Origin of the sequence: Vibrio sp. 1731 (assembly GCF_033339955.1) — a bacterium.
Taxonomy (GTDB): Bacteria; Pseudomonadota; Gammaproteobacteria; order Enterobacterales; family Vibrionaceae; genus Vibrio; species Vibrio alginolyticus.
The window spans coordinates 1-56,453 of sequence record NZ_JAWOVO010000021.1 but is presented as its reverse complement, the minus strand read 5'-3'; the positions used below and the strand labels follow the sequence as shown (position 1 = coordinate 56,453).

Annotated in this window: 61 protein-coding genes (1 of these 61 running past the window's edge); 11 read left to right on the top strand and 50 right to left on the bottom strand. The window is 51.7% G+C overall.

Annotated elements, in window-relative coordinates:
* The 12 genes from R7035_RS20030 to R7035_RS19975 all read right to left on the bottom strand — a co-directional run.
* Positions 1 to 249, bottom strand: the beginning of a protein-coding gene (locus R7035_RS20030; protein ID WP_000793769.1) for a hypothetical protein. Its footprint begins 252 nt before the window's first position; the window shows 249 of its 501 coding nt (coding positions 1-249); it begins with the start codon at positions 247 to 249; its stop codon lies off the left edge, out of view.
* 90 nt (positions 250 to 339) lie between these two features.
* Positions 340 to 879 (bottom strand): hypothetical protein, encoded by a 540-nt coding sequence (locus R7035_RS20025; protein WP_000018872.1) that lies wholly within the window; start codon positions 877 to 879, stop codon positions 340 to 342.
* A 264-nt stretch (positions 880 to 1,143) separates the two neighbouring features.
* Entirely contained in the window at positions 1,144 to 1,479 is a 336-nt protein-coding gene (locus R7035_RS20020) for a hypothetical protein (protein ID WP_001071288.1), read from the bottom strand.
* A gap of 61 nt (positions 1,480 to 1,540) precedes the next feature.
* On the bottom strand, positions 1,541 to 3,337 hold the full coding sequence (locus R7035_RS20015; RefSeq protein ID WP_000039318.1) for a VWA domain-containing protein: 1,797 nt from the start codon (positions 3,335 to 3,337) through the stop codon (positions 1,541 to 1,543).
* Positions 3,338 to 3,421: 84 nt separating this feature from the next.
* Positions 3,422 to 4,699 carry a DUF3150 domain-containing protein gene (locus tag R7035_RS20010; protein ID WP_000170086.1) on the bottom strand — a complete coding sequence of 426 codons (1,278 nt, stop codon included), beginning with the start codon at positions 4,697 to 4,699 and terminating at the stop codon, positions 3,422 to 3,424.
* A gap of 199 nt (positions 4,700 to 4,898) precedes the next feature.
* Entirely contained in the window at positions 4,899 to 5,909 is a 1,011-nt protein-coding gene (locus R7035_RS20005) for a YqaJ viral recombinase family protein (protein ID WP_000706865.1), read from the bottom strand.
* 62 nt (positions 5,910 to 5,971) lie between these two features.
* Complete coding sequence (gene bet, locus R7035_RS20000) at positions 5,972 to 6,961, bottom strand: phage recombination protein Bet (protein WP_001282585.1); 990 nt, start codon at positions 6,959 to 6,961, stop codon at positions 5,972 to 5,974.
* Between the two features lie 94 nt (positions 6,962 to 7,055).
* On the bottom strand, positions 7,056 to 7,586 hold the full coding sequence (gene ssb / locus R7035_RS19995) for a single-stranded DNA-binding protein (RefSeq protein ID WP_000987165.1): 531 nt from the start codon (positions 7,584 to 7,586) through the stop codon (positions 7,056 to 7,058).
* Positions 7,587 to 7,646: 60 nt separating this feature from the next.
* Entirely contained in the window at positions 7,647 to 8,555 is a 909-nt protein-coding gene (locus R7035_RS19990; RefSeq protein WP_000739139.1) for a hypothetical protein, read from the bottom strand.
* A 10-nt stretch (positions 8,556 to 8,565) separates the two neighbouring features.
* Entirely contained in the window at positions 8,566 to 9,534 is a 969-nt protein-coding gene (locus R7035_RS19985) for an AAA family ATPase (protein ID WP_000085162.1), read from the bottom strand.
* Between the two features lie 219 nt (positions 9,535 to 9,753).
* Positions 9,754 to 9,939 (bottom strand): hypothetical protein, encoded by a 186-nt coding sequence (locus tag R7035_RS19980; protein ID WP_001186917.1) that lies wholly within the window; start codon positions 9,937 to 9,939, stop codon positions 9,754 to 9,756.
* 303 nt (positions 9,940 to 10,242) lie between these two features.
* Positions 10,243 to 10,563 (bottom strand): hypothetical protein, encoded by a 321-nt coding sequence (locus R7035_RS19975; protein ID WP_000547566.1) that lies wholly within the window; start codon positions 10,561 to 10,563, stop codon positions 10,243 to 10,245.
* Between the two features lie 293 nt (positions 10,564 to 10,856).
* Between R7035_RS19975 and R7035_RS19970 the strand changes: the two genes are divergently transcribed.
* The gene (locus tag R7035_RS19970) at positions 10,857 to 11,498 is read left to right on the top strand and encodes a hypothetical protein (protein WP_000796664.1); all 642 of its coding nucleotides are present in this window, start codon (positions 10,857 to 10,859) and stop codon (positions 11,496 to 11,498) included.
* Positions 11,499 to 11,620: 122 nt separating this feature from the next.
* Entirely contained in the window at positions 11,621 to 12,481 is an 861-nt protein-coding gene (locus tag R7035_RS19965; RefSeq protein ID WP_000709517.1) for a hypothetical protein, read from the top strand.
* Between the two features lie 38 nt (positions 12,482 to 12,519).
* On the opposite strand, the gene traN is transcribed toward R7035_RS19965, so the two are convergent.
* From traN to mobH, 24 genes are all read right to left on the bottom strand, one after another.
* On the bottom strand, positions 12,520 to 15,318 hold the full coding sequence (traN, locus tag R7035_RS19960; protein WP_001256487.1) for a conjugal transfer mating pair stabilization protein TraN: 2,799 nt from the start codon (positions 15,316 to 15,318) through the stop codon (positions 12,520 to 12,522).
* Positions 15,319 to 15,433: 115 nt separating this feature from the next.
* Positions 15,434 to 16,441, bottom strand: a complete 1,008-nt coding sequence (locus R7035_RS19955; RefSeq protein WP_000983283.1) for a TraU family protein — start codon at positions 16,439 to 16,441, stop codon at positions 15,434 to 15,436.
* Complete coding sequence (locus R7035_RS19950) at positions 16,438 to 17,109, bottom strand: EAL domain-containing protein (protein WP_001337754.1); 672 nt, start codon at positions 17,107 to 17,109, stop codon at positions 16,438 to 16,440. The genes R7035_RS19955 and R7035_RS19950 overlap by 4 nt, the downstream gene beginning before the upstream one ends.
* Entirely contained in the window at positions 17,106 to 18,371 is a 1,266-nt protein-coding gene (locus tag R7035_RS19945; protein ID WP_000621288.1) for a TrbC family F-type conjugative pilus assembly protein, read from the bottom strand. The genes R7035_RS19950 and R7035_RS19945 overlap by 4 nt, the downstream gene beginning before the upstream one ends.
* The gene (locus R7035_RS19940; protein WP_001010738.1) at positions 18,334 to 18,864 is read right to left on the bottom strand and encodes a S26 family signal peptidase; all 531 of its coding nucleotides are present in this window, start codon (positions 18,862 to 18,864) and stop codon (positions 18,334 to 18,336) included. The genes R7035_RS19945 and R7035_RS19940 overlap by 38 nt, the downstream gene beginning before the upstream one ends.
* Positions 18,861 to 19,178 carry a hypothetical protein gene (locus R7035_RS19935; protein ID WP_000351984.1) on the bottom strand — a complete coding sequence of 106 codons (318 nt, stop codon included), beginning with the start codon at positions 19,176 to 19,178 and terminating at the stop codon, positions 18,861 to 18,863. Before R7035_RS19935 ends, R7035_RS19940 begins: the two co-directional genes overlap by 4 nt.
* 14 nt (positions 19,179 to 19,192) lie before the next feature.
* Complete coding sequence (traC, locus tag R7035_RS19930; protein WP_000637386.1) at positions 19,193 to 21,640, bottom strand: type IV secretion system protein TraC; 2,448 nt, start codon at positions 21,638 to 21,640, stop codon at positions 19,193 to 19,195.
* A complete protein-coding gene (locus R7035_RS19925; protein WP_172692928.1) occupies positions 21,637 to 22,344 on the bottom strand; it encodes a DsbC family protein in 708 nt (235 codons plus the stop codon). Before R7035_RS19925 ends, traC begins: the two co-directional genes overlap by 4 nt.
* 148 nt (positions 22,345 to 22,492) lie before the next feature.
* A complete protein-coding gene (locus tag R7035_RS19920) occupies positions 22,493 to 28,024 on the bottom strand; it encodes an Ig-like domain-containing protein (RefSeq protein ID WP_000606833.1) in 5,532 nt (1,843 codons plus the stop codon).
* Between the two features lie 200 nt (positions 28,025 to 28,224).
* A complete protein-coding gene (gene traA, locus R7035_RS19915; RefSeq protein ID WP_064754699.1) occupies positions 28,225 to 28,542 on the bottom strand; it encodes a TraA family conjugative transfer protein in 318 nt (105 codons plus the stop codon).
* A 78-nt stretch (positions 28,543 to 28,620) separates the two neighbouring features.
* The gene (gene traV / locus R7035_RS19910) at positions 28,621 to 29,199 is read right to left on the bottom strand and encodes a type IV conjugative transfer system lipoprotein TraV (protein ID WP_000793435.1); all 579 of its coding nucleotides are present in this window, start codon (positions 29,197 to 29,199) and stop codon (positions 28,621 to 28,623) included.
* Entirely contained in the window at positions 29,196 to 30,509 is a 1,314-nt protein-coding gene (locus R7035_RS19905) for a TraB/VirB10 family protein (RefSeq protein ID WP_024131605.1), read from the bottom strand. The genes traV and R7035_RS19905 overlap by 4 nt, the downstream gene beginning before the upstream one ends.
* Positions 30,509 to 31,426 (bottom strand): type-F conjugative transfer system secretin TraK, encoded by a 918-nt coding sequence (locus R7035_RS19900; RefSeq protein WP_000794249.1) that lies wholly within the window; start codon positions 31,424 to 31,426, stop codon positions 30,509 to 30,511. The genes R7035_RS19905 and R7035_RS19900 overlap by 1 nt, the downstream gene beginning before the upstream one ends.
* Positions 31,410 to 32,036, bottom strand: coding sequence for a TraE/TraK family type IV conjugative transfer system protein (locus R7035_RS19895; protein WP_001049716.1), 627 nt, complete (start codon positions 32,034 to 32,036; stop codon positions 31,410 to 31,412). The genes R7035_RS19900 and R7035_RS19895 overlap by 17 nt, the downstream gene beginning before the upstream one ends.
* Complete coding sequence (traL, locus tag R7035_RS19890) at positions 32,033 to 32,314, bottom strand: type IV conjugative transfer system protein TraL (protein ID WP_000805625.1); 282 nt, start codon at positions 32,312 to 32,314, stop codon at positions 32,033 to 32,035. Before traL ends, R7035_RS19895 begins: the two co-directional genes overlap by 4 nt.
* Before the next feature lie 144 nt (positions 32,315 to 32,458).
* A complete protein-coding gene (locus tag R7035_RS19885) occupies positions 32,459 to 32,824 on the bottom strand; it encodes a hypothetical protein (protein ID WP_001052531.1) in 366 nt (121 codons plus the stop codon).
* An 11-nt stretch (positions 32,825 to 32,835) separates the two neighbouring features.
* Positions 32,836 to 32,979: a hypothetical protein gene (locus tag R7035_RS19880; protein ID WP_001275801.1), complete on the bottom strand. Its 144-nt coding sequence runs from the start codon at positions 32,977 to 32,979 to the stop codon at positions 32,836 to 32,838.
* Between the two features lie 180 nt (positions 32,980 to 33,159).
* Positions 33,160 to 33,822 carry a hypothetical protein gene (locus R7035_RS19875; RefSeq protein WP_001231463.1) on the bottom strand — a complete coding sequence of 221 codons (663 nt, stop codon included), beginning with the start codon at positions 33,820 to 33,822 and terminating at the stop codon, positions 33,160 to 33,162.
* On the bottom strand, positions 33,822 to 34,199 hold the full coding sequence (locus tag R7035_RS19870) for a hypothetical protein (protein ID WP_000869261.1): 378 nt from the start codon (positions 34,197 to 34,199) through the stop codon (positions 33,822 to 33,824). The genes R7035_RS19875 and R7035_RS19870 overlap by 1 nt, the downstream gene beginning before the upstream one ends.
* Before the next feature lie 241 nt (positions 34,200 to 34,440).
* Positions 34,441 to 34,617, bottom strand: coding sequence for a hypothetical protein (locus R7035_RS19865; protein WP_169342285.1), 177 nt, complete (start codon positions 34,615 to 34,617; stop codon positions 34,441 to 34,443).
* Positions 34,618 to 34,664: 47 nt separating this feature from the next.
* Positions 34,665 to 35,294, bottom strand: a complete 630-nt coding sequence (locus R7035_RS19860; protein WP_000743449.1) for a DUF4400 domain-containing protein — start codon at positions 35,292 to 35,294, stop codon at positions 34,665 to 34,667.
* Entirely contained in the window at positions 35,251 to 35,796 is a 546-nt protein-coding gene (locus tag R7035_RS19855) for a hypothetical protein (RefSeq protein WP_000228720.1), read from the bottom strand. The genes R7035_RS19860 and R7035_RS19855 overlap by 44 nt, the downstream gene beginning before the upstream one ends.
* A gap of 49 nt (positions 35,797 to 35,845) precedes the next feature.
* Complete coding sequence (gene traD, locus R7035_RS19850; protein ID WP_000178857.1) at positions 35,846 to 37,711, bottom strand: conjugative transfer system coupling protein TraD; 1,866 nt, start codon at positions 37,709 to 37,711, stop codon at positions 35,846 to 35,848.
* Positions 37,708 to 40,680: a MobH family relaxase gene (mobH, locus tag R7035_RS19845; protein ID WP_001326173.1), complete on the bottom strand. Its 2,973-nt coding sequence runs from the start codon at positions 40,678 to 40,680 to the stop codon at positions 37,708 to 37,710. The genes traD and mobH overlap by 4 nt, the downstream gene beginning before the upstream one ends.
* 167 nt (positions 40,681 to 40,847) lie before the next feature.
* Here mobH and R7035_RS19840 point away from each other — a divergent pair, with 167 nt between their 5' ends.
* Genes R7035_RS19840 through R7035_RS19825 form a run of 4 tightly spaced genes read left to right on the top strand, consistent with a single transcriptional unit; the run spans position 40,848 to position 44,375 of the window.
* Complete coding sequence (locus R7035_RS19840) at positions 40,848 to 41,465, top strand: hypothetical protein (protein WP_001249395.1); 618 nt, start codon at positions 40,848 to 40,850, stop codon at positions 41,463 to 41,465.
* Positions 41,447 to 41,680: a hypothetical protein gene (locus tag R7035_RS19835; RefSeq protein ID WP_001191890.1), complete on the top strand. Its 234-nt coding sequence runs from the start codon at positions 41,447 to 41,449 to the stop codon at positions 41,678 to 41,680. Before R7035_RS19840 ends, R7035_RS19835 begins: the two co-directional genes overlap by 19 nt.
* On the top strand, positions 41,680 to 43,872 hold the full coding sequence (locus R7035_RS19830) for a DNA topoisomerase 3 (RefSeq protein WP_000366823.1): 2,193 nt from the start codon (positions 41,680 to 41,682) through the stop codon (positions 43,870 to 43,872). Before R7035_RS19835 ends, R7035_RS19830 begins: the two co-directional genes overlap by 1 nt.
* A gap of 14 nt (positions 43,873 to 43,886) precedes the next feature.
* On the top strand, positions 43,887 to 44,375 hold the full coding sequence (locus R7035_RS19825; RefSeq protein ID WP_000467110.1) for a hypothetical protein: 489 nt from the start codon (positions 43,887 to 43,889) through the stop codon (positions 44,373 to 44,375).
* Between the two features lie 90 nt (positions 44,376 to 44,465).
* Here the strand turns inward: R7035_RS19825 and R7035_RS19820 are convergent, their stop codons facing one another.
* The 10 genes from R7035_RS19820 to R7035_RS19775 form a co-directional block, all read right to left on the bottom strand.
* Positions 44,466 to 44,744, bottom strand: coding sequence for a hypothetical protein (locus R7035_RS19820; RefSeq protein WP_000746034.1), 279 nt, complete (start codon positions 44,742 to 44,744; stop codon positions 44,466 to 44,468).
* 232 nt (positions 44,745 to 44,976) lie between these two features.
* On the bottom strand, positions 44,977 to 45,525 hold the full coding sequence (locus R7035_RS19815) for a phage head-tail adapter protein (protein WP_225452416.1): 549 nt from the start codon (positions 45,523 to 45,525) through the stop codon (positions 44,977 to 44,979).
* Positions 45,526 to 45,649: 124 nt separating this feature from the next.
* Positions 45,650 to 46,306, bottom strand: coding sequence for a hypothetical protein (locus R7035_RS19810; protein WP_000268552.1), 657 nt, complete (start codon positions 46,304 to 46,306; stop codon positions 45,650 to 45,652).
* Positions 46,306 to 47,733, bottom strand: a complete 1,428-nt coding sequence (locus R7035_RS19805; RefSeq protein ID WP_000936897.1) for a DNA cytosine methyltransferase — start codon at positions 47,731 to 47,733, stop codon at positions 46,306 to 46,308. The genes R7035_RS19810 and R7035_RS19805 overlap by 1 nt, the downstream gene beginning before the upstream one ends.
* Positions 47,734 to 47,736: 3 nt before the next feature.
* Positions 47,737 to 48,237: a hypothetical protein gene (locus R7035_RS19800; protein ID WP_000647188.1), complete on the bottom strand. Its 501-nt coding sequence runs from the start codon at positions 48,235 to 48,237 to the stop codon at positions 47,737 to 47,739.
* A gap of 8 nt (positions 48,238 to 48,245) precedes the next feature.
* Positions 48,246 to 48,557, bottom strand: coding sequence for a hypothetical protein (locus tag R7035_RS19795; protein ID WP_001447539.1), 312 nt, complete (start codon positions 48,555 to 48,557; stop codon positions 48,246 to 48,248).
* A gap of 5 nt (positions 48,558 to 48,562) precedes the next feature.
* Positions 48,563 to 49,069 carry a hypothetical protein gene (locus R7035_RS19790; RefSeq protein ID WP_000566443.1) on the bottom strand — a complete coding sequence of 169 codons (507 nt, stop codon included), beginning with the start codon at positions 49,067 to 49,069 and terminating at the stop codon, positions 48,563 to 48,565.
* Positions 49,062 to 49,736, bottom strand: coding sequence for a hypothetical protein (locus R7035_RS19785; protein ID WP_000344149.1), 675 nt, complete (start codon positions 49,734 to 49,736; stop codon positions 49,062 to 49,064). The genes R7035_RS19790 and R7035_RS19785 overlap by 8 nt, the downstream gene beginning before the upstream one ends.
* On the bottom strand, positions 49,711 to 49,992 hold the full coding sequence (locus tag R7035_RS19780) for a hypothetical protein (RefSeq protein WP_000044823.1): 282 nt from the start codon (positions 49,990 to 49,992) through the stop codon (positions 49,711 to 49,713). Before R7035_RS19780 ends, R7035_RS19785 begins: the two co-directional genes overlap by 26 nt.
* Positions 49,985 to 50,362, bottom strand: a complete 378-nt coding sequence (locus R7035_RS19775) for a hypothetical protein (protein ID WP_001125904.1) — start codon at positions 50,360 to 50,362, stop codon at positions 49,985 to 49,987. Before R7035_RS19775 ends, R7035_RS19780 begins: the two co-directional genes overlap by 8 nt.
* A 326-nt stretch (positions 50,363 to 50,688) precedes the next feature.
* Here R7035_RS19775 and R7035_RS19770 point away from each other — a divergent pair, with 326 nt between their 5' ends.
* Positions 50,689 to 50,832: a hypothetical protein gene (locus tag R7035_RS19770; protein ID WP_000939033.1), complete on the top strand. Its 144-nt coding sequence runs from the start codon at positions 50,689 to 50,691 to the stop codon at positions 50,830 to 50,832.
* A gap of 91 nt (positions 50,833 to 50,923) precedes the next feature.
* The gene (locus R7035_RS19765) at positions 50,924 to 51,559 is read left to right on the top strand and encodes an N-6 DNA methylase (protein WP_000074431.1); all 636 of its coding nucleotides are present in this window, start codon (positions 50,924 to 50,926) and stop codon (positions 51,557 to 51,559) included.
* 52 nt (positions 51,560 to 51,611) lie between these two features.
* Here the strand turns inward: R7035_RS19765 and R7035_RS19760 are convergent, their stop codons facing one another.
* From R7035_RS19760 to R7035_RS19745, 4 genes are all read right to left on the bottom strand, one after another.
* Positions 51,612 to 51,884 carry a helix-turn-helix domain-containing protein gene (locus R7035_RS19760; RefSeq protein WP_000703827.1) on the bottom strand — a complete coding sequence of 91 codons (273 nt, stop codon included), beginning with the start codon at positions 51,882 to 51,884 and terminating at the stop codon, positions 51,612 to 51,614.
* A gap of 48 nt (positions 51,885 to 51,932) precedes the next feature.
* Positions 51,933 to 53,114, bottom strand: a complete 1,182-nt coding sequence (locus R7035_RS19755) for a ParB/RepB/Spo0J family partition protein (protein ID WP_001207227.1) — start codon at positions 53,112 to 53,114, stop codon at positions 51,933 to 51,935.
* A 3-nt stretch (positions 53,115 to 53,117) separates the two neighbouring features.
* Positions 53,118 to 53,903: a ParA family protein gene (locus R7035_RS19750; RefSeq protein WP_001151304.1), complete on the bottom strand. Its 786-nt coding sequence runs from the start codon at positions 53,901 to 53,903 to the stop codon at positions 53,118 to 53,120.
* A gap of 173 nt (positions 53,904 to 54,076) precedes the next feature.
* Positions 54,077 to 54,388, bottom strand: coding sequence for a hypothetical protein (locus tag R7035_RS19745; protein ID WP_000338945.1), 312 nt, complete (start codon positions 54,386 to 54,388; stop codon positions 54,077 to 54,079).
* A 306-nt stretch (positions 54,389 to 54,694) separates the two neighbouring features.
* Here R7035_RS19745 and sul2 point away from each other — a divergent pair, with 306 nt between their 5' ends.
* The 3 genes from sul2 to R7035_RS19730 all read left to right on the top strand — a co-directional run.
* Positions 54,695 to 55,510 carry a sulfonamide-resistant dihydropteroate synthase Sul2 gene (gene sul2 / locus R7035_RS19740; protein ID WP_001043260.1) on the top strand — a complete coding sequence of 272 codons (816 nt, stop codon included), beginning with the start codon at positions 54,695 to 54,697 and terminating at the stop codon, positions 55,508 to 55,510.
* Positions 55,511 to 55,570: 60 nt separating this feature from the next.
* Complete coding sequence (gene aph(3'')-Ib, locus R7035_RS19735; RefSeq protein WP_001082319.1) at positions 55,571 to 56,374, top strand: aminoglycoside O-phosphotransferase APH(3'')-Ib; 804 nt, start codon at positions 55,571 to 55,573, stop codon at positions 56,372 to 56,374.
* A partial coding sequence (locus R7035_RS19730; protein ID WP_219564665.1) for an aminoglycoside phosphotransferase family protein occupies positions 56,374 to 56,453 on the top strand: 80 nt, incomplete at its 3' end. The genes aph(3'')-Ib and R7035_RS19730, both read left to right, overlap by 1 nt.

Sequence of the window (56,453 nt, the reverse complement as noted above, 5' to 3'; positions counted from 1 at the left end):
TTCTGTCAGTTCAGGTTTAACCTTGCCGGTTTTCAAGCGCTTCTTGATGATGCGCTGAACCCAACGAAGTCGTGCAAACAGCCGATTGGTGTCTTTCTCGTACCACTGGGGATTACGCTTGCTCCAGTAGAGCTTGGCGAAGATTTCCCCGGACAAATCCTTCATCTGGTTTTCGTTGAGCTCATCAAGAAAACGTCGAGAAGGTTTGTCGTAGTCAAGAACTGCTTCCAAAGCTGATAGGTTTTTCATAGGGACTCCTTATTGCGATTGCGGAGCCCCGTCCCCTCAGGGCTATCGGAGCCCCATAGGGTTAATTAGGGTTAATGGTTGAACGGCGATTTATCGAGGGTTGGTGAATCGAATGGCTTTACCAACGAAATCGGCCATCAGTCGATTCCCAGTAGAGCTGAAATAGCTCTGCCACTCTTTCCAACCACCAACGGATTCCACCGAGCTTGGAGACTCGAAGATACCCCAGATACGCATTTCACAACCTCGTTGCAACACTCGGTTTACCTGGTCAACCAAGTATTCCTTGTTCTGCAATGAAGAGAGGTTGCAAGGCATCTGCATGATCAGCTTTTCAGCTTGCTCGAAGTCGATTTTTTCAATCAACCCCGTGCGGGTATCCACAGAGAATGGAACCACCTGTTGACCGTGGTTAGACCACAACCAATGGGTGATATAGATCGGATTAACGCCAACTTCCGCTGGCACCAATACGCTGCCGCAAGACCGCAACAGCCAGACCAGACGTAAACCATCGAATCGATCCAGAGACTCCACATCGGTAGTGATGTCATCCTGGTAGATTTCAGGCAGCTTATGTTCGGCGGCGAGAGAGATCATTACGGATTTGAGATTGTTCAGATGAGACATGTGTGCTCCTTAAAGTAACTTGGGCACACAGAGCCTGTCAGGCGCAGTGCGCCCTTAGGCTGAGGTTGAATGCTGTTTGTTTTTGGCGACCAGCTATCGCACGTTTCGCCCTCAGAGAGGACAAAATTCACTTTCTCAGCAACCCTCAATGAAGGCCTCTGAGAAAGTGGGAGGGTATTCCCTCCTCACTTTGATTGTTCCACGAGAGCTGTGTGAACAGGAACGCTCAAACTGCCCTTTTCGGGTGCAAAGCTCAAAGACGCATCAACTGCCCCGTCTTTTCAGTTCTTCGACCAGATGTTCAGGCACCTTACTCGCAGTACAGGCCAGCAATACATCGAGGCCTACCGGCTTGTGAAAGCGCTTATTTGACCAGGAATCGCCAACTGATGACTTTGCCCAGTCGATTGCTTGCCCAAGACTGTGGAACTGCCGCCTGCCTGTGTATCCCATACGACTATCCAAAGTAACACCCTGGAACAGTCTCCAGTACATCGGAGGAATGCGCTTAGCAAGCAGTAAAAAAGGCGTCTCCGGCACTGTAGCCCTTCTACCTTTGTTCCGATGATACAAATCCAAAGATGAATGGAATTGGTTCATAGACTCTCCAAATAAAAACGGCCACCCCCGAAGGGATAGCCGTTTGTCGTTTCACTTCCTGTTAAGCTGCAAAAGCAGTCAATGACCGCTCCATCAACTTAAACAGTGTGCGTTGCAGAGCTGCCGCATCATCAATGACAATGTTCTTTTGGAACAGTCCTGACACTGCGGTAGTCTCTACCCCTATGCCGATCACCTCAACATCGCTTCGTTCACAGAGGTCAATCACTGAGCGACATGCCGGGGCGCTTTGAGGCTGCCCGTCAGTCACTACGATCAACATTTTTCGCTCTTCACGGGTCTTGGTGAGTTCAAAAGCTGCATACCACATAGCTTCCGCCATAGGCGTACCGCCAGTTGCTTTGAACCCAAACCGACCGGCCCGATTCTGAACCGTATCTCCATGCTTCACGACACTGAACACTGGCTGGTTCCGGTTGCCACCAAAAAAGGTGACTGCCGGGTTTACGCCGGGTATTGCTTCCAGAGCCATCGAAATAGCCAAGGACGCTTCCCGCGCAATGTCTTGACGCTCCTTTCCATTGGCGGCCTTGTAGGCCATCGAGGAGCTCATATCAACCAGGATGTGAACCGCCGTATTAGGGCGTTTCTTGGCTTCCGGCTTGAGGAATACGCGGGTATCACCCGTCACTACACGATGTAGTTTCCGAGCATCCACACGCTTCCCTGATCGTTGGTTACGGTGAGCAACTCGCTGGCTGGCCTGGACCAATCCGTAGAGCTGCGTTCTTATCTTTGAAGTGGTGCTCTTCACATCCCCTACCAGGCTTTTGCCAACAGCAGGGTTGTCCTGGGTGTTCACAGCAGAGCGAACAGTCATATAGCTACTGTCCCCCTTATCTTGAGCCACCCGGTTGAGCTCGGCTTTAAGTGCATCATGCGCGTCACCACGCAAATCACCGGCACCGGCATTCAGAACCTGCTGGAGCATTTTGGCCGCGTCTTGTTTCGCCGCGTCAGAATTGCCACCAGCCTGGCTTTGTCCTGCCTTGCTGCCACCATCAGTATCCGACTTGCCTTGGTCGCCCTGTCCTTTCGGATCAGATTTCCCGTTAGCATCGTCTTGCTTCTGGTCTTTACCTTGCTGATCACCACCATTGGCATCAGGCCCTTGGTTTTGATCGTTACCACTTCCGCCCTGACTGTTCTGAGGTTGGTTGCCACCAGCATTCTGCTGGTTGTTACCATCCTGACCATTCAGGGGCTTTTGCTCTTCTTTCTCCTTTTCCTCCTCGATCATCTTGATGATTTGGTCGGCCAAGGATGTCACCTCTGCGGTTGACTTAGTGTTCACAGCCTTACGCAGTAAAGCGTTCAGCCGAACAACAACACCCTGAGGGAACACGCGCTCGAATACGGGGGTAGCCGAATCGAGATAGGGTTGAAGGACGGATTGCCCTACAGCCTTGGTTTGCAACCAGTACAAACAAAACCCTGTCAGAATGGAGGCAGGGGCCTCTTTGTCTGTGACGTGCTCGTAATGACCAGCTTGAGCCATATAGCGAGCAACCTCATTCAGGGTCTGCGACGTACCGGGGAAGAGTTCCATCATGGCCCGTTCTATGCGGCAGTCCTCCAAAACGTTGGACAACTCAGCATGAAGACCTCTGCGGCGCTCAACACCAAAGTCCGTAAACCGGACATGGGCTGCTTCATGGGCCAAATACCCCCAGACAGCATCCATGTGAGGATAGTCGTCGGGGATATTCGGAACCACGATGGTCTTACCATCGGTGTATGCGTCATCGTTACCGATGGCGACTTTGACACCGAGTTTTTCACCATAGGCTGCGGCCACGATTGGTAGAGCGCTGTAAATGGTGCGTTTTTTGGACATATCTTTTCTCCTGGTAGGGAAGGAGATAGTCCACCCCTGGAGGGAATGGCTATCCCCTCCGGGTCGGTTTAGTTGAAGTGACTATTAGAAGAAATAGTCGCCATCGTCGTCAGTTTTAGGCAGCTCCTGGTTGAGAGGCTCCTCTGTCGGCTCCTCTTGGACAGGCTCTTGCTCTACCGGAGTTTCCTCAGGCAAAACCGGCTCATCCTCAACATCAACGCGCTCTTCTCGAACCACATCACCGGCATTGGATTCATCTTCCGATTCACCCTCGCCTCGTTCTGCAAAACTCTTGAAGAAGTTGTCGATGTCTTCATCCAGGTCAACAGCGTTACCACCGCTGTTAGTCTGTTCTGATTGAACAGATTCAGTACCACCTACCTGTTGCTGCTTGGTTTCGCCACCCTCTGTTGCAGGGATAAGCTCACCGGCTTTATCGCTTTTCTGTTCGGCCTTTTCATCTTTAGAACGGTCCCCCATCTGGGCTCCCGAACCGCCAATGTCATTAGCCATGCCCTCTACAGTAATCGAGCCATTGGCATACTGCTCGATGCGGTCCCTCTCGCTCATGATCAGCACTGCGGCCACGACCTGATAAAAGAAAGGCGCAACGATGTTTCGGCCATCGGCATGTTGCTCGTATCCCCGGAGGGTTTGGTCGAGCAGCTTGACCAGAGGGTTAAAAGCGCTGTTCAGGAAGCTAAGCCCATCCACCTTGTCGCGGATGTTACGGAGTGTCTGCCGAGTAGTGACCGCACATTGGTCTCGACCGGCCAAACGTTCCATATAGAACTTATTCGCTTCCTGAACCACTTCGGAGATGAGATCGTCACCCAAGCGCTCAACCTTGCGGTTAAGGCGTTTGGCGTTGGCCTCATCTTCGTTCACAGGCTGGATCATGAACACCTGGTACTCAAAGCCAATCCGCTCCTCGACCGTTTCCTTTGGAAGGGCTCCGGCACGGATAGCTCGTTCATACTCAGGGTTCTCCTGACACCATTCATCCACGGCTTTGTTGTAACCTTTGATGAAATCCTGTTTCAGTTGGTTAAACTGAAAGTTTATGTCATTCAGCTTGTTACAGATTTCATCGGTCTTGCTGACGGGTACGGCAAATCCGTTCATGAACGGCATACCGAATTTCAGCAGGAGGCGACGAGTTTCTGTTTTCAGGCGATGAAAGCCTTTCAGCTTAGCCGGATCACAGATCTTCTTACTTCCCAGTTGAGCTACTTTCTCAGGTGGAATTTCACCACCCTCGCCCAGCTTGAGATCAGATGCAGACAAACGGGTTTGTCCACTCCAGATGTCAAAGTCTACGTGGATAACACAGAGGCTTTGTAGATGGTTCACTTTAGTCATGATGCACTCCAAAAAGTTGGGGGCGCACCACGTCCCGAACCGGGCGGATGCGCCCGGTTGGGCTAGTAAATTAACGTTAATTTGCTGTTTGTTTTTGGCGACCAGCTATCGCACTTTTCGCTCTCCGAAGAGAACAAAATCTTGCTTTCCGTTGGAGACTCCCAGAATCCCCAAGGGAAAGCGGGGGAAAATCCCCCACTCACCAGTAGAACGTCTCTACTTCTTCCGGCAAATCATCAAGAGGAGCAAGCACGTCCTCATCAACAATGTACCGTGGCTTCACAGAGCCAGTAACCGTTACACGGCACCGCTCTGATGACTTCTCTCTGTACTGGTCAACATCCTCAGGCTTCACGCCTGACGCCTTATCAGCCAACAGCTTTTTGTAGTCTACCCGGCCAGCCGCTTTGTATCTCGTTACCATCACACCGCAGTAGTCGGCATGGAAGTATTCCCCCATGAGGGACTTCATGGTGTCGAGATGAGGCTTTTGCCTTTCTTGAAGCTCAGACAGTCGCTGTTTCAGCTCCTGAATCTCAGCATCATAGAGGCGGTATTCCTCAGCAGCAGCAATCCAACGGTTGACCTCTTCACCTTGCGGTATGTACAGGTCTCTCTCTGGATCTTTGTCGGGCTCCTTCTTGTCTACTACCTGTTGCCAGAACTTTTTAGCCTCGGCCAAGATTTCTTGAATCATGGCTTCGTCTCGGAGTATTGGAAACTCCTGAATCTGACCTTCAAAGTAGAAGACTAACCAGCCTTGCTTGGCCCCCGTTACCAGGAGCTGGTGTTGCACCTGCGGGTAATAAAGCTGGTATGCCTTGCTGTTTGCTTTCTCAGCACAAACATCTTCCCAGACAGTCGCACTCGGGCTTTTCAGCTCGACGGGCTCCCCGTTATCTCTCAGGCCATCCAGGGAGGCCCTCATGAGCGGGTATTGAACCGATTCGACACAGGCGGGGAGCAGCATGTCATCATACTTCTCCTCGAAAGCGCGTCTTGCAGCATCTTCGTTTTCTATCCCCCGGCGAACCAGCGGATTAAGACTCAGATCGACTTCACGCGCATACCCAGTCTTCTCGGCCCACAGTCTCCATCGTGTTTTGTACGGAGACCGATTGAGCAGGATAGCGGCGTCAGTGGCTGTTACACCTTGACGCCGCCAATCAAGCCAATCTTCCTCTCGTTGCGATAGGTTGACTATTTTCATGGACCTCTCTCCAATGGTTAGGAGGGAGATCTCCCCCAGCGGGGGAGTCCCCCCCGTTGGGGTTAGTAGTAACTGCCTTCCGCGCCCTCCTCTTCTGTAACAGGGATCATGTCCTCGTCACTCAAAGGCGGCATTTCTTCGGCACCAGGTTCAGCATTTGCAGAACCACCAGCGGCGGACTCTTGCTCGTGCGCTTCCTGGTAGTCAGGTTTCGGAGGCTCCATTTGATCCATCTCCTTGTCACGAAGGAATTGAGTCGCATATTGCAGTTCCGAACCTTCATACCGTCCCTTCACATACTCATGCGCCGCAGACCATGCGTTTTCAGCAATGGCGCGATTTGCGAGTTTGGTTAGGATCGGGTCAAGCTCTTTGTGCTCAATAGCCAAAGGCTCTTGGCTTTGAACTTGAGATGGTGAAGGGAGATTGGCAATAGCCGGGTTAATGGCCGATGCCTGCTCCATTTCACGGATGCGTTCAGCTTCATCCTGGTCATAAATACCAGAGAAACCAAATGCGACACGAGAACACTGGATCAGCGACTTGTGCCGGAGTTGACGCTTGGTGTGCGTTTGCCAGGGGCCATCAACAGTGTAAGCACCATTGCGACCTTGACCCTGAAACGGTTCACGGTACACCTCATCAATGAACTCCTTGATGCGGATAGGGCGAGATCTGTCCTTACGGTAAATCACGCATTCAATCCACTCAGGGCAGTCAACTTTCGCCCCCTGCATTCTGACCATCTTGTCCGAATACACGAACTCGACGCCATCATACTGGGGATGCTCGTTGATGATGCGGCTCCAACCATCAACACCTACTACCGGAATGATCCCATTTTGCTTGTCAGGAAACGCATAGATTTCCCGAGTGAAAGGGTTCAAACCGTACTGTTCAGCCACGATCAGGAGCGTCATCATCTGCTCATCGGTCGGGGCACTTCCATCTCGCTGCTTGAATGCGGTCGCCTTCAAAGTTTCATAGAACTTTCGGGTGTCCACGCCAAACCGGCTTGCGATACGGGTTACAAGAGATTTGTTATCAGACATGGTGTTTCTCCAATTCACGAATGAACGGTTTGAGGACACCATGACCCCCTCGGGGCATGAGTGCCCCCGTGGGGTTTAGTAAGAGTTGGCGGTGTTACCCGCCAGCCAAGTGGTGCAGCCGCATGAACGGGATGTCATCATCCCAGCCATCAGGAGCGGGACCATAGCCTCCGCCCATACCACCTTGCGGTGCTGATTGCTGCACAGGAGCAGATTGCGTACCGGCTCCTGTACGTTGCCCTTTTTGGGGCGCTGCACGTTGAGAGTTGTCCTGAGGTGCATTTCCACGACCACCAAGCATCTGCATTTCAACGCAGTGTACTTCGGTGGTGTAGCGCTCGATTTGTTGGCTGTCAGTCCACTTCCGGGTGCGGTTGCTCCCTTCGAGATAGACTTGGGAGCCCTTTTTCAGGTACTCACCAGCGACTTCTGCCAAACGACCTTTAAGCACAATACGGTGCCACTCAGTATGCTCTCTTTGCTCGCCAGACTGCTTATCGCGCCACGTATCCGTTGTTGCAACGTTGAAGTTGGCAACGGCAGTTCCGCTTGGCATGTAGCGAATTTCCGGGTCAGAACCGAGATTACCGACCAGAATTACTTTGTTGACGCCTTTAGACATCATGACCTCCAAGTTATTTGGAGAGGGCCAACGCCCCTTTCGGGGAGCAAGCCCCCGTAAGGGTTAAAAAAAGTGATCCTCTTGTTCGGCGTCGATCTCTGCCAGGCGAATCAGCTCAGATACAAGGCCAAGCCTTTCTGCATCTGCTCTTACTTCGTCGTAGCTGAAACCAAACCGTTCAATGAGGGGTTTTAGTGAATCAAAACGCTCGTAGTCGAAGGTATCACCCTGTTCATCACAGAATGCCACCAGCGGCTTCTCTACGTTTGAAAAGTCATCCGCGAAACGCTGTTGCAGGTAAACCAACATCAGCAGGGGTTTGTGACCATGTTCCGGGCGGAGTTCACCAGCGCCTTCCAGCGTAGCTGGATGGATAGTGTTTTCGCCTAGTCCAGTGCTAACCCCAAGCTCATAACCGCTGTCAGTACGCATCAGCACACTGGGTAGCAAGTCATTTGAGCCTTCGCTCCGAGCAACCTCAAAGCCGATTAAACCGGCTCCTTTGGCAAAAACCCCAGCAACAAAACCTTTGAAGAGGTTTATGTCACCTGGAGGTAACTCAGAGGGCGGAGATAACAGCCAGTTGAGAGATCCCAAGCTGGCTGTTTGTCCGGCTGAAACATTCCCCCCTTCCAGCACCGTCTGTGTCTCTGCGTTTACCAGCACCTCATCCAGAAAGGTGTACCCCTGGCTGAGAAACTGTGACACATACTGGCTTTCTTTGTCCTTGTAGGACATTGGGATCGTGTCTGGGCCGTTAGCTTCAAAAGGTCCTTCGAGCTTTGTCTCAGACCAATTTTCAGCTTTCCCATCAGTGACGGTTCGGCGTAGCTCGACCATCGTGAATTGGCCTGGCTCCGAGGAGCTGGGCTCCCGGAGCAACTTGTAGCCAATGAAGACTTCTATTGTGGTTTCGTCATTGCCCCACTCTTTAGCAGTGTAACGACGGCACAAACAGTCATTTTTCTTCATGCGTCACCCCTTAGCGCCATTGGTCCCCGAACACATCCTTCGCAACACGCAGGATGGCTTCACGCTCCTCTTTGGCCGCACGGATAAGCAGAGCTTGATCCAGGGCGTATTCAAGAGCATTTGGGGCACCACGGAACGCTAGAGACAGTTTCGCCCAACGCACCAACGTCCGAGTGGACATGGTGACGCTGATCTGACCATCTTCACCGTTTTCGCCAAGAAACAGTTTGCGGACCTGATTAGCAATCCGAACCATTCCCTTCCGCACATTTTCCGGAAGTTTCGGAGTAACACGGCCAAGAATGCTGAGTTCAGCTTCCTCATCCGCATACCCTACTTTGGTGAAACGATAGCGATCCATAGCTGCGAGGTTCTGCATCATCACCCCCTGGTACAAACCAGAAGCATCACCGGACCCCGTAGAGTTACCAGTAACGACCACACGAAACATCGGGTGCGGCTTGATGATTTCCCCGCCATTCTGAGCGATCACAAGGGGACGCCCTTCAAGGACATCGTTGAGACCAGCCAGCTCGGCAGGGTCGGCCAAATCCACCTCGTTGATGAGGAGCAGATGACCTTCACGCATAGCGACTGCCAGAGGTCCATACATGAACTTCATGACAGGTGGTTGACCAGGCTTTTCCGCGACCAGAGCGTGATGTCCAATCAGATCTGTCAGCTCCATCCGCCCGTGGGCAGTGATTTGCTGAACAGGCCAGTTGAGACGACCAGCGATCTCGGTGATACCTGAGGTTTTGCCAGACCCGGTAGGGCCGGTTACGAACAATGCGTCACCGCCAGGCTCTTTGAGATAGGCCAAGACCTCTCGCAGAAACTCTTTGCGGAAAACGTAGTTGGTATCAGTGGCAGGGATGAAAGGGTTTGAACCGTCAGCGTAGCCGATGGCCGTTACCTTCTCCGGAATGCTGGGCATACCGAAAACCTTGCTTACTGAGAATTGAGAGTATTGAGACATAGGTGCGCTCCTATTGTGACAGGCGCACCACGTCCCGAACCGGGCGGATGCGCCCGGTTGGGCTAGTAAATTAACGTTAATTTGCTGTTTGTTTTTGGCGACCAGCTATCGCACTTTTCGCTCTCCGAAGAGAACAAAATCTGCTTACTGATGGTATTCACCATGAGTAAGAAGACTTTTAAGGAGCGAGGAGAGTAGCCTCTCCTGGAGGCCACTCCCTCAATGGACGAACATCACCACATCGTCGTTTTGACCAATGACCCCGGTTTCTTTGGCCCACTTCACTGCTTCACTGTGCGCCTGGTAGGAGCTGGAATACAGTTTCGGATCAAATTTCACCTCGCGTCCATCAGCCAGATAGATGATGCCTGCGTGATCGTCGTAAACATGAAGATTCTGTTGCATTCGACATTCCCCCTGTAGCTTGTCGTCAAAGCCAACTGACACCAGAAGACTTTGAGGACAAGCCACAGAGGCTTGACCAGAAAGAGAGGGGTTGCCCCCTCCCTTTGCGTTGACTATCAGCAGTAACCGAACGATTCAGCGATTCTCACGAAAGGACGAGAGATTGCCCAACCAGTAGGGATACACAAAGCGATGATAGCGATTTCCATGATGTTGCTCCTAAGCAAAAAGGGGCAACATCCCCGTCGGGGTATGGTTGCCCCGATGGGTTTGAAAGTGTCGAAGATTACTCAGCGACAGTTATTACCAAACAAGTTCCTTGCCCTTACGAAGGTAAGTCGGGATTTCGAGATAATCCCAGTCAGGTTCTTGTTTAGCGACTTCTTGAACTTGAGTTACCTCAGGTTCAACGACTGCTTTGGCTTGTTCAGCCTTGGCAGCACGTTCTTTGATGACGGCCTGTACAGACCGCATTGCAGGAACTGCGAATTTGTTCCAAAGGAACAAACCGATACGCTGGAACACTTTAGCGAGAACGATGAAGGAAAAAGCAAATGCCTTCGCGCCTACGTACAGTGCGCCCAGAGATGCAAGCAGAACTACAATGAAAGTGATGATGTGCATGGTGTTGCTCCTATGTAAAAAAACAGGGGCAACACCCGAAAACCGGGAGAAGCCCCCGGCTTGGGGTTAAGTAATGCCATACGGCATAAGACTAGATGCTGTTTGTTTTCGGAGACCAGCTATCTCACCTATAGCCGCAGAGCGACTAAGATGATTCAAATATAGCTCACCTTTGCTAAACAGAAAACGCTGTAACTGTCCATTTTGGGCACTTCGAGAGGTCAGGTTACAGATTGACCGCATTTATCCTTTCCAGTGCGTTTATCTGTACCTCAAATTTAGGAGTATCTCTAATGGCAGAAGCACAAGTAGCACTGGACACAAACAACGACCGCAGCAACCACTACTCTCGCCCTGTTTTCAAGCAAGTTCTGAAAGTAAATAGCCTCCAAGCTCAGCGCGTCATGGAACGCAGCTTTGAGCGAGTTTCCAACTCCCTGTTCTCCATCGACGTGATCCTTCGCATCATCGGTGAGCAGGACGAAATCGACCAGGTTGAAACCGTCATCCTGGAACACATTTCCAAGGTCTCCGAAGACCTGGACAAAGCTACCGCCCAGCTCAACAAGCTGATGGAAGACAACGGCATCGACATGATGCCCGGCTACACCAACCCGAATGAATACACCATCGAGATCAACTCTCCTCAGGTTGCTCAGTTTGCACACCTGATCCGCAAACTGGATACCCTGATGGGGATCGTTGACACTCTCTGGCTGAACACCGTACTGACCAGCAAGCAGCGCACCGACGCCACTTACCAATGGCAGCAACGCCTCATCAAGCTGGCCGGTCGAATCATCGGCATCGAGAAACGGGCTCGCATTTCCGCCCACAGCAAAGGCAAAGAAGGTGAAGTGGCCGAAGCCGCTCCGGAATCTGCAACCGGCGACAAGGAAATCGCAGACGAAGCCGAGAAAACAAAAGCAGCATAACCCAGCCCAAACCTTTGCCCCTCGCCCGAGGGGCTTTTTTTTGTCTTTTATGGTTGCATTTTTTGATGCTGTGATATTATCGAAGTAAATCAGATTCAACTCAGGTAAGAACGGAGAACAACATGAAAAAGGCTTTAATCACCACCGTGGCTCTGGCTGTAGCAGCTCTATCTGGCTGTGCATCCACCAGCAGTTACGAACCCACAGCGTACAAAACCAATCACAGTCGCGCTTACAACATCGCGGAGGCCGGTGGCCTGGTAACAGGCATCCAAGACGCTTCTGTTCCGCGTGACAAGCTGGAGCGTCTGACCGACACCAAAACGTTTGGGGCAGCCTACGTGCTGTCTGGCTACATGTCCCCTCAGCTCGGAATGACCGACTGGCAAGGTGGCTTGGTCAACCTTGCGAACTGGGCTATCGGCCCCAAACAGCATGGCGCTCGCAATAGCTTGATCGCTTGGATGCCTGCTAACGAAGCAGTTTCACCGGCAGACGCTCAGGCCAAATTTCTTTCACATGTGAAAGTTTCCATTGAGTCAGCGCTGACTGATTTGGGTGCCAATTTCACGCTTCTGTATGACAAAGATGGTCGCCTAACCTATCAGTTCTACAAGAATGAATGGGGTTGCCCGACGTGGGTGAACGGACAAAGTAAGGTAGCTGACATGTGTTCCGTTAAGGTGAAAATCGTGGAGCCTCGCCTAGGGTCAGCTCCTAATTTTGTCTCTGGCGTTCAAGGTACAGCGTATGCCTTCACATCAGGCCATGAGACCGCATACAACTTTGTGAATGTCGGTAATGGGGCAGCAAGCCATGCTCCTCAGCAAGCGATCTACGCAGCTATTAGCAAACAGCTACCAGCTTGGGCCTACCTCTACCTTGCTCCAAAATCGGTTGAGCTGGATAATGGCGAAAAAGTTGCTTTCCCTTACCTTCTTGATCAGGGAAAAGCAGAGTTATTTGTTTACCCAGAAGCGTAATCAATCTACATGAGAAAGGGGCCGAAAGGCCCCTTTTTTTATCCACCACCACCAGTTGGCGCGCCTGTTTGAGGGTCTATGCTGTTTGTCGCCTCTTTTCGCTTCGCGTCAATATCAATCCCTTCCAACCGCTCCAACGCCCTTTCCTGAGCATTCTTCCGCGTCCCGTCAATATTGAAGTCATTCCCTGCTCCAGTCAGCGAGTCGAGATTTATTGAGGCCGGATCAGGGAATTTACCGTTCTGCTGTAATATCCCAAGCCACTCATCCAAATTAATTTTGCTCCAATCAATTTCGGCAATTTTATCTAGTGGAATCCCTTCACACTGAGGATTTTTGGGGTCTCCAAAGTTCTGCCCCAATTGAGGGCGAACCTGTTCTTGTATAATACGAGAGAGCGGAGAATTGAAGCAGCAATACGCTTCTCTTTTTTCAATACAAGCGCCCAACACCTTAGATTTACAATAAGAGCCTACATAGGTGCAATTCTTGAGCGCTCTTTTGGCGTTCATAGTGAACTCTTCTTCCTCGCACTTATAAATCATCTGGATCATCACCATCGCAACGACATAGACGGTATATATCGTCATGGCAGTGCTAAGCCATGTTGTCGCAGTCTCCATCATTGCTTCGGCAGCTTGTTCAGATGCTGCGGCAGCCGCCTGCTCTGTTGCTGCATCTTGGCCTGCTGATTTCATGACATCCATCATCACTTCTTTGACTTGCTCTTTGAGCTGGTCAATGAGTTGATCAACAAACTGCTCTACAGGCTGGAAGAACGAATCAACAGCACCTGAAACGTTCTCTATATAACTTGTGAACGGTTTTGTGACTTCTGTCCACCCTTGAAGGGCAGGTTCCCTAAGTACCTGATAAGCACCTTTAAGCGCATTACCATCAGTCAGCCCCATCACTGCGCCATCGAGCTTTGGAACGGCCATTATTAGGTTCAGATAATCGGCAAGAGATATATTGGTTGGCTTTTCACAGCAATCAGAAACTCCCCCAACAGCTATCTTGCATTCGCCAGCTTCCCCTGCAAAAGCAGAGCAAATAACGTTTTCATCCCCGGTAGGATTGTCATCCCCATCTTGGCCTGTGCAGCTCATATCCTGCGTCATGAATTGGGCTGCATTGAGCAACGCAGTAGCGCGAGCAAAATCAGTGCTTTGTGTTTTGGTCAAATCAAGGCAGTCATCTCCCATGCAGCGTATAGGCCCACCGCACTGGTACTCAGTTTCCTTTTCCAAGGTCGGAACAGAAACATCTGTACCACAGTCATAAGTATCCTCGTGGACGTAGCACGTACCAGAACTTCCCTGAGCACCATCAACACATTTGGAACTGATGAAGCCGCACTGAGGGTTTTCTTCATATTTCTGACAGCTATCGAGATTCCCGCCCGTGTTTACCGGACAGTGCGTTTCACCTTGAGGGTCTGTCCAGCAGTCCATTTGCCCCTTATAAAAGTCATAGTCAGCTTTAACTCGAACCTTTTTGCATAGTTTTGGAATACCAGGCAAAGGTGACGGCTTGAGTTGAGATTCGCAAACTTTGATCCCATTGATGACTGTGCAGCCCGTAGCATCAGTCGGGTCATCTATACATGTGATCTCGCCTTCCGCAAAACCATCTACAACCCCTTTGGCTGAATCCATGCAGCTCTGTGGAGCCCACTCATCCTTGGTAATGGCTTTTGATGGGTCATAGCGTAGCTTTATGCGGCCAAAACCCTCACCTGCGCCAGTTACTGAAACGCGGATCTTAAACGTAACAACATCACCATCTTTCACATTCTTGAAATAGGGAGTGACATCAATATTAGGGTTTCGCTCCCAACTTGTTGACAATTCACATCGGCCAGCCGTTTCTGGAGGGAAATTGCCGTCAGGGCCGGACCATACTTTAGTTTCCTGACCTGATTTACCAACCCAAACTTGCATGTAGTCATCCCACTTGGCGTACTCAAGAGTTGCAGACACTATGGCGTCTGGATTACTGACTTGGACCCGCGTGTATTCCTCATAAATCGAACAGTTGCCACTCCAGTAGTCGTTACCAACTCGGCCAATCCACAACTCAGTACAGCCTTCTCCACAAGATTTGAGGTTATATGGACCATCATAGTGCTTCACCACAGAGGCATCGTAGTCATGGACAACCTCACAGTCCGCGCTTTGATCTACAACACGCTGACACCGTTCATACTCTGGAATGTGGGCGTTGATAGTATTCTGATTGATGGTTGTTTCGGCAGAACAATCCCCAAAGCCACCTGCGATGAGGTCCATATCCTCATAGGTCTTTTTGCTTAGATTTAGTACAGGGTCATTACTGAAATCAGGGCGTGATCGATTAGAGGCATCGAGAAGAACCTTGTATGCCGCACCAGAGATTGATGGATTAGCACTATTGGCATCACTCCACAGCGACCCTTTTGCATTATTCCCCACGCTGTCCATGTCATCGCCAGAGTCGTAAATGCCTTGCAGACCGCCCACATCAGGTTTATTGGCATCAGGGAAGTAATAACTATCAGGTTTATTGTTGGTCCCGCTCGTTCCGGGGAATAGATCATTGACATTAATCTGACTCCCCCCGTTCATTTGGAATTGACCGTCTTTCAACGTCGGCATAGAGATTGTGCCATCTTGCACAGTCCCCGAGCTCGACTTGAATGAGTTTGAGAGGTTTTGTCCGAAAGCCTGGGCCTCTTTACCCACCGCTGTGATGTCCTGGTCTTGGCTACCGTTAGCGTAGGAATGTATCGGCAGCGCAGACATGGTTACTGTCAACAGCGAGGCCACAGCTTTCATAAAGTAATTATGACTTCGCATTGTGTTCTCCATTTCAACCTTCCCATGCTATCTGAGAAGACAAGGGCCACCTGTACGTGTAGTGGCCCTTTTGGGGCATAATCTAAAATGCCCGTGCAAATTCGTTAGGGTCTGCTCAATTGTTACAGCAATCATTCCATCGCCAGATGGTGTAAATAGGGTCTTGCCCAATTGCCGGTATAGTTCGCGCCAGACCCCACGTAAGAGTGGATTCGCCAATTACGTGAGATGAGTTTGTCTCTGGAACCGGATGCAATAGCGTGAATTTGTACTGCGTTTTGGGTAGTGTTGGGCTAATAACACCTCTACACATAGCCTCAGAACCCATTGTCTTCCACGCTAACCCCCGGCGATGCAAAGCAGCCAGAACCCTTGTGCTAAGAAGACTGCTATCGCGGATAACACCTTTTCCACCATTCTGGTTGCCACTAAATGGATACAGGGTGCCCCATGAACCAGCACACCAGAAAAGCTGTTTTAAAGGTTTTCCAGCGGTTGATGAGACAGCATCAGCAGTACACGCAGCCGCCGCAATTGGGTTTGCTACTGCCGCCGCCTCTGGATTGGTAAAAAAAGCGAGCTCATCATTGTTCCAGGTCGGGTCGAGCTCCGACATGTACATGATGTCGAGATCCATATACCCATCAGCATTACAGGTCTGCTTAATAAATAAATCGAGCATCACCAACAGAGGAAACGCATAGTAGTGATAGTGCATAAAAGAACCATCACCACCATCCATGTCTCCCATGCCATGATGCCCTTGGTTAGTCCTATCAAACGGGAACCTGACACCATTCAAGACAGATGAGCAGCCAGGCACTCTCTGAAATTCAACAAGCCGTGCTGGCTCCCACATAGAAGTGGTGACTCCAGGCCGAGGGACCCCTAGATTATCCTCGCACATACACAGAGGGTTGCTTACGGCTTCACTCGGGAATGATCCGCCTCCACCACTTATAGGAACCCCTGCTACTTTGATGGGAAAAATACAGCTCCAGCAGATGTCAGTAATCAGTTTTCCGCCGATTACTTCCGCATTCTGGCACCCAGGGTCAGCCGATACCGAACGAACCCAAAAGACCGCGCTAACGGCAATGACCCGTAGAATTTTTTGCATCATGGTAAGGCCTTTACGTAATTCAAGTGTTTCTCCATGACAGCAGGCTTCCCGTGATAGAAACCTTGTTGCCATGACAGTCCAAGTAATTTGGCGCTCTCCCCCAATGGGAAGCTCTCCACCTGCTCAGCAATGAGCTGTATGCCTTTTCGGCGGCAGTGGAGGATGGCCGAGTAGTCTTCAAGCGACCGCAGTCTTCTCGCGTCAAACTTGCAATAGTGCCAGTCATAACGACTCAGGCGCTCCAGCGAAGAGTTTTTGTCTCCATAGTCATCCAGCGCCAGCTCAACCCCTATTTCGGTAAGAGCCTCCCATCTCAATGCGAGAGAGGCATCCTGAATGCCCTCGGTAATCTCGATGACAAGCCGTGATGAGTGATTCTTAGCAATGTCGCGGACAACCCTCCACCACGCTTTGAAAATGACGTCTGATTGCAAAGTATGTTCAGAGACATTCAGAAAAAGAGCTGGGTACAGATCCAAGCAATAATGAAGGTTGTCCTGAATGAACCGTGCCATCTCCATATCCACCAGCCCCCAATAAGGAGGTGATGACAGAGAGGATGGTGTAAGAACCCGGCCTTCGTCGTACCAACGAGCCAGTACCTCAGCAGCGACAAACGAACCTGTGCCGACGTCTTTAATTGGTTGGAAAGCCGGGGCAAAAATCATTCACCGCCCTCCTCAGCAAGTTCGCGGACAACAAACTTCTTGCCTCTGGCAGTAATGACGCTCGGTGTGTGCTCCAGCTCGAACCGGGTAATCAGATCTGGCGTCAGCAGATATACCGGCGCGTCAAAGTTGTCGGTGACACTCTTGTAGGAATCCCAGCCTTTGTCTTTGTCGAACTCTGTGGCGATATAGGTAATCCGTTGTACGCCAGGTTCCTGCTTAATTTCAGGCAGCTTCTTGGCGAGCAGCTCCATTTGCTTTTTGTCCAGCGGGTCGAAAACTACGACCGCTTGGGTAAATGGCCGCGTTCCAGGCTTGCAAACTTCCTTCGGATCGCACAATGGGTTGATCACGTCACCCGCGTGAGCGAACACAGTGCCATCCGGAGTGCTGATGTCACTGGTGATCATGACGCTAGGGTCAATTTCTCGTGTTCGAGATTTTGGCGCTCTGGGCAGCTCATTGAAATTCTGCTTGGTCCAGAAGCGCTCTATAGCCTGTTTCTTCTTCTCTTCCCAGTCGATATTGGCAAGGCGTTTCTTGGCAACATCAATAAGGTCTGGCTCACTGATTTTCTCCACCGGCCCCTTAACGCCGAGATCGCCTTTTTCTCCGTTATCCACTTCCCGAGCCAACCATACCGGGTCGGACAACCCGGAGACCTGGGCGACGACGTTTGGTTGTTCGCCAGGCAGCGGCTCATCCTCCAGCATCACAATCGTGGGAACGGCTGTGATGTTGTACGTTTTGAACAACGTAGGGTTGATGATGATGTTCGGCACTGGGTCTTTTTTGGCCGCGAGCGCCTGAATAGCTTTAACTCCCTGCCCCAAGTTCATTCCTTCCGGGATGCCACGGAACACAATTACAGAATCAGGCTGGCCTGACACCGCCGTTAGGACGTCATCTAACCCCTGTTCGCCAAGAGACAACGAGGCGAAAACCAGTATCCGATGGTCAGAGTAGATACCCTTTTCAGCCTGTTTCCGGTGCATCTCCTTGAGCGTTGGGTTAGTAGTTTGGAGCTGCTTGAAAAATGCCTTGGCTTCGGCCTGAGCCTCGTCCATGTGTTGGTTTTGCAACAGAGATGGCATTTCCATCTTCTGGGCCTTTTGGGCAATTTGCTTTCCTTTCTCAATAAGCGCCTTATCCTGCTCTGTGAGCGGAGACTCTTGAGCGTATGCCCCGCCAGCCACAGAGAATATCAACGCCACCAGAACGCTCTTAGAACAGGGGATATGCGCGGCCAATGATCTGATCATTTTTCACAGTCCCCCAGTAACGTGAGTCGAAGCTGAATGGGCTTTTGCCCATAAACCAGTAGTTATTCTCTTTCAGCGTGGTCTTGCCGTAAAAGTGGCTCTCTGGCAGATGTAGTTTCCCTGCGAGCTGGAGCCCCTCTCCGACGACATCACCATTGACGGTGATCTTCCACTTATCGTTGATCTCGACTTTATCCCCCGGCATACCGGTGAGGATTTTGACCATGCGAGTCCCGTCCTTGTAGAAAGGCTGCATGTTCTTGGCTTGGAAGGCGTAAACAGCTCCCCTCTCCAGAGTTTGGTCGTTCAGATCAATGAGGAAGAAGGTGTAACCCGGCAGGCACTTCTCCTGTTGTGGATCAATGCCAATACGGTAGCGGCTGGCAAAGGCCGCACCAGCAGCCCAAAGAACCAGTAGTGTCACACCGGCCTTAACCCCGAAGCGCTTCCAGGATTCCTTTTTGACGAAATACTTCTTGAGTGGAAAATTCATTTCAGCACCTCATCAGGGAGGTACACGTCACTTGGAGCACCGACGACAGCACTTGCGTCAAGGACCAAATAACCTGCGTCTTTCAACTTCAAAATTGCGTCATTGGTCTTGACCATCAGTCTTTCAACTTCCTCCTGAGAGGCACCAGCGGGATACGCCGACGCCACTTTAGCGAAGTCAACCACGACCACTGGCGGGGTTTGATTCAAACGCTGATGGATGCTTGCCGTTTGTTCGCTCATCACGTAGTAGCTACCGCCGAAGCCACCAGCGGCACCGAGAATGGCGGCGATTGCGATTGATTTAATGTCCATTACTGTCTCCCTGGTTATGCAGCCTGCTGACGGCTTCGCATCACGGCCTTGATTGCCTCAGGAATGCTCATGCCTTGTTTCACAAACTGGTCGATGGCGTTAACGTCCACCGGATCGGTCGAATAAAGCAGCTTCTGGAAGTCGCCCACTATCAAGCGTCCGACGCCCATGCCGCTCTTCGATTTGATAAAGATTTCTGAGTACACGCCCTGGATGGTGTGTACCGTCTTGAGGGTGTGGAACCCGCCCTCTGAAAGGGTCAGACGACCGCTACGTTTAACAGATTCCACGGTTTCTTCGGTTTGGCCGAGCAAGTACATGCTGGCCGAGTTCTCCGCGATGGCGCGGCCCACTGCGTTCTCATAGAGGTCGTTGATGGACTGCGTTGCAATGACAACGGAGCCACCGTACTTACGGAATTTGCGGTAGGCATGTTCCATGAAGACCGAGACCTCGCCCTCTTTGAGCAGGTCCCAGGCCTCATCCACGATGACGACTTTCTTGCGGTTACGTTCACCCAGGAATACTTCTTGCTGGATCTGGTAAATAAGCTGGAGCAGTACAACCTGACGCAAGTGCTTACGCCCTTGCAGTTCATCGAGCTCCAGTACAGTGAACTGGTTCTGGAAGCTGACGTTGTTCTTGCGAGAGAAGTATTTCCCGTAGCTACCTTTCGACGTAAAGGCGTAGAGCTGCTGACCAATATCCTTGAGGCGCTGGTCGTTTTCTTCTTCCAGACAGCGCTCAGCGATGTCGTCAACCTTCATCTCTTTACCTTTCTCTTCCCACAGGCGAGAAAGGACCTGTTTCAGCGCAGAGATTTGCCATTCATCCAGCAAGCCTTTGGCCGACGCCATTGCACAAACGAGGCTGACAATCGCGTCTTCTTCGTCCTCGTAGTTCTGTATGAGCTCGAACGGGTTGAGGCAGACGTGCGTTCCTTCTTCAAAGTGAACGAAGTCGCCATTGAGCATTTCCGACAGCTTCTGGTAGGACTTACCGGCATCAATAACCCAGACCTGAGCACCCTCGGACAAGTAGGAAAAAATCAGTTCGTTGGTAAGGAACGATTTACCCGAGCCGGATTCGGCTGCGATCACCAGGTTTTTGTTGGTATTACTGTCGTGAAGAGACAGACTCATGAGCTGGCCGTTGCGGGAAATCAGCGCTGCATGATAGGTCCCGGTCCCCTTCCATTCCCCAAACACCGGCAGGACCACAGCCGCCTGCTCGGTTGTCATGGTCTTGTAGCGGAATAGGTCTCGCACTGCATCCCGGTCTGTACAGAATGGCAGGCAGTTGAGGAACATCGGCAGAGCAACGAACTTATCCTCCATCAGCTCGAACCGAGATTCACGCCAGATGTTTCGTGCGGCCATCGCCGCCGCTTCAACACGTTCTTTGGTTGGAGCAAATAAAACCACCGAGTAGGTGATCTTGACTGGCTTAGCCCCCTCTTTCATGGACTCATAGAGAGTGTCGAAGCTCTCCTTTTTGTCCGCCAGCACCGGCACGAATTTGAGCATCGGCCCGTAGGCTTGGTTTACAGTGAACTGGCGTTTGCGCTCCAGAGTGTTTTTCGTGCTTTCTGCCTCAGGGAAAAACACATTGGTCACAACCATGTAGTTTTCTTTGATGCTGGAGTTGCCGCCGCTGAGATCCCCGGCATAGGTCAACGCATCACCAAAGTAGAAAACGTCAGGCAGCTTTTTCGCTGACATGACTTTCGCGTGGTAGTCCCCCAGCCTGATGCCGTTCTTGCTGACTTCCACATCAGTGCCGTAATCGAAGATTTGCTCGCAGATGGGCTTATCCATCTCCCAATCCACAGAGTCATGTCGCCATGAAGCATCCGGCCCCCAATTCAGGATGGTGCTCATGATCCGGATGTAGTTCACCGCCGTCATTGTGCGGGGACGCAGACCAACGGTTTGAAGCGATGATTCGACCTTCGTGCGAAGCTGTGCGAGCTGCTGGAGTTCGCTTTCAGTCGGGTTATTGTTCTTGATGGGGACTTTGCACGTAACGAACAGCTTGAGGTCTTGGATCAAGCCATTGTCGTAGATACCTTTGTTGGTCTTGGCAAATATGCGTTCTGTCGTGTGGTGCTGGAGGAAGTTAATCCGTTCCTTGATGACAGATGTCAGCAGCTCGTGACGGAAGCCATCACGCAACCCCATCATCCGGTACATCTCCTGATTGATGTCCGGGGAGCGGAACAGAACAAACTGGAGCGTAGTCTTCGACGGGAACTCCTGATTCAGGAAACCGTTCATTCGCTCCTGAACTTTTTCATCGGCACCACACAGGGGCTCACACATGAAACCAAAGCCTGCACTGTGGTCATCCATAAGGAAGACATGATCGTCTTCGTCATAGGCCAGGACAGGAATAATCCCGGCAGCTCGCAAGTGCTCCGGGATCAACGTTTCTTCGAGTTTCTTTTTGATGGTTACGATCATTCAACACTCTCCAACCATGATTTCAGGTTCTTCGGACGTCCTTTGCTGACACGACCATCCGGAGCAACCACGAACGGAACGCCCTCAATCCCAATGAAATGAGCTGTCAGCAGCGTTTGATCGTATTGGCCGGGGTCGCAGGTTTCTTTTGAAGGAAGGGAACCCAAGGTGTTGTTCATCAGCGCATTGAGCGCGTGGGTTTTGTCTTTCGCGCAGTACAAGTTCTTTGCCAAGCGGTTGGACTCAGCACCCAGAGCAGGAATCACGATAAATTTAAAGGTGTAATCATCCACCAGCGATTTGGCATCACCCATGAGCTGATGGCAAACCGCGCATCTAGGATCGACAAAGACCACCACCTCTTTGTCACCACGCCCCATCGAAACGGTGTTCAGCGTGTCCACATCCATGCCCATGCTCTTGAAGTGGATACGCTCCGCTACATCCCTCATTTGGGACATCGTGTTGAGGGGCTTCTTGCTCCACAGGTCGTAGATTTGTCCTGAAATAACAAATCGCCCGTTTTCAGAGAGGAACATGATCTGCCCATCACTTTGGACGGCTCGAACCCCTTTGATGGGTAGCTCTACGATGTCCTCTATCTTCGCCGCTCTGGGATCGGTGATTTCCAATTTCGATGACGCATGAGCCGTGCCGGTAATAATCCCGAACACCATCAGCGCCCCGAGTAATTTTGTCCGCATGTCTATCCCCTAAGATTGGATTACTGGATGCTGGGCAGTGTATCCGGGGGAGGGAAATAGACTCGCCTCTGTAATAGCCCAATTTGGACAATTCCAGCGCGATACAAAAAAAAGCCCGGTCTGAACCGGGCTTTGAGAGGAATGAACCTTAGTTCATGGTAACAGCTTCGGATTTGCCACCAGAGTCATCGACCCCAACCAGAGAGATGGTCGGCATCGTTTCATAGGTGCCCTTGCTGATAGTCACTCGATCAGAGCTGATGCTCTGCAACTCACCGGCAATGGTCCATTCGTAGGACTTCATGCGGCCATCGGTATCTTCGCAGTTCGCATAAACGATCCACGACCCAACGGTCTCTCGTGAGCTCAGGCTACATGCAGGCAACTTGTTCTCTGCCACATTGATGTTCACCTCGCCCTCAGCTTCATGCCCCATTTCTGAGGTTATTTTCAGCTTGATGCTGTGCTCACCAGCGCCCAGAGTTGCTCTGCCGTAGTAACCGCTGCTTTCCAACGGCGTACCATCTACCGAGTAGACGCGAGTCGAAATACGGTCGCGTGGGTGGCCGCCAGAAATGTACGGTCGCAACAGCACATCCAGAGGCTCACGCTCGTATTTGTTCGAGCCAGAGTATTGCAGGTCGATAGCATAGGGCTCTGCCTGGCCGATCTTGAGCGGTTGCTCGATCACGGTTTCATGGCCGCGAGCATCACGGACAGTCACCTTGATGTTGTAATCGCCCGGCTCATTGATCACAAAGGACCGGACAATATCCTGCCGCTGATCCTGAATCACTGCGCCTTCCGGCAACTCCCACTCGTAGGTCGGTTCTTCCAGCTTGCCGTTGAAGGCAATTGGCCGCACTGACGCGGTGATCGTCGCAGGAGCCACGTCAGCGTTCTTCCTGACCTGCATTCCGAAGCTCGGCCATACATACTGCCACACGCGGGAGCGTAGGCTATGCGAGGCTTCTGCACCCTGATCTCGGTATCCTTCGATCCAGGTGGTGTACTTCGTTTCTACAGTAGCCTGGTTGAGGTCAGTGTCCGAAGGCACGTACTCAGCAGTATCACCCTGCACAATTGAGCCATCAGGCAGCGTGAAGAACCCGTTCAGCTTCACGTCCATCCCACGGTAAGGCAGGCTGGTTTCGGCTTTGAACACATACTTCTTACCGGTCTCAATGACTCGCGGCCCTGTCACGTAAGGACGGGGGGCCTTCACTGCTCGGAAGTCAACTGCCGTTTTCGCAACTTCATAGGCATAGCCGTCATCAGCCGGTGCAGTGGCAGAGCGCACACGAGCCCACAGGCGGTATCGGGTTTCTTCATCGCTCGAAAGCGTGATGCTATCCCCTGTCTGCGCGTAGGTTTTGCCACCGTCAGTAGACCACTCAACAATGGCATTGCCACCGGAGATTGGCTCATCGTTCAACGTCAGGTTCGCTGTGTACTTGCCTTCACTTCCGACAAACAACGTGGTCGGGCCGATAACAGCAATATCAGGTTTGTCGTAAGCGACAACACTGACCGCTTCGGTGTACTTTTCCGCACCTGAGTTGACGTTCACCACCTTGGCCCGAACCTGGTACTCCCCCTTATCGAAGGTCTTCACAAGCTGATACTTGTATCGATCTTCTGGGATGAACTGCTCCCAGGTTTTACCGTCGTCCTTACTGGTTTCCCACACAACCTGGCCGGTAGCCCGGAGATCCTGACGGTCGTCCAAAGATAGCTTGAACACAGCAGTGAACGGAGCTTCACCAGACAACTTGCGAGCCTCCACGCCAGCACCGATGGCACCACCACGAAGCACTGTCAAGAAGGCAGGTCTGATAGACAACTCTGTGCGGTTGTAACCCTCAACAGGGCTTTCCAGAACAGCCTCAGCAGCGATACGGACGGAGGAAGTATCCACACCAGACAGGTCTACTGAGAACTGAGCTTCACCGTTCGATGCTTCCGCATAATCAGTGAGCGCAACCGTCTCGTTGTAGGCCTTTTGCTGGATCAGGCGTACTTTCCACACCCCCATCGTGTTAGCGTCATAGTCACCATCAGGTTTGTACTGATCACGGATGAGAACCCTAACCGGCAATGCCTGGGTGTCAATCGCGGTATCACCTTTAACTTCAACGATAGGACGGATACTGTCAGAAGGTGCAGAGATAGCCCGGTAGACAACCTCAGTCTTCACATCAGGCACCTTGTTGTAGGCCGCGTTCACCTTGTAGGTGGTCTCCTCCCACAACGCTCGCTCATCGGTATTGATGCGGCGATACACCTTATTGGTGGCACCCCATCCCGGAGTGAAGGTCTCAGACTCAAGAACATCAGAGTTGCGCGATATGGCAATATCCAGATCAGCTCGTTCAGAGTTGATAATGGCATCACCCAGGTAGTTACCTGTCATCGGCACCAAGTAGATGTTGTCTTTGAAGTTGTAGTCGGAGGCTAGTTCAACGGTCGGAGCTGGTGGGTCAACCGCTTCGACATTGAAAGTCTCGTCGTTCAACGTCACCCGAGTGCCGTTACGGGTGAAAATACTTACCCGCCACCCCAGAGGGTGATCACCGTTCTCGGCCAGGGAACCTGACAACGAAGGAGATTCCGATAACGGGTCTTGGACCAGTCCATCGGGGATCTGCTGCCACTCGAACAGACAGGTGCGGCTTGCACTGCCAACAGCTTTGTTCGCGGCCTCGTTTTTCGCACGGTCAGCACTGAGAGTGATTGAACAATCAGGACCTTTGCTCTGCTTGAAGTTCACATCAAAGTCTTCAATGACGCGATTCACCTGAGCAATGTCATCAATCGGGGTGTAACCAACAGAGCCATAGGCAGTAGTTACCGTCAGGTTCTGAGAGCCAGACCCAACTTTTACCTTGGAACCGTCACCACTGAACAGGTACAGGCTGTATTCGACAGGTTGTTCACCAATGCTCACAGCCTGCCCCACCAGCCCGGCAACTTTCATCCCGTTGTTGTCCTGCGTAGTTTGTTCAGCCTCATCCGGAGTTCTGTCCCATTGGAGCAAACACACCGGGTCACGAATTGGGTCTGCGGCCATAGCCACATCCTCTTTCGTGGTGAACCGGCAAGGCACACCCGACTCTGGCAGGGCATAGATTTTCACCGGGTCAATAACCTGGCGAATTGTCCATGATTCAGCCGAGAGCTTGGCCGTCCCTTTCCAGGTATTGATGTCCACAACCAAGATGGGTGAGTTCGGCGCGGAGGTCATGACAAGAAGACTGGAAGAGCCGACCACATCAGGAACAGCCGGTTTAACCGGAATGCTCAAACGACCACCTGACGCACCGAAATCATGTTGGCTCATGATCCCCATTGTCTGGCCCGGCTCGATACGCACCCCATTCACCACCAGCGGCACTTTCGCATCAGAACGGAGGGTCGCAAACACGTCGTATGAACCTGTCACGACAGCACCATCACTGAGCGTCAGCGGCTTGGTCTCGATGATCCGCTTGCCATCTGCATGAACAAATTCATGAGTGACAGCGGGGACCATAACCTTGCCATCCATCCCATCCGCCAGCATCACCTGACGCGGTTTGTACTCGAAGCCAACCGCCTTTTGAACCGCGTTGCCTTGTGCGTCCTCACCGGAAACAGTCAGCGTGTAAGATTCCCCTTCCTTCAAAGACGGGAACATTACCGGGTACTCAAGGCGGAATCGACCTTTCGACTCCTCACGCCAAGACAACTGCACCTTGTCATCGGCTGGGCCTCCGACGAGGGCAATAGAGGTCAGCTTAGGACTCGGGTCGGCAGTATCAGTCAAGGTGATTACAACATCATCCAAAGACTGGATTGGTGCTCCATCACTGATCGATACGGTTAGTGTCGGCGCTGAATTATCTATGCTCATAGCATATTGGGAGCCAGTGAATACCTGCTTAACCTCATTACCGAAAGCATCTTTAGCTACGAGAGATATGCCGGTATATGTGCCCTCTGACAGATTCTCAGCAGAAAATGTGAAAAACCAATCATTTGTGCTACTACGAAGAACTTCAGTACGAGACAACGGACGTTCTTCGCCAGTCGAGGTTATCGCAGACGCACTTGAGTTGTTAGAAATAACCCACTGGTTAACACCCCAACCGTCAAATGAATCAGGCTCACGGAAATGAGCTTTAAAAATCCGCCCATTTCGTTCTAACCCAGCAATTTCAGGAGGGTTAAGGTCATAGCAGAACGTTGCCCCAATCCGATCAGACGGAAGTTCAGGCTTCCCTTCCGGTCGAGACCAATATCCAGGCCATGAACATGAGCGCCCACTGAACGATATATCCGTATCCACTTCTGCATAAGAAGCATTTGCCGGAATTTTAGTAGTAGGCAACCAAGATCCCCATAACTCCTGAGCGTAAGGTCTCGGCTCAACATGAAATCTCAGTTTTTTATAATGGTTAACTGAGCTCATATTAATGGTTTCACCGCGGACCCACTGACCATCATCCCTAAGATATTCAACATACTTACCGATGGGAGCCAAGCTAACCGATGGATCAGCTTTCACACTGACGGATGTATTACCAAGAGAGTTCATAACCCAGTCGTAAATAATAAACGACTTAGTTTTTGTCCCATGTTGCTGGAATACATCAGCTTGCGTCTGCCGATAATCATATGTACCGTCTTCGGCAATGATATTGCCTTCAATACAGTTTTTATAATCACACCAGTTACCGCTTTGAGCACCGTAAGGTGAAGAAGGATAGGAGTTTGTTTTGGGTATCCGGTAGAGCACCCTGTAGGTATCGGAATAAATGGTCATTCCGTTCTGATAAGGCGCAAAACCTGATAGGGCCTGACCATTAACCTTAAAAGTTGAGGCCTGCGGGTTCTTAGGGTCATACACTGCTACTGGCTCAGGATTCTCTCCAGACTTTGCACCTACTGAATCCCAAGCAATAGGATAGGCTATTGACCCTTTGTTCCCTGCTTTATCCAGGGCCTCGAAATGAAGCGTATATAGATCCTCCCCATTAGGGAACACAGTGCTCCAGTTCAACAACTGGCCTTGGCCGTTGGCGTAATTAACCGAGACAACAGGACTCCTCTTGCCTTTGCTATCTACAGCATACGCCTGTATAGAGGAAACCGAAGAACCGGCATCAGATGCAGACACATCTATACCTGAAAATCGGTTAGGACCTCGCAGTAGCGTTCCATCAGAAAGCGCCCGGTTCCATTCCCCTTTTACTGTCACGTTTGCCAAACTTGGCGCTGTCGTATCGACTTGAAGCGGGTATTCATCAGTCTGAACGGAACTTCCGTCTGACGCCAGTATTTCGGCCCTTAGTTTGTAGACTCCCTCGGAAGGAGCCGGTAGTTGAAGTTCCGCACCATAGTAGGATTTTCCACCCACTGTGATGCGATCAGTAGCCCCAAGAAGGTGGCTGGTCGCTGTCGAAACCACTGTTCCATCCGACCGAATCACCGAAATCTTTACCTTTCGGTCGATACCGGCACTCAAGGCAAACGAGATATTGCCCGTTGGGTTGGCATAGTTGGCATTCGGAGTCAGAGACCGTTGCGTACCATCTGGAGCCTTAAAGGTGTATTCCAGCAGCTCTGCATGAGCAGCACCAGCGGTAAGAACCGCCAGAGCCCCAAGCATCGCCGGAATTTTAGGCTTGAAATTGATCATCGCATTCTCCATTCGTTTTGAGTTACAAGAACCCAATGCTGGAGGTTACGGGAGGGAGTGCATAAACATGGGCTGTGGAAGTGCCCTTTTTGAGCAAATAAGGAAATAGTTGGAATTTGTTATGACTGGACTTTTTGCCAAAAAATAAGGGCAGCTTTTAGGCTGCCCCTATCACCCGTTGATTAACGGCAAGGTGTCTTTTACACCCCCAGGCCATTGCTGAGTTGCACAACAGCCGGGATGACCTTCTCTGCATGTTCCAGAGTAGCAGACATGATGGATTCCACTACGGTCGGGGAGTTGTACAGGCCCATACCGCCACCGATACCCATAGCGAAAGCCATGAGGCTCTGGCGAGCGATACCACCAACAACACCGACCAGGATCATCGCACCCGCAACGATTCGACCCAAAGTACCTTGGGTCCAATCCTTGAGAGTTACCCATACGTCGTCAAACGCTGTACCACCAGTACCAGCGTGGGCCTGATCCGGCACGAGCAGGAAGGCTACCACCATCAACCCCAGGAAGAGGAAGAGTGCGTTGTTTTTACTTGAGGCATTCGCCAACTGATTTGCGTTCATCAAGAACATCTCCTATTTGGTTGTTTCAGACTTCGGTTCGTGTTGTACCGTTTGCAGCGGTCTCAAAACTGGCTCACTTTGCGGTGTGCCATCCCCAATCACCCACCTGCGCGGTTCGATTTCGGTATAGACATACCCTGTCACGATGAGATCACCATTGGTGTCCTCCCAGGGAGCTACCCAAATCCGCATAACCTGTGCTGGTGTACGAATTGGAATCGGGCGATCCGGAAGACGCGGTGCGACATAGTTGTCAATCACCGGGTCTCCGGAGCTAGATGAGTTCGCTGAAACGTTTGAGGAACCTTCGCCATCCGCTTCCGCTTTGGCCTCGACTTCCTCTGGTTTCATTGGGCGCGGGACATTTCCGTCATTGGTTGCGGCGTAAACGTCTCGCGCTGACATACACTGAACACCATTCGGCATTCCCGGACAGCTATACTCATCCTTGCCGATGTTGAACGTCGAACAGCCCGACAAAATAAGTAGCGCTGCACCCACCCCCAACATCTTTGCGGATCTTACTGCCTGTTCCTTTTGAGCCTCGCCTCTGGAACTGCCCTTTCTGGTCAAAATGTTCAAATTTTTCATTTCTTGGTTCCCCCGGTGGAACGAATTTGTAGCTTGGTTCCTTTGGTCACGATGATGTCTACCTGACGGCCAGCATCGACCTCGATAACGGGGAAGATGCCTTCGGCCATGTCGATATAGAACTGAGCGATGCGATCTAGCGCCTTACTGGCCCCCTTCACTGCTGCTCCCTGCAACATCTGGTCGGAGAACACAGACTGGTACTGGGTATTTGAGCCAGGGTTAGTGCTGACGACCGGCACAGGATTGACGTCAAAGGCTTCGGAAACGCCACCAAGGAAGCCTGCCATCAAGCTCTTGGCGATGATTTGCCCCTGCTTCGATACGACGCGACCACGGACACCGGCCTTACCGTCTTCACCCACTGCATAGGAATCCAGCTTCGCTTCTATGACCCCCCCATCATCCCGAACGCACGAGAAGGTCTCGCCACGCAGGTACGCTCGCTCTGAACTGAGATCTCCATAGCCTGAAACAATCAGGAAGCACTCACGAACATCCGCACGGAAGCGGTTAGGCAAAATAGCCTCTTTCTGAATCCTGAGGGTCGAAGGGAACGGATCTCGACGAGCACCTTGAGATGTTGGTGCGTCCATACCGTTGATGAGCACCCCTGTCAGGATGGAGCCAGAAGGTAGGTAGATAGACTCATCATCCTTGTTGTCCTTCTCTTCAACTTCTGGCGCTTTCTGCGAGTAGCTCACTATTTGGATGCCTGGTTTAGTTGCATCACGACCGTCTCCCTTGCCAGTTGCAGGAGCCCCACCCTTCGAGTCAGGAAGCGGTGCGTCCCGAAAAAAGGATGCTGGATCTTTGTAGTCGAGCTTTTTCTCCATGAACTGACCATCACCACCAGATGCACCATTAACATCGGCTCTGGCATCCTCTGATGAAGAGGATGTTTTTCCACCAGCAGCGCCGGTTTCGACTTTCTTAGCCAATTCCATGTTCTTCTGGGTCAGGCGGTCCAAATCTTGACGAAGGCGGGTCATCTCACGGCCAACATCACTGGATTTCCCGGCAGTGGTTTTGGTTTCCTCCAGCTCTTTCTTGACTCGTTCCAGCTCCTTTTTCAGGTCGGAGTTTTCACGAGACACCATCTTCACATCGGCAGACAACGAATCTATCCCGATCTCACGGGTGTTTTTGTCTGTGAGAACGTGCTTGATGGTTTCTTGGCGACCGCGCTTCTCTTCTTTCTTGGGTTCACCAGAGAACATTGTCACGACCGCAAAAAGAACGAAGACGCCGCCAGCGATAGACACCCAACGCTTCTTGTTGGGGTCTAACTGTGTCCAAAATCGCTTAATCATTGGGCACCTCCCAGCAGCGATGGACGCTTAGACGTTGGTGCGAGACCACGCTTCTGCTTCTTCGCCACATAGATCTCCGTCTTCTGGCCGGGCTCAAGCACGTTAAGCGGCCACGTAGTCACCGCAGCCACATCCCAGCTCCCACACAACGCCTCTTTGAACTCAATAGGCTGATCAGAGACGTTCAGGGCGACACCGATGAACACGTTAAGGTGGTGGCCCATCATGTATTGCCCCTTGCTAAAATCCACCTTTACCCCAGGATGAGCGCAGCTCGGCACCGCAGCACCAGCAGGGATGCGGTTCAACGTGTAACCTTGAGGGACTTCACCAAGAGCAATCTTTCGGAATACTGACCGGATGGTTTCGACATAAGGCTGGCTCTGTTCCCAGGTCTCAGCCTTGGTATTGGCAAAAGCACCAGTGATACCTACACCACCATCGAGCTTGAGAAAGACTTCTCTGGGCGGAATACGACGGGGAACCATCGTCAGGCTGAGAGCTTGGGCTTCCGAGCCTTTTTCAGTAATGAACATAGTCACCGGATACTGCTTATCCGTGGCGACATAGACCACATTCTCTTTGATGCAGACCTCACCACACTGGCCGTTATCCGTCGCCCCGGTCAGAGATGTTGAAACGATCTCAGGATTGCTGAAAGGCGTGACGATTCGGTTCGGATGACCAACGGCTATCGGGATGATCTGGTTAACCCCCGGCTTCATCGTCAGTAAGGGGTTTTCATTCATGCTGCCCACAACCTCATGGGAGCTTTGTCCTGACGTCACAGGGGCAGGAACATCCTTTTTCATAACACTGGCCGGGACAACAGGAATGTCATCCGAGGCATAGGCCATTGAAGTTCCAAGCGCCAAGGACAGCGCCAGGAGCGAAAGTTTAGCGTTGTTCTTCATGCTTTCTCCGGTTTTCTTCTTTGCGCTGGAGTTGCTCCAAAACAGTTTTGGTGCGTGGCTTTCCTACATAGGTGTCGATGTAGTCCAGCACGGGCGCGTAGTTTGAAATCTTGATGGCGAACTCGTAGGAGCGTTCGCTACGCTCTTCGTTAGAAGAAGCCCCTTTGACGTAGGAATATCCGTAGACAAACACCTTGTCGCTCTTGGGCTCGTACTCAACAAAACGCGGCTCAAACCGCATGGTTACGCGGTCGTTCTTGATCTGTTGAGCTTGAATTTCGATGGCATCAATCACGTCCTGATAGATGCTCGGGGAGAGAAGCGGGGTGATCCGTTCTTTCACAAAGTCAACGGTTCCTGGCGTCACATTGCCAAGGAGCTGAGCAAAAGCGAAACCCCAAGCCTCTTTATAGGACTGAGAGGCGTTATTTTTCGTCACCCAGGCTTCTTCCGTGAGCGTGAAAGGCTGGATAGTGACGATGGTTTCCTTGCTGAATACTTGGACCACCAGCAGGAAAACGATAGCAATAAGACCACCCTGGAAGATTCGTCCCCACTTATTTTCTGTTTGGGTCCCTTCCCAGGTCTTGAGATACTTTTTCAGGTTCAAGGCAAATACCTCCGGACAAACGGATTCTTGAGAGATTTGGCCTTGGTCATGATGAACCCGGCCCAGTAGATCATGTGGAGCAGGTATCCATCCGGATGGTTATCCCTGAATCGGCGATAAAGGTTGGTTACAAGTAACCCCCCCAGAAAGCAGATCAGGGCCTTACCGATGATGACCCCTATCGTTAGCCCCAAAAGCATCGGGGCCAACTCATCTGCGCTCCACAACAGCAGATGCGGGGGCTCATCGACCCGGCGCGGTATCTTTACAGGCTTCATAGCAACCCTCTTCTTTTCCTAGTGGCCTGTATTCTCATTCAGGGTCACTGATTTTCTGCCACGGCTTCGCGCCCTTTTCGGGCACTTCCAGCGACAAATAAAAAAAGGCGGCCTAAGCCGCCTTTTTTGCGTTTACTGGATCGGTTATTGATTTTGAGGAACCGCTTCCGAATGTTTTTCCGAAGCCGCAACGCTAACTTCATTGGCTGGTCGGGCCACCCCCAGAGTTTTCACTTCCTTGTTAGCATTGGCTTTAAACTTGAACATCAGACTGTACGCCGCCAGCAGGAAGAAGCTGAGAATGCCCCAGTAGGTCTGAACCGTGCCCAGAGCCTTGGCCGGGTCACTTGCAGCTCTGTTGGCCGTATCAGCAGCCAACTTAACCCACTGACTCCAGTCAAAACCTGCCGCAAAAGCAGACAGCCAAAACGCGACGGCCACTGGAACGATGAAGATGCACATCAGCACCGCGTTCATCAAAAACCAGAAAAATTGTTTATTAAGGTTCACACTTCCTCCCATTAACCTAGAAAATTGAATGCGTGTTCCAGGTTCATCCCTGCAACAACACCTATAACGAACATCACCTGCCAGACAAGGAACTGCCAGGAGATGAATGAACCAGATGAGCTTTCGCTTTCTCTGACGTGAGCTTGTGCGGACATAGACCCTCCAAATAACTTGTCGTCATCACGGAGTAATCGTCTCTTAATTGATCAATCTAGGAACAGTGCTGTTACGGCCCATTTTGGGCACTTTATGGAGGTTTATTCGAGGAGATGATAAGAGCGGGAGGCGAAAAACTTTCACATGTGAAAGTTCAAAGCGGCCAATGGCCGCTTGTTTCACACTGTTCTATTGTAACGGAGTTCTCGATAAGCATCCCATGCTTGCTCTGATGAGACACCTCGACAACCAACATCTGTGGCGCACTCAAGGTCCATCTTGTACTGCTTAACCTTCTGGTCTGCTGTATCGCCCCAGCTCATGGCTGATGGGTACTTGGAAACACTAAACACATTTTCAAGTTCAGCCTGATAGTCGTCGTTTTGTAACAGAGGTTCGGTTTCACCATCATCCCAGCGAATGTAAGCCTTACCCTGGAGAGCCTTCAAATGCAAAGGCACCAGTAAGGTGGAAATCACTTCGTCAGCCCTGATGTCTTTGTAAGCACACCAGTGAGGTTTAACGGTGATCACACCATTTACCAAAACGATGTCACACGCCAGTGTCGCTTCAACATTATCGTTAACATCCTGCCGAGCGTAGATCTCCACGAAACCAACCTGCTCTGGAACAACCTTGTCGATGAAGCTCCAAAAGCTGGGGTACGACGTTCCATCGCTGAGCGTCAACTGACCGTCATGCTCTTTCAGCATACGGTTCAGTTGTGCAGTGAAGAACTCTGCCGACACTTTTCTTGCCAATGGTTCCATATCACTCAGTCGTAGAGTGGCTCCTGCACCCCCCTCATACACCTCTCCAAAAAAGAAATCTCTCTTACGCATTAGACTTTGCCTCCTTTAATCGCTTGCTGGGTCAGCTTGATCCAGTTCAACGGGTTTTCACAGTCAACATGGTTGCCAGCGGCACCAACTACCGTTTTGTATGCCTCCGAGCCTGCCGCTGTGTGTACTGCCAGCATAAACGAAAACATAGGGTCATTTTGCATGGTGCCAATCATCATTGCACTGGAAGTGTCTTTGAGCTGGCAGTTTTCAACCCGCAGATTGAGTACATCTTTTGCCACCATCTTACAGTCGGGACACACCTTCTCAAGGTTCTTGAGCTTTGCGTCGTCATTGAGCACATCAGGAGCCGCGATGGCAGTACCGGCCATACACAGCCCCAGTGCCAGCAGTTTGAGTTTATTGGTTACTTTCATGGTTCCTCTCTATATCGTTCCAATTTCGTTTCGGTAAAAGAACAGTGGCCCAGTGACTGTTCTGAGTTCCGGCGTTACTTGCTTTACTCTTGAGCAAATATGCTGCTTGAAAAAGTTGTGGTATCCGTACAAAGCTGGGCGTGTAAAAACGGAATAGATAATGAGGGTGATGGCCGCACCAGCGGCCCACCCGATCACGTCCGGAGAGATAAGTCCTGACACGTCTGAGATACGTTCTGGTTCAACCAAGCGGCACACCACCAGCACCCAGAACCACATTACCGGCATCACAAAGATCATCTTTCCGACGCAAGCAATGAGCACCTTCACCAAATTCAAGCTCTGCGCCCAGTAAAGCCACAACGCAGACAAGGATTGGCGACGTATCACCTGGTAGACGTTCAATGGGATGTCGCACAGATGCACCCCATCTTGATTTATAACGGAGTAGCTCATCCTCCCTCCCTATACCCGTTTCTGGAGGTTGCCGAACGTCAGGCCAACCAGGACACAGCACGTCATCATTGTCATCGGGATGACAACCGGATCGAGCGCTATGGGGATGAAGAACGCGATGAACAATCCGGCCATCAGGTACATCGTTCCGCGAACGCTGTAACGATGGAGAACCGGACTCGCATAATCGAAGTTGGTCCGCTTAATTCGCCATGTCATCATCCCGTCATATACCGCAGGTACGAACAGGATCAGCATATAGGGAGCCCACGCGGCTAACAGTGCCAACCTTGTGTAGAACTGGTAAATGACGTTGACAAAGGCTTCCATGCGGCCTTTGACCCACACAAACCAGCCCTTGCCCATGTCCTGCATCCCCTTGGACTTCTGGCGCTCCTCTTCTGATGGGATCAGCGTTTGGTACATCCCCTCATAGAATCCTGAATCAATAACGCTCGACCTGAACCAGGTAGATGCTTTGTTCTGTATCCAGTCTCTTGCTTCGACACCAAGACTCTGTTCCACCAGCTCGGATTCCCTTTTGATGGCTCTGTCTGTCCAGTCGCCAGGGATCAGCAGCAATATTGCCAGCAACTCAATAACCAGCAGCCATGCGACCAGCAACCACGGCTTCTTCATAGTCGGTTCTCCTTAAAACAGTTTTCACGCTCTCACAGGTGATGAGCTCATACAGCAAGCCACGCAAAGAGGTCTCATCCTCATGGGGCTGCGGGTTAATGGATAGTTCTCCTGGATGGGAAGAAAGCCACAGTGAGAACGACTCTCCTGAATCGACAGACCATGAATCACCGCCACTATCGACAATTTGCACTTCCAACGCCCGGCAGGTTTCGGTGATCAGGGTTTCCAGAAATGCCCCAATTCTGGCCGGGTCTTCATATTTCTCTCTCTGCTCATGAAACACGAGCTGGCTGTAGCGATGCAGAGCTTCTTCAATGATCGGGTAAATCACAGGCTCCTGATTAGCCTTAATCCCGTCTGTGATGTAGCAGCTCAGCTTCTCGATGATGGCCTCCGATGCAGGCCAGTCGAATTGGAGGATGCTCAGGATGTGAGCGTTCTTGCGGCCACGACTTTTCAATTCATTCATAACCCTGTCGAAAGGGTTCACATCGACCATGATGGCTACCTCGTAATTTCTATACTTCTTGTCACACATAGCTCTGCTCTTACTGGGTCAATATGGGCAGACGGCCTTTTACGATTGTTCCGCCTGAAATTTTGGCTATGTATTCCAGGTTCGGAAGCATTCCCAATAACTGGGCTGGGAACAGATCAGCTTCCTCCTCCATCAAACGCTCGCCTTGGTTGCCTCCGTGCATAATGGGCTCCTTGCCATCCGAGTTCTGGCCTTGAGTCCGCATGACGTACTTGAGCCGGGTCTTCGGCAAGTTATCTGCGATATACTCCTGTGTTTCACCATCGACGATACGCAGAGCAAACGTGTTGTTGATGTTCCCCAACACTTGGAGCGCTTTGTCTTTGCTACCCAGTCGAGCTGCGAAGTCAGCAAAAGTCTGAGTTGCAACGAAAAGACGAAGTTTCGCACCGCGACCTTTGTTCAGGAGCTGGATGAACGGGTCGTTGATCACCTCAGCAGCCTCATCAACAAAGATATTTACGGGTCTGTTGTTGACGCCGTAGTTGTATCTGTCACCGGCAACCGCTGTCAGGTCTGACAGGAAGATGGACCCCATAGCACTACCAACCATGTTGTCGGTCAGGGAGTCGAGCCCCAGATAAGCAACTTGAGCGTTGTTGATGATTTTTGCGGAATCAGTGATCTGGCGTTCGTCGCTCAGATCAGATGAGTCTGGAGACAGCAGAGGGCCTAGCTCCCCGGACGTCAGCATATTCATGATCGGCAGGAGGTTCGCCACCATCTTGGAGAAGTGGGTTTGGTCGTGCTGGAACATCGACAGCAAGCCTTCCAGATCAGAGTTTGGGTGCTCAGGTTGGATGATGTCGTAGTAGAACTTCATCAACGCGAAAGCGATCTTCTCACGCGAACCGTTTTTGACTTTCTCCAAATAAGCCGCTGCTTCTGCCTCCCAGTCGGGCATAACTCGCTCTGAGTAAGCCTGAACGGCCTTGATGACCAAGCCAGCAGCGCCACCTTCAAGGAATCGGCGGAGCTTTGTCAGGTTGGGACGATCATGAGTGATGACCAAGCCCTGAGCGATGTTGTTCAGTGCCTGCCATCCAAATGATTTGAACGGGTCGGCCCCTGCTTCGGACGGGATCAACGCTGCCAAACGACTTGCAATTTCAGTCACGCGGGTGAAGTTACGCAGAGGGTCGATACGCACCGACTCTTCCGGGAATGCTGGATGAAATGAGACGAATCTTTCCGGCTGCCCCATAGCTTCACAGGCACGTCGTGCATTGTCCCGCATCTCCTTATCCCCTTTCGGGTCTATGATGATCACGGCTTCCCCACGCAGAATGGCCTGTGAAATCAGGATGTCGAACATACGGGTCTTGCCCGAGCCGGTGGTCCCAACGATCAGCGAATGCCCCTCAGTGTGCTTGAGTGGCTGCATCAGCTTCTCTTCTTTGGGTTCTACCCCGTGAATCCAGGGCTGGCCGATTGGCAGCTCCTTTTTCTTACCCTGTATCTTCCGGACAACCTTTTTGACCGTGGACTCTCTCCCTACGATGGAAGTCCAGTCGCGTTTCAGGATCTCAAACACGCGCTGGGCATGGCGGTTTTCCCACAGGAACCCACTACCAAGCCACATATCGTCCGGCGTGTCCTTGATGTACTTTTGGAGCTCCGCAATAGAAATAAACTCCAGATCACGCCCCTTCAAATGCTTTTGGAGCAGGTGAAGTTTGATAGCCTTTGGCAAACGAGCCATCGCCATCACGCCACAGATCCCCGTCATCCAATAGAAGGGCTCCGGAGGCATCGTGCTGACTTGCTCTACGGCCAAAGCCGCGCCGGAGGCGGCAAGCCAGCCTGCTACAGCATTTTTTTCATAGTTGGGCCGCCACGGCATCTCGTAGGCGAGCGGGTCATAACTCATTGTCATGTTTCATTTACCTCTAAATACAGTTTTCCCTGACGTTTCTTGAGCAAAGGCCGTCTCTGTGCCCGGCTCAGCATCCCGCAGAGGATGTGTTTGCTGATGCCGATGTTTTCACCGGCAATCATGTCGAAGGCTTTGTCACTGGTTACTAAGCAGCCATCCTCTTCCAGGACAGGTGTCACGAGCCATCTGCCCGAGCGTTTTTGGATCATGTCCTTGAGCATCTGGAGTGCTTTCTGAGGCGTAACACCAGACGGCAAGAAATCTTCCGCGTTGATGTCTTTCGGGTTTGTTTTCGCCTTAGGCGGCTCAAACTCCCTAACCTCTGGCTCTTCCCTTTCTCGCACCTCGACGTGTCCCAATTCCTTCTCACGCTCAACTTTGGGCTCAGGAGCCACTGGTTGAACCTCCCGCTTAGGAAGGCGAGCCACGTTCTGTTTTTCTTGGACCGGCTGGCGCTGCGGCTCTTCAACCGGAGAAGTAACATCGACCTTCTTCTCCTTCTGCTGTGGCTGGGAGTCCTTACCTTTCGCCTTTTGTTCAGGCGAGGGTTTACCGGCGTTAACCTCAGGCTTCTGCTGCTGCGCCTTTTTTCGGCTTTGTTGTTTCGGTGCAGACTTATTCTTGCTTGCATCCAAGCCAGGGGGAGAGACGAGCTCAAAGGCATCCTGGTATCCCCCCATTGACGCCTCGGCATCCTTAATGGCCGCTACGACTGCATCTGAAAGCTGCTCCGCCAGTACAATTGCCTTCACTCCGCTGAAATCACGAACTTTGCGACCTGGCATAATCGGGTCTGGAACAATCGCGTTGGCGTGGGACAGCTTCGAGAGAACCTCTGACGGCGCACCCAGCGACCGAGCGCCATCCGGGTACAAAATGACGGCTTGACCCTTCATCAGGCATAGGACTTCGCCCAGCGTCGTTTTACCTTCCAAAACAGGCATGATCGCTTGTTCAAGCAACGCCGATGCTTCTCCGTACCCGGCTAACATCTCAACGAGTAAGGTCTTTGCGTCTTTCTCATGCAGATTAGGTTTGTCCGTAGGTGGCATTGCTGGCGCTGGTGTTGTTTGTTCTGGTGCGTCAGTCAGCATAGGGAGCGGCTCAATCGCCCATGATGGCGGTTCATCAGAACTACCGAACATTGGAAAGTCATCGCCCTGCAGGGAGTTTTGTTCTTGTGGAACGAAGTCCTGTTTTGGCTGCTTCTCTTGCTTTCCGGGCATTGCCACATCTGGGATTTCTGAGTTTGTTGCGTCAGTGCTGGCTGTCTCTGCCGATGCGCTGAATGCGTCAAACGGAAAGTCGATGTCCCCCAGTCCACCCCCAACATCCTTGAGTGCTTGTAACGGATTGTCGTTTGCCAAAGGTGGTGCGTTTTTGGCAATGTCCTGAGGGGACAAATCCTCTTTTGCCTCTGGTTTGTGGGGTTGTTTCTCTGTATCACTCTTCGGTTTTGCTTTGCCCGGTTTGCTCTGCGGCTTACCCTTCTTGCCAGCGTCAGGCTTAGATGATTCCGTTGATCCAGCATCTTTTTGCTCTGGTTTCTCCTCGACAGCATCTGAGGTGCTTTTCAGCATCTCCATCGCATCACCAAAGCCAAGACCAGCTAGAGCTTTCTCTGCTTCCTGCTCTGCGGCCAACATGTCATCGTTCAGAGCTGACACATCTTCCTCTTGGTCGTCATCGACTTCCTCAGGATCAACGAACTCAATCTCAGCGTCCTCAACATCACCAACAACTTCCGCAGCAACAGCCGCAGGAGGCTCAGTCGTAAACACCAGGTCGTTTGATTCGAGTCGGAGCATCAAGATCTTCACCGATCCCGCCGCCTCCTGGAGCATCTCAGGCAAAACTTCCCAGTAGCGGTAGTACGCACGTTCACCCTTCTCCTGCACCGTGTTTGGTACAGCAAAACCACGTTCGATGAGAATGTCGGCCAGTGTGTCAGGGTCTCGTGGAATACCGGGGATCTTGTCGTGGCTGATCAAGTCATAAAGGTCCCCAAGCTGTTTCCAGGCAATGAATACACCTTGGTTGAGGTGCCAGACTTTCGCGCCTGGCTCATTGACCTTCCATTTTCCGGTTTTAACCAGGCGGCGGATGGCATCGAACACGTACCGCTCGACAGGCACACCATAGGAGAACTCGTCCACATCGAGACGACTCTGGCGAAGGTCCCGTGAGACGCTCTCTTGGTCAGCGCGAAGCATCAGCTTGGTCACAGGCTGATTGACGCTGGTTCCTGAGATAGCTTCCAGCATCGCTTCCATGATGGACGGGCCAGACTTGGACAGAAACTCCCGAGTCTCAGCCGGAATAATTCGATCCACCGCCAGCAGCGAGAATTGCTCATGTCTTTTGTGTCGCTTGTCGCGCCACCGGATAAAGTAACGGTCGATTTCGTGACGGTGTGCCCAGTCATGAAGTGACTCCGAATACGGGTTCCATGTGATTGACCCGTCTTTGTCCGTAATGGACACATCCGAGAGCGGTTTACCCACATCATGCAGCAGCCCGGAGAAACAGCTCGCCAGTCTCCAACGCGGCTCATTGTCACGGCGTTCACGAGGCGTCCCCTCGATGGAAAAGATAACTGACTCAGATGCCTGAGCTGCCCAGAAGGCCACTTCAAGCCCATGTCGGAACAGACCACCAGCGCCACGGTGGTGGTGTGATTCGGAAGCTGGCAACAGGTGAACAAACGCGGCATACCGCTGGATCACCGGCAAAACAAGCCGGTTGAAGTCGTCCACAGTGAAACCGAGAGAGTTCCGCACTTTCTCAATCAGTTCAGCTTGGGTTGCCAGTATCTTGTCTAGTGGGGCCACTGGCAGGCCCTTGGCAAAAGGTGGGTATCGAGGGATTTCTTCATCTTCCACGTCTTTAAGCGGCAACACTCTGACGCTCGGCGCGGTCTCGATCACTCCACTTCGCCCACCAAATAACTTGTTAAGGGCTTTCAGCATGTAGGTTGACCATATTCCTATCGTATTTCTCGTCGCTACATGCTCTCAAAACACCTTTAGATCGCACACACGCCTATCTGTCCAATTTGGGCAGTTTGAGAAACCAGCTTTCCATCCCCCCCCTTTTAGAATGGGCTCATCGACAATTTTTTATGAGGAACGACACGATGAGACAACTGATAGCAATTCTGGGAGTGGCAATTCTGGCCGGGTGTGCCTCTAACGCCCCCGAGCAAAAGCCTCAGCCCCAGACTGCCCCTGCCGAAAATGACAAACCTGCCCGAGTTAGCCGGGAACTGTCGATGGCATGGGACAACATGGGGCGCGGTGGTGCTGCATTACGTCAACCTGGTTATATCCATGTGCTGGGCGACGGTAATGTCAGCGCAACGATGAACAAGGTCAAAGATGACTCCGCTGGTTCAGATAAAACTCCAGCAGGGATCAAACAGCACGGGGATGTCAACGAAGCCATCAATACCTTCAAGTCCATGAATAAAGGCAAAGGCTACTCGCTGTACGAGTTGTCACGCTGGGAACGCTATTGCGATGGTGGCAAAGGTATGGACGAGCACGATTGGCGCTTTGTGGAAGCCGAGGGAACCACAAACATCCCCAAGGACGTTGTAACCGGCTGCATACCACCTACCCACACCTATAAAGATTATCTGAATGCCTGGACGCACTTTTGCACCAGTCAGGCTGTAACTGACGCAGATCGCCGCATTGTGCGCGAGTCCGTGCGTCCCTATTCAGTGGTGAACCCATGCAAAGCTCTGAAATAAGAAACCAGACAGAGCTAGGCCGTAAGGCTGAGCTCTTCGACGCTTTATTAATCATGCTCCAGGAGGCCGGTTCGAGGGGTAATTCCAGCGAAGCGGCCTATGTCATTTCTGGAGTCCTCGAAAACCTCTCCAGAGACTACCCCGAAGTCAAAGGTCTGGCTCAAAGCTGGACTGAGCTGGCGAATCTGGAATCAAAGATGAGAGGAGCTGCTTAATGGACCTTTATATCTGCGAGAAGCCTTCTCAGGCAAAAGATTTGGCTGGCGTAATGAAGGCCTCCCAACGAGGTGATGGATTTCTCCATGATGGAGGAAACCGCGTTATTACGTGGGCGTTCGGCCACCTGCTGGAATTGTATATGCCAGACGATTATGACGAACGCTACAAGTCATGGTCACTGGAGACCCTCCCTATTGCACCAGAGTCATGGCGGTACAACGTTCGCAAGAGTGCGTTCAAACAGTACAAAATTGTTGAGGGACTGGTCAAAAAGGCGAGCACCATCTACATCTCAACGGACTACGACCGAGAAGGTGAGGCTATCGCCCGTTCGCTTCTGGATCGATTCCGCTACTCTGGCCCTATTCGCCGAGTTTGTTTGACGGCTCTCGATGAGTCAAGCATCAAGAAAGCGCTGAACAACGTAAAGGATGGCAAGGATACGGTCTCACTCTACTACGCCGCATTGGCACGGCAACGCGCTGACTGGTTGGTAGGCATGAACGTGAGCCGCCTCTACACAGTGCTGGCCCGAGATGTCGGCTTCAACCACACTCTTCACGTTGGCAGGGTTATCACCCCAACCGTCGCTCTTGTTTGTCAACGGGACCGAGAGATCGCCGGTTTCACCCCCTCACCATACTGGACTCTGGGTGTGAACGTGTCCGTACAGAATGGACAGTTTGCCGCCCAATGGATACCACCAGAAGAGTGCAGTGACGAGCAAGGCCGGTGCGTCAATAAGGCCTATGCCGAGCAGGTAGCCTCCCAGGTCAATGGTGCCAATGCTGTTATCAGCAAAGCAGAAACCAAACCAGGTAAAGAGTCAGCCCCCCTCCCCTTCGATCTAACGTCGCTGCAACAATACGCGAGCAAACGATGGGGATACACAGCTCAGCAGGTACTGGATGCAGCTCAAGCTCTGTACGAGACGCACAAAGCGACCACCTACCCTCGTACTGACAGTCGTTATCTACCCGAGAGCCAAAAGGAAGACATTCCGGACATTCTCCAGGCGCTCATTTTGTCCGATCAGAACGTCTCTGGGCTGGTGGCTGGCGCAGATCCTCATCGCAAGGCCAGGGTATTCAATGACGCCAAAGTGACCGCGCACCACGCGATCATTCCAACACCGGCCAGAACAGACATCAGTGCCATGTCTGAGATCGAGTTCAATCTTTACGACGCCATCCGTCGTTTCTACATCGCGCAGTTCTACAGCGAGTTCGAGTTCACCAAAACCTCCATCGAGGTGCAGTGTGGGCGTCACCTCTTTGCGTCCGCTGGTAAGACACCTACCAAACAAGGCTGGAAGGTTTTGTTTGCTTCTGATAGTGAAAGCAGTCCCAAGGACGAGGGGGAAGACACCGACGCGCCGGTTGAACAAGAGAAGCTCCCCAGGGTTAGCCAGGGCGAACCTGCCTTGCTGAATGGGGCCGAGCTGGCAAACAAAATGACGCGGCCAGCACCGCACTTCACCGAAGCCACATTGCTTGCCGCGATGGAGAACATTGCCCGGTTCGTGACTGAGGAGAAGTTCAAACAAATCCTCAAAGACACAGCCGGTTTAGGCACTCCAGCAACACGCGCAAGCATCATCCAGGGCGCTGTTGATAAAGGCTACTTCAAGCGTCAGAAAAAGGTACTGCTTGCAACTGATAAGGCTCATGCGCTTATAGCAGTGCTTCCACCAGCCATCAAATCACCCGGCATGACTGCGGCTTGGGAGCAGGAGCTTGAGAAAGTTGCCTCCGGCTCCGGGAACATGTCTGTCTTCATGAAGCAGATTTCCACCTGGATCTGCCAAATGGTTGAGCAGCTCAAAGTGGCCGCACCGGTTCTGACCAAAGAAGGTGGCGCGATGGCTAAAGCCTTCGAGGGCGCGAAGCCTCCTTCACACGAATGCTTCAACTGCGGTGGAGAGATGCACCGGATCAAAGGGAAGAACGGTTTTTTCTGGGGCTGCCAGAACGAGGCTTGCAAGAAGACGTTCCCAGACAACCGAGGGAAACCCGAGAAACGTATCGCGGCGGAGGATTGTCCAGACTGCCCAGATTGCGGTAGCCCGATGCGTCTCAGGAAAGGAAAAGCCCCTGGCAAGAAACGAGCCTCTAAGTTCTGGGGCTGCACAGCGTATCCCGATTGCAAAGGCACTATGCCCTTCAAAAAGTCGGACTTTATGGATTGATAGAGGAATTAAGTATGTTTGGAAAAATCATTTTAACTGCGATGCTCACAACCAGCTCTGCCACTGCCGAAGATGCCGGGAAGAACATCGCCTCAGGCTTGGCAACTGCATCTACCCGCCAAATAGGTCAGGCCATCATGCCAACTCTAGCTATCGGCTCGGCCATTGCAAAAAGCGCAGGAAAAGGCATGGTGTTAGGTTTCGCTGAGACATCTGCCAGCTATATTTCCCACGATGACCTGAGCGCCACTCGAAGCTATCAAAACCCTGAGGCTGTTGATATGGCAAAAGGCCTGGGGACCTTGAAAGACGTCCCTGATTTCCTCTACGTCATTACAGACGTAAATGCCAACATGGCTGACAAATGCAAGCGCGTCTGGGAGCCTCAATCACTGGCTTTAAGCCAATTGATTGTTGAGCTGGTGGCACTGCGTAAGACGAACAACAAAGGTAGCTACGAACAAGCGCTATCCCACCTCGATTGTTCAATATTCACAAACTAAAACAATTAAGGGGCCGTCGGCCCCTTATCTTTAATTACCCAAGTTCTTTTGATACCTGAGCTACAATAGTTTTAAATCAGAATACCAAAATCAATTCACATGGATGGCGAATACTTCAACCGGATAATCTCCAAAGTGCGGGTGCGTTATGACGTTCCTTGAGAAGCCACGCCAAGGACGAATCTCTATCCTGGACATATCTCCAGCCTTTGGGTAGCCACACTTAACATGGACTTCATCATACTCGCGCCCCTCTAGTCTTTTTATCCAGTAGTCTGTGACGAGGCGATATTCATCTGGTTTTTCTCCAGATTTGATCTGATCGAAGTAAATCTTTTTTACGGGCAGATGAAGTATTCTCTTTTTCATAATCACCACCTGATAGCTCATCAGACTATCTAACTATTAGACAAAACATCCCTTTTTCAATTTCTGTCTCTCTCGCCTCATGGGCCAATACAATATCCGCGATAACACGAATATTCCCTTCATAGTTGCGAATGGCCGCATCCCGCATCGTGTCTAAAGTGTCCTGACACTTCGCTCGCCTGAATTTAACGAGCCAACTTTGCCGATCTATCTTGTCCACACCAAATCCCATTCAGCGAACCATGTATCCAGCTTCTTTTGCCGCAGCATCAAGCTCGGAGGAAAAGTTAACGTCGGACTTTTCTGCCGCGTTATAGAGGGCTCCACACTTGGGCCATGAGCGCCCTACCAGTTTCATCGCCAACGCATCCGCCAGCATTTCTCGGATCTGTGTTTCAGCCTCACCAAAATCGGCTAGAGTTTCGTCTATGCCCGACTCTTCCATCAGCTCGATGAGCTGAGGTTGTTTGAGCCAGACGCCTGTTTGCATTTCCAACTGGTCTCTTGCATCTGCCACCAATTGGCGTTCAAGGGTGACGCCATTTACGGTCTTAACAAATTGCTTTGGCTGACGCTTTACCTTTTTTGGTCTGGACACATCAGAGATAACCGTCACCGGCTTCCCACGCAGTTCACGCGGCAACGGTCCACTTAGCCCCAGAACTAAGCGACGAGCGTACTCATGCTCGTATGGTTTCAACCCTCGACCTTCACGGTACATCTCAGTATCCACCAGCAGATCACCGCGCAGCCTCGCGTTTTTCCGCACTTGTTCGGACAAGACCGATTTGCCCTTCCCGCTGGCTCCCATTACGAGCGAGTGAGATTCTACTTTGTTATCAAAAAACATAATTCCGCCCCCAAAGAGGTGTTGCTATAAAACATGGTTTGAACATCTGGCGCTGTTATTGCGCCCACCGATACTCTGGGCAACGCACTCTGTTGTGGCCGCTTTTCCCTTTGCTATTGGTGATGTCATCTTCATTCTTCGCAGCCCCCAGCTTACTCAGTATTTCAGCTTTTGTGGCGCGATGACCGCGTATTAAAAGAGCATTCAGCAGGTATCCAGTGAACACCTCTGTACTCGGCATACGGTCAAGCAACTCAACATACTGCTCATCCGTCAAATCATGGATCTCACAATATTTTTCCACCGCCTTTTCGTAGGCTTCTGCGTAGCCATGAGTGGAAATCCTGAAAACAATATCCCCATTGCCGTAGCCTGGCTTTGTGACGAGAAAACAAGGTGCGAAGTAGGTTCTCTTCACCCCCATCCGGCTCCGGTTCTCGATACTGATATAAGCCCTCAGCCCCTCAGCAATGATATTTGGCCCGGAGTTGCGTCGCCGCTTACAAGTCTTATTCTGACGCTTCACCTCTTCTGCCTCAGCTTCCCACTTTCGGTCCAAGCTGTAGGCCAGCCGGTGAGCTGTTGCGTAGGAATACTCTCTCAAGGAGAAGTATTCCTGCCGGTAATCATCCGCCACCCCAACTGTTCGTGCGACACGGAACCCGACGAAACCGGCGTCATGGGTTCCCTCGCCGTAGTAAATGACTGCCATTATTTACCTTCCTTACTTCTGATACCGTGCTGCACCACGGTATGGCGACCGCAATTCACATTCAGGTGATCCCGAACTGCGGCCATGACCGCTGAATGCAATCTGTAATCCACACTCTGCCCAAGTGTTTCTGTCGCTTGTTCTTTTGCCATCCACGAAATATCAAAGCTATCAGGTATCGACATCAACTCCTGAACCAGATCGACCGATGGCTTGTAAATGCGGCCACCGTCTTGGATGTACACTGCATCCTTTACCCCACGATCCTGAGACTTGAGGATGGTCGGGCAACTGGTGCTTTCTCTCGTCAAGAACGCAGGCATCCTGCGAGAAGTTGACTCTCTGGCCTGAATTGACTTCAACGCTGTGACGTCTGCACAATCCCCGAGGTGCTTCTCGATCACCGGCCACAATCGTCCACCAGCTCTCTGCTCAGGTTTCGGTGGAACGAACCCAGGGAAGACCGACGCCACCATGTAATAGCGTTCTCGCCCCTGGTACGCGCCGAAATCCAGACCGTTCAAGACCATCTCAGTGAGGAAGTACCCCATCCGCCGCAGTGTCGTTCCCATCATCGCCCCGGCTCCGGATGCTTTGAAGTTCGGGACGTTTTCCACCAGCACGACGGCAGGGTTCACGACCTCGATCTGTTTTAGTGCCGGGTAAACCATGTCGAGCATGGTGGAGAGATCTTCAAGAGAACGCTCTTTGTCCCTTGGACTTTTGGCGTTTGAGTGGTCATCACACCCCAACGAGTAATGGGCCAAACCAATTGGTGGGCACTCCGCCAGCAAGGCTCCAAGGCGATCCAGCTCCAGGTGATGAATGTCTTCATTCAGCAGGATACGCGGGGAGCTGTTCACCAGCGTATTGAGCGCATGTACTTCACTCAGGTTCCGCCCGGATGCTCTGTCTCTGGCTTCAACTGGACGATGTTCCAAAACAATCTCAGCCTTCCAGCCAAGCGATTCCATAACATGAATGTCTACCCCGCCAGTCAATGCCACAAAGGCACGGAAAGGGCTGGTTTTTCTGAACCGATCAGCAATGGCAAAGGCTCTGTTTGCGACGGGAGTGAAGACTACTCGACCTTTTCGCATTTCGACGTGGAAACGCTCTGTATAGCGAGGGAAGCACTTATCTATGAGCCCTTGTCCAGAAAACTCAATAACGGTTTCCAGCGGGTTGTTGGAGCGACTCTTTGGTTGATACCGGCGCTGATAAACCTGGTGTGTCTGTAGTTCATCGGTCGCTGGGATCACCGAAAAACCGCCCATCCCCTCCCCTGGCTCAACGGCGATGCCCATACCTGGCTTGAACCCCATAACATCCAAAAAGTTGGACGAAACCCTAACCTTGCGTTTATCGCCTACTCGATTGAACGCAAGTTGTTTGGTTACTACGGAGGGGGAGACGATCGGTAACATTGGTCAACCTCTTTTCTTCTTGTTTTGCTCGCGCTTCACCATTGCTCCAGCAGCTTTCAGAAGTCTCTGGTTCTCCGCCAGCTCCTCTTGGAGTTCCTGAGTATCCTCTTCTGTCTGAGCCTTTTTCAGCTCGGCCTCGCAATATTGGACCTCTTCCTGCAAGCTGACTTTCGCAAACTTGAGAGCGGCCAGTCGCGTCGTATAAACGCCAAAAGGCAATTCGCCACCTTCCCGGAACTGCTTCAAGCACCAGCTCGGTATAGATGGCAACCAACCAAAGTCCCCATTCTTCCGTGACCTTTTCCCCCACGTAATCCCATCTAACTTTTGGGCAAGATTGACATAGCGTTGATCGCTGGTTGAGTTGCGTCGTTTCTGAATAGAGCGAACTATCCACTCTGTAACCTCGACCTTTGCTTTATCATCATCAGAGATGTAATAAAGGGCTGCGTACAACACAGCGCCTTTACGAATGACTGATGGTGGGTATGCCTGGGCTTTCATCTATCCCCCTATCGCTTTTTCTTTCCGACAAGACGGAGATGATCGGCGGCCAAGTCATACTGCTCGTTTTTGTCGCGGCGGCGGAATCTGTCAAAAAACTTCCCTCGTGGCAGGGTTTCTTCCATAGCGATCAGGCGGTTCAGCCACACTTCTTGAGGTAGCATCCCTGCTGGAGTCGGCCCGAGCTTACGTCCTTCCTTGACGTGCTCCATTGTTTGCGTGGCAGTAAAAATCGCACCACCAAACTTTCTCCACTTGAATTGCAGGGGCATATCTGGAGACTCATCCAGCATCAATTTCTTATTGGTTTGTTCTGTCACGACAATTACTCCACCATCCATTCTTCACTAAGCAGGAACGCCCAGCGCTCTTCTGCTTTTTCTGGGTTGTCTTTGGCCTGTTTGATCATGATCTCGGCGGCGTTAAAGCCTACCTCTCCACTGAACCGGCCCCATGAATGGCTATGCCACTCGCGCATCACACTTCGGCCAAGCGATGCAAGTTCTGGACTTACACCCTCATGGAGGGCATAGAGCTCCCAAGCATCCCACCCGTATCGTAATAGGTTGTGCCCTGGGGCGTTAAAGGCCTGAGCAGCCTTGAACCGCTCTCCAGGCTCCTTCCCTCTAACATCCACACCCTGGAGCACCAACCCCATTACCACTTCAATGACAGGCTCGCGTTGCTTCTTTGCCAGCTCGATGGCAGCCACCAGCATTGCTTTGGCGTCAACAAATTTCCCATGCCCTTGGCACATACCGCAGGTTTCTTTGGAAGGGGAAAAGTCATAAACACCGGAACCAGCACAAAGGCGGCATGTCAGGTCAATCATGGGCTCTTCTCTCCTCATACTCTTCGATGCGCTCTTTCAGACGCTGAACCACTGGTGCGAGCTCAGGGATAGCTTCCGCTTCCTCAAGCGTGTATCGCTTGTCTTCCTGGTAATCGACTATTTGAGGAGGCCTTGGCTGTTTAGGGAACTCAGCAAAGTCATTCAGCGACATCGAGGTAGGAAGTCCTCCTTCAATCTCACCTTTTTCGTTGAGTGACTGAGTGACGATAAGCTGTGTTCCGCCCACCTCGGTATCAAAGCGGTCATCAAAGCGCTCACCGATAGTCCAGCCGCCACGGCCAAGAACACAGGTCGTACTCATACGTAGGCGATTGAATGCTTTAGCGTCATCCCAGTTCAAAGGATTTTCATCCATGAGGAAAAAAGGCGCTTCGTCCCGAACGAACACCTTGGACTTGGCGTTATCGAAGATCGGCCCAAACACCCCCTGCTGGAGGTATGGTTCGACTTTCTCTGCAAGATCCTGGTGCCCTTGAGAACGCAGCGCCTCATAGAGCTGGGTGATTGTTTGTTTGCCGGTGTCCGGAAGGCAGGACAATACTGTCTGCTTTTCCTCGTCACTCAGGCTTACCATTCTGGACAAAAAGCTGACTACCAGCTCGTTGTGCCCATCGACCGTTTCAATGTTGAGCTTGTTCTCGTCCATCTTCTTCCTCAGTAATCGGTTCGATAAATTCAATGGAGTCCATGCTTACATGACTGATAATGGCTTTCAGGCCGCAGCAGTCGCATGGTTCAAAGGTCAGTTCTGATCCCTTGGGAGACTGATGCGTGACCGTTGCCACAGCCCCTAGAGGGATCAACCCCCAGCCGTTTTTTAGTACCCGAGTAGTTCTGACCAGCCGACCTTTGTACTCTCGTTTCAGTTTCGGATGCGGCACTACCGCATATCGCTTACTCATTTCGGTCCCCTTGTACCAAAGGCTCGACAACCAGCTCTTGAGCTTCGTCCCAGTCGGACACCTTTGCATCACCAAACGCAAAGGCAATTCGCATAGCCACTGTCGGCCTGCCTATTTTCATCAAGTAAGCCGCAGCACCGGCACACATCGACTCTTGTCCCGAAGGTGCATAGTTACCCTCTTCATCCCATTCACCACCTGACTTTGAGTGCACGGTCTTGTGGCAATGAAACGTCGTCATGTCGTTTTCAACGATGTCGTTGATGATGCCTTCTAATCGCCCAGGGGCCAGCTCGATAGCGCCCTCCTTCCGGAATGGACAGTTGGCGCAAGGTTTCTTCAAACGGAGATGATTTGCTTGCTTTGGCATACATATCACTTTTACAGCATCATTTTATGATTCTATGATATAGCCATATTCCGTGTAGTCAATATCTCACTAACAATTACTTTCTATCGGACGCTTACGCGCCCATTTTGGGCAGATAGACAAGTTATTTGGGCGTTTGGGCGTTTGGAGTGTGCGAGGTGGACAGCGGGGAGACTTTCACATGTGAAAGTTTTGTTTCTTGGTATCGTTTTATTGTCTCTTGATATTATTTTATGATGCTGTAATAATCATAAATAAGGGCCGCATCGCTCTTCGACCTTCGTTGCAGCCCTTACAACACAATCAAGCAATTAAGGAGCTTTGTTATGCTGCAAGGCAATACTAACACGAATAAGCGCATCCCGCTCGCGGCGTTCATGAAATGGCCGCTGGCGAAACGTCAGGACTTCATCGACCGGGAAATGTCCGGTTGCCCCGACTTTATCAAGACGTCTTTGCTTCGGCATTAAGGCGATCAGGCAGGAAAGCAAAGAACCTCGCTTCGGCGGGGTTCTTCGTTTCTACCTCTTGAATGTTTCGTCAGAACAAACTGGAGCGCTTATGTCACCAGAAACACAGCAACTTACATCCAAGGCTTTATCTCTCATCGAGCAGTCCCGATACAGAATGGGCACATCTCGGTTTGTTGAGGCCTTTATTGACCAGTGGGCATACTTGCAGACTGGCCTATACCCAGCCAAGGAGGAGATCCCGGAAGAACTTCAGCCGGTCGCCTTCGAGCTCTCTCACGTCCTGTCTGCCGCCATTAAGCGCGACCCCACCAGCGATGTTTTGGGTTACGTCCTAAGCATGTCTGGCTTCCACAAGAAGGGCACCAATTACTTCCCCACTCCTCCAGAGATTGGCCGCTTGATGTCACTCATTGTTGGCTCACAGTCTTCGGCAGACTTTTATGAGCCCTGCTGTGGTTCTGGCATCAACGCCATTCACTGGATGGAAAACCTGATCGAGAACCACGGTCCCGAAGCATTGAGAGAAGCCTCAATCTACCTGGAAGACATCGATCCGTTGATGGTGAAGTGCTGCATGATCCAGCTATTCCATTATTTCGAGTCCCGCAATACCACTCCCAAAACGCTGAGTATCGTCGGCATAGACACCCTTAGCAGACGAACCAAGAACATCGCCTACTACGCCGAAAAACCTCCAGCAACCGCCGCTACCGTGGCAGCATAAAAAAACCCGCCGATTGGCGGGTTTTGCATTCAATGCGCTGCTCTATGGCACCTTACAGTTTTCCGTACCGGTTCAAGAACGAAGACCTGTCTAAGATCCCCCAGTCTGTCAGCATGTAGTAGCCGGTGGCACCTCGTTCGCCGGTAGACTCCCTGACGAACAAGATATTCATTCCGAACTCATCACGCAGGGCAGACAACTGTCTCTTGATCGTTGATTCAGGAATATTTGTTGCCTTGTGAAGGTCTTGGAGACTTGGCTTCTCCGTTTTAGACAGGGCATTCACCAAAGCAAATTTTCTTTTCATGTCCTGTGAGATCTTCATATTCACCTGTTCTTGACAGGCCCAACCTCTCTGGCTGGGCCTCCTTTATTAGCCTTCGACACTCAGGAGTTCAATGTCTGACACAGGCACATGAACATGCTTTTCCTTGCCTTCGCCATCGAGCGTTTTAACCCAGACAGTAGACGGAACCAGAGCAACACGGTCGGTCATGATGACTCCACGTTTGGTCTCGCCATCCAGGTTAACGTTGACAGCAAAAATCAAACTGTCAGCCCGGACGTTCTTCCATTCCTTGTCCTTCGGCAGAGGAGGAAGAGCATCACCGCCTTCTTCATCTTTGTCCTTGCCGCTGTTATCTGGCTGCTTGACAGGATCTTTGTGCTCACCCTCTTCATCACGCAAAGGGTCTTCGTCATCATCGTCCTGACCATTGGAATTTTTACCCCCTTCCAGTTCCTCCTGGGCAAGGTTCAGGTCGTCATTCCCGGTTTGTTCCGACGTACCATCCCCACCCGAGTTGAGGGATTGCTCGTCGGTGTTGCCAGCGCCAAGCTCATCATTCTGGTGGGAGCCAGTCAGTGGGCCTTTTTCCATTTCGTCTTTGATACGTTTGGCATCATTCAGCAGCTCACGGCTTTGTTTACGAGTAATCCCGTCAGACATAGCCACCGCGCAGACGGCGCGACATCTTTCTTCATTCAGATCGAACAAGAGACGAAGGTTATTCAAGGTCTCTGTATCAGAACATACTTCATTATCGTATAACTCACGCACACAGTCAGGTAGCTTGAGCAACGACAGATGCGTAGATACGAAAGTGATATTCTTACCGAGCCGATCAGCAATATCCTTTTGCTTCCAACCTTCTTCAATAAACAGGTTTAACGCCTCGGCAATCTCTACCGGAGTCAAGTCATCCCGCTGGATGTTTTCGATCAGCTCACCAGCAGTCTCGTCCAAGTTGTTCTGGACCTTATCATTCACCACCAAGTCAATGGTCTCGATACCAGCGTGTTTACACGCTCTCCAACGCCGCTCCCCTTTTTGGATGACGAACTTGCCTTCTTCGTTCTTCGGGAACACGATGATCGGAGACTGCTGCCCTTCGGTCAGCAAGGTTGCCGCCAGCTCTTCAATGTTACGGAAGCGCTTACGAACCTGGACCTTGGATACAACGTCGTCAACAGGTACGGTAAGAACCTCTTTGCCTTTCTTGCCTTTGGCGGCTTTAGCAAGTTCGGACAGGCCTTTTAAATTGTTCAATGCCATCGCTTAGCCCACCTTCTCTAATAGTTCTTCCAACACCGCCTCAACTTCTTTGGCCGCGACATGTCCATAGCGAAGCTCCCAGACAGGGATGCCATCAGTCGTCGCCGTATCGAGCGGAGGCCGGTGCATAATTTTGTTCTCAAACAACAGATCCGGAACTGTGTTCTCCAGCGACTTGAGGGCTTTGTCGTGATTGACAGAGCGGTCCATGTCGTTGATCACGATGCCCAGGATCTCCAAATCTTGGTTGTACGCCTCGCGCACACCAATAATCGTGTTCAGGAGACCTTCTACGCCGTCCACAGCGAAGCCAGAGAGCTTTACTGGACATGCCACATGGGTAGACATCACCAACGCTGCCACCAGCTTTCTGCCGAGGCTAGGCGGACAATCAATCAGCACGTAGTCGTAGTTCTCAAACAGCTCAGCCAAATGGCGAGCCGGATTCATGGCCTGGTCAAGAGGCACAGCCTCCATCTCAAACAGATCCGGGTCGTTTTTCGGCGTATGAATGAGGTCTGCACCGCAAGGGCAGTGCATGACCTCAATGCCGTCCAGCTCGTAAGCGAACAGCTCTGCGGTTTTGGTTCCTGTGAGGATGGGCTCGTAGTCACCATCCTCAAGCTCTCGTCTGGGGGCCAGTCGAGAGGACGTGTTCCCCTGACCATCCATATCCAAGACCAGCACTTTCTTTTTCTTCTGTAACGCCAGATAAAAGGCCTGCTGGATACAGAGGGTACTCTTACCCACTCCGCCTTTCTGGTTGGCGAAGCTGATTACTTTTGCCATACCCACCTCTATTTTGGTTTCTCGCAGGTGATCAAGACCACCCCCAAACTTTCACATGTGAAAGATTGTAGCGATCATAAAATGATACTGCAATATCTAATTATGGTTCTGTTAAAACAAACTTTAAACAAAAAAACGGCCATGAAGGCCGCTTATTGACAAGGTTTGTGCTGTCAGCGCAATTGATTTGCTGCTCCAAGCCCATTCGCCAATAACTGCATCGCATCGTTGAACAGCGCGGAGCCCCGTTCCGGTGTGAGCAATTCCGGCATATCTTCTCGCGGCCAAGTACCGGCTACTTGAATGAGCAAACTGGCAGCCCAGTGGATCTGCTTTTCTTCACTTTCATCGGCCAGAGTGCATACGACGGGGAAACCGTACTTACGCCCCCAGCGACTCACCTCTTTGAACGATACCAGCTCAGGCTTTTGCAAATCCCGGCTGTAGGCCTCAGCTATCATGTGGTTCAGTTCTTTAGCGTCCATTTATCCCACTCTATTGTAAACAAGACATTTTTATCTTTTATATTCAATGGCTTATTTTCCTGCTAATTGGTAATACCATGAAAAATACCATGCTCAGAAAAGGCTTAACAATATTTTGAAAAATTGCCTACTGAGCGCTGCCGCACAGCTCCATAGGCCGCTTTCCTGGCTTTGCTTCCAGATGTATGCTATTCTGCTCCTGCAGCTAATGGATCACCGCAAACAGGTTACTCGCCTGGGGATTCCCTTTCGACCCGAGCATCCGTATGAGACTCATGCTCGATTATTATTATTATAGAAGCCCCCATGAATAAATCGCTCATCATTTTCGGCATCGTCAACATAACCTCGGACAGTTTCTCCGATGGAGGCCGGTATCTGGCGCCAGACGCAGCCATTGCGCAGGCGCGTAAGCTGATGGCCGAGGGGGCAGATGTGATCGACCTCGGTCCGGCATCCAGCAATCCCGACGCCGCGCCTGTTTCGTCCGACACAGAAATCGCGCGTATCGCGCCGGTGCTGGACGCGCTCAAGGCAGATGGCATTCCCGTCTCGCTCGACAGTTATCAACCCGCGACGCAAGCCTATGCCTTGTCGCGTGGTGTGGCCTATCTCAATGATATTCGCGGTTTTCCAGACGCTGCGTTCTATCCGCAATTGGCGAAATCATCTGCCAAACTCGTCGTTATGCATTCGGTGCAAGACGGGCAGGCAGATCGGCGCGAGGCACCCGCTGGCGACATCATGGATCACATTGCGGCGTTCTTTGACGCGCGCATCGCGGCGCTGACGGGTGCCGGTATCAAACGCAACCGCCTTGTCCTTGATCCCGGCATGGGGTTTTTTCTGGGGGCTGCTCCCGAAACCTCGCTCTCGGTGCTGGCGCGGTTCGATGAATTGCGGCTGCGCTTCGATTTGCCGGTGCTTCTGTCTGTTTCGCGCAAATCCTTTCTGCGCGCGCTCACAGGCCGTGGTCCGGGGGATGTCGGGGCCGCGACACTCGCTGCAGAGCTTGCCGCCGCCGCAGGTGGAGCTGACTTCATCCGCACACACGAGCCGCGCCCCTTGCGCGACGGGCTGGCGGTATTGGCGGCGCTGAAAGAAACCGCAAGAATTCGTTAACTGCACATTCGGGATATTTCTCTATATTCGCGCTTCATCAGAAAACTGAAGGAACCTCCATTGAATCGAACTAATATTTTTTTTGGTGAATCGCATTCTGACTGGTTGCCTGTCAGAGGCGGAGAATCTGGTGATTTTGTTTTTCGACGTGGTGACGGGCATGCCTTCGCGAAAATCGCACCTGCTTCCCGCCGCGGTGAGCTCGCTGGAGAGCGTGACCGCCTCATTTGGCTCAAAGGTCGAGGTGTGGCTTGCCCCGAGGTCATCAACTGGCAGGAGGAACAGGAGGGTGCATGCTTGGTGATAACGGCAATTCCGGGAGTACCGGCGGCTGATCTGTCTGGAGCGGATTTGCTCAAAGCGTGGCCGTCAATGGGGCAGCAACTTGGCGCTGTTCACAGCCTATCGGTTGATCAATGTCCGTTTGAGCGCAGGCTGTCGCGAATGTTCGGACGCGCCGTTGATGTGGTGTCCCGCAATGCCGTCAATCCCGACTTCTTACCGGACGAGGACAAGAGTACGCCGCAGCTCGATCTTTTGGCTCGTGTCGAACGAGAGCTACCGGTGCGGCTCGACCAAGAGCGCACCGATATGGTTGTTTGCCATGGTGATCCCTGCATGCCGAACTTCATGGTGGACCCTAAAACTCTTCAATGCACGGGTCTGATCGACCTTGGGCGGCTCGGAACAGCAGATCGCTATGCCGATTTGGCACTCATGATTGCTAACGCCGAAGAGAACTGGGCAGCGCCAGATGAAGCAGAGCGCGCCTTCGCTGTCCTATTCAATGTATTGGGGATCGAAGCCCCCGACCGCGAACGCCTTGCCTTCTATCTGCGATTGGACCCTCTGACTTGGGGTTGATGTTCATGCCGCCTGTTTTTCCTGCTCATTGGCACGTTTCGCAACCTGTTCTCATTGCGGACACCTTTTCCAGCCTCGT

Bases quoted from the DNA above. Each gene is read 5' to 3' on its own strand.
- R7035_RS20025 (WP_000018872.1), bottom strand. From the start codon at position 879: ATGTCTCATCTGAACAATCTCAAATCCGTAATGATCTCTCTCGCCGCC.
- R7035_RS20020 (WP_001071288.1), bottom strand. From the start codon at position 1,479: ATGAACCAATTCCATTCATCTTTGGATTTGTATCATCGGAACAAAGGT.
- R7035_RS20015 (WP_000039318.1), bottom strand. From the start codon at position 3,337: ATGTCCAAAAAACGCACCATTTACAGCGCTCTACCAATCGTGGCCGCA.
- R7035_RS20010 (WP_000170086.1), bottom strand. From the start codon at position 4,699: ATGACTAAAGTGAACCATCTACAAAGCCTCTGTGTTATCCACGTAGAC.
- R7035_RS20005 (WP_000706865.1), bottom strand. From the start codon at position 5,909: ATGAAAATAGTCAACCTATCGCAACGAGAGGAAGATTGGCTTGATTGG.
- bet (WP_001282585.1), bottom strand. From the start codon at position 6,961: ATGTCTGATAACAAATCTCTTGTAACCCGTATCGCAAGCCGGTTTGGC.
- ssb (WP_000987165.1), bottom strand. From the start codon at position 7,586: ATGATGTCTAAAGGCGTCAACAAAGTAATTCTGGTCGGTAATCTCGGT.
- R7035_RS19990 (WP_000739139.1), bottom strand. From the start codon at position 8,555: ATGAAGAAAAATGACTGTTTGTGCCGTCGTTACACTGCTAAAGAGTGG.
- R7035_RS19985 (WP_000085162.1), bottom strand. From the start codon at position 9,534: ATGTCTCAATACTCTCAATTCTCAGTAAGCAAGGTTTTCGGTATGCCC.
- R7035_RS19980 (WP_001186917.1), bottom strand. From the start codon at position 9,939: ATGCAACAGAATCTTCATGTTTACGACGATCACGCAGGCATCATCTAT.
- R7035_RS19975 (WP_000547566.1), bottom strand. From the start codon at position 10,563: ATGCACATCATCACTTTCATTGTAGTTCTGCTTGCATCTCTGGGCGCA.
- R7035_RS19970 (WP_000796664.1), top strand. From the start codon at position 10,857: ATGGCAGAAGCACAAGTAGCACTGGACACAAACAACGACCGCAGCAAC.
- R7035_RS19965 (WP_000709517.1), top strand. From the start codon at position 11,621: ATGAAAAAGGCTTTAATCACCACCGTGGCTCTGGCTGTAGCAGCTCTA.
- traN (WP_001256487.1), bottom strand. From the start codon at position 15,318: ATGCGAAGTCATAATTACTTTATGAAAGCTGTGGCCTCGCTGTTGACA.
- R7035_RS19955 (WP_000983283.1), bottom strand. From the start codon at position 16,441: ATGATGCAAAAAATTCTACGGGTCATTGCCGTTAGCGCGGTCTTTTGG.
- R7035_RS19950 (WP_001337754.1), bottom strand. From the start codon at position 17,109: ATGATTTTTGCCCCGGCTTTCCAACCAATTAAAGACGTCGGCACAGGT.
- R7035_RS19945 (WP_000621288.1), bottom strand. From the start codon at position 18,371: ATGATCAGATCATTGGCCGCGCATATCCCCTGTTCTAAGAGCGTTCTG.
- R7035_RS19940 (WP_001010738.1), bottom strand. From the start codon at position 18,864: ATGAATTTTCCACTCAAGAAGTATTTCGTCAAAAAGGAATCCTGGAAG.
- R7035_RS19935 (WP_000351984.1), bottom strand. From the start codon at position 19,178: ATGGACATTAAATCAATCGCAATCGCCGCCATTCTCGGTGCCGCTGGT.
- traC (WP_000637386.1), bottom strand. From the start codon at position 21,640: ATGATCGTAACCATCAAAAAGAAACTCGAAGAAACGTTGATCCCGGAG.
- R7035_RS19925 (WP_172692928.1), bottom strand. From the start codon at position 22,344: ATGCGGACAAAATTACTCGGGGCGCTGATGGTGTTCGGGATTATTACC.
- R7035_RS19920 (WP_000606833.1), bottom strand. From the start codon at position 28,024: ATGATCAATTTCAAGCCTAAAATTCCGGCGATGCTTGGGGCTCTGGCG.
- traA (WP_064754699.1), bottom strand. From the start codon at position 28,542: ATGGTGGTAGCCTTCCTGCTCGTGCCGGATCAGGCCCACGCTGGTACT.
- traV (WP_000793435.1), bottom strand. From the start codon at position 29,199: ATGAAAAATTTGAACATTTTGACCAGAAAGGGCAGTTCCAGAGGCGAG.
- R7035_RS19900 (WP_000794249.1), bottom strand. From the start codon at position 31,426: ATGAAGAACAACGCTAAACTTTCGCTCCTGGCGCTGTCCTTGGCGCTT.
- traL (WP_000805625.1), bottom strand. From the start codon at position 32,314: ATGAAGCCTGTAAAGATACCGCGCCGGGTCGATGAGCCCCCGCATCTG.
- R7035_RS19880 (WP_001275801.1), bottom strand. From the start codon at position 32,979: ATGTCCGCACAAGCTCACGTCAGAGAAAGCGAAAGCTCATCTGGTTCA.
- R7035_RS19875 (WP_001231463.1), bottom strand. From the start codon at position 33,822: ATGCGTAAGAGAGATTTCTTTTTTGGAGAGGTGTATGAGGGGGGTGCA.
- R7035_RS19870 (WP_000869261.1), bottom strand. From the start codon at position 34,199: ATGAAAGTAACCAATAAACTCAAACTGCTGGCACTGGGGCTGTGTATG.
- R7035_RS19860 (WP_000743449.1), bottom strand. From the start codon at position 35,294: ATGAAGAAGCCGTGGTTGCTGGTCGCATGGCTGCTGGTTATTGAGTTG.
- R7035_RS19855 (WP_000228720.1), bottom strand. From the start codon at position 35,796: ATGGTCGATGTGAACCCTTTCGACAGGGTTATGAATGAATTGAAAAGT.
- traD (WP_000178857.1), bottom strand. From the start codon at position 37,711: ATGACAATGAGTTATGACCCGCTCGCCTACGAGATGCCGTGGCGGCCC.
- mobH (WP_001326173.1), bottom strand. From the start codon at position 40,680: ATGCTGAAAGCCCTTAACAAGTTATTTGGTGGGCGAAGTGGAGTGATC.
- R7035_RS19840 (WP_001249395.1), top strand. From the start codon at position 40,848: ATGAGACAACTGATAGCAATTCTGGGAGTGGCAATTCTGGCCGGGTGT.
- R7035_RS19835 (WP_001191890.1), top strand. From the start codon at position 41,447: ATGCAAAGCTCTGAAATAAGAAACCAGACAGAGCTAGGCCGTAAGGCT.
- R7035_RS19830 (WP_000366823.1), top strand. From the start codon at position 41,680: ATGGACCTTTATATCTGCGAGAAGCCTTCTCAGGCAAAAGATTTGGCT.
- R7035_RS19825 (WP_000467110.1), top strand. From the start codon at position 43,887: ATGTTTGGAAAAATCATTTTAACTGCGATGCTCACAACCAGCTCTGCC.
- R7035_RS19820 (WP_000746034.1), bottom strand. From the start codon at position 44,744: ATGAAAAAGAGAATACTTCATCTGCCCGTAAAAAAGATTTACTTCGAT.
- R7035_RS19810 (WP_000268552.1), bottom strand. From the start codon at position 46,306: ATGGCAGTCATTTACTACGGCGAGGGAACCCATGACGCCGGTTTCGTC.
- R7035_RS19805 (WP_000936897.1), bottom strand. From the start codon at position 47,733: ATGTTACCGATCGTCTCCCCCTCCGTAGTAACCAAACAACTTGCGTTC.
- R7035_RS19800 (WP_000647188.1), bottom strand. From the start codon at position 48,237: ATGAAAGCCCAGGCATACCCACCATCAGTCATTCGTAAAGGCGCTGTG.
- R7035_RS19790 (WP_000566443.1), bottom strand. From the start codon at position 49,069: ATGATTGACCTGACATGCCGCCTTTGTGCTGGTTCCGGTGTTTATGAC.
- R7035_RS19785 (WP_000344149.1), bottom strand. From the start codon at position 49,736: ATGGACGAGAACAAGCTCAACATTGAAACGGTCGATGGGCACAACGAG.
- R7035_RS19780 (WP_000044823.1), bottom strand. From the start codon at position 49,992: ATGAGTAAGCGATATGCGGTAGTGCCGCATCCGAAACTGAAACGAGAG.
- R7035_RS19775 (WP_001125904.1), bottom strand. From the start codon at position 50,362: ATGCCAAAGCAAGCAAATCATCTCCGTTTGAAGAAACCTTGCGCCAAC.
- R7035_RS19770 (WP_000939033.1), top strand. From the start codon at position 50,689: ATGCTGCAAGGCAATACTAACACGAATAAGCGCATCCCGCTCGCGGCG.
- R7035_RS19765 (WP_000074431.1), top strand. From the start codon at position 50,924: ATGTCACCAGAAACACAGCAACTTACATCCAAGGCTTTATCTCTCATC.
- R7035_RS19760 (WP_000703827.1), bottom strand. From the start codon at position 51,884: ATGAAGATCTCACAGGACATGAAAAGAAAATTTGCTTTGGTGAATGCC.
- R7035_RS19755 (WP_001207227.1), bottom strand. From the start codon at position 53,114: ATGGCATTGAACAATTTAAAAGGCCTGTCCGAACTTGCTAAAGCCGCC.
- R7035_RS19750 (WP_001151304.1), bottom strand. From the start codon at position 53,903: ATGGCAAAAGTAATCAGCTTCGCCAACCAGAAAGGCGGAGTGGGTAAG.
- R7035_RS19745 (WP_000338945.1), bottom strand. From the start codon at position 54,388: ATGGACGCTAAAGAACTGAACCACATGATAGCTGAGGCCTACAGCCGG.
- sul2 (WP_001043260.1), top strand. From the start codon at position 54,695: ATGAATAAATCGCTCATCATTTTCGGCATCGTCAACATAACCTCGGAC.